48 protein-coding genes and 5 tRNA genes (2 of these 53 cut by a window edge) are annotated in these 56,961 nt (G+C 74.5%); 14 read left to right on the plus strand and 39 right to left on the minus strand.

The window, feature by feature from the left end; all coding sequences use genetic code 11:
• The 3 genes from murA to leuC all read right to left on the minus strand — a co-directional run.
• On the minus strand, positions 1-648 hold the 5' end (the start) of the coding sequence (gene murA / locus ACUXPL_RS04310) for a UDP-N-acetylglucosamine 1-carboxyvinyltransferase (RefSeq protein WP_180537317.1). Its footprint begins 681 nt before the window's first position; the window shows 648 of its 1,329 coding nt (coding positions 1-648); it begins with the start codon at positions 646-648; the stop codon falls past the left edge of the window.
• Positions 649-821: 173 nt separating this feature from the next.
• Positions 822-1,427 (minus strand): 3-isopropylmalate dehydratase small subunit, encoded by a 606-nt coding sequence (gene leuD / locus ACUXPL_RS04315; protein ID WP_036338085.1) that lies wholly within the window; start codon positions 1,425-1,427, stop codon positions 822-824.
• Positions 1,428-1,430: 3 nt separating this feature from the next.
• Entirely contained in the window at positions 1,431-2,885 is a 1,455-nt protein-coding gene (gene leuC, locus ACUXPL_RS04320; protein WP_060973445.1) for a 3-isopropylmalate dehydratase large subunit, read from the minus strand.
• A 229-nt stretch (positions 2,886-3,114) separates the two neighbouring features.
• On the opposite strand from leuC, the gene ACUXPL_RS04325 reads away from it, so the two are divergent.
• Together ACUXPL_RS04325 and ACUXPL_RS04330 are read left to right on the plus strand one after the other, a co-directional pair.
• A complete protein-coding gene (locus ACUXPL_RS04325) occupies positions 3,115-3,891 on the plus strand; it encodes an IclR family transcriptional regulator (protein ID WP_002856418.1) in 777 nt (258 codons plus the stop codon).
• Positions 3,892-4,013: 122 nt separating this feature from the next.
• The gene (locus ACUXPL_RS04330) at positions 4,014-5,480 is read left to right on the plus strand and encodes a UDP-glucose dehydrogenase family protein (protein ID WP_454182147.1); all 1,467 of its coding nucleotides are present in this window, start codon (positions 4,014-4,016) and stop codon (positions 5,478-5,480) included.
• Positions 5,481-5,507: 27 nt separating this feature from the next.
• Here the strand turns inward: ACUXPL_RS04330 and ACUXPL_RS04335 are convergent, their stop codons facing one another.
• From ACUXPL_RS04335 to ACUXPL_RS04375, 9 genes are all read right to left on the minus strand, one after another.
• Positions 5,508-6,656, minus strand: coding sequence for a thiamine-phosphate kinase (locus ACUXPL_RS04335; protein WP_454182149.1), 1,149 nt, complete (start codon positions 6,654-6,656; stop codon positions 5,508-5,510).
• Complete coding sequence (locus tag ACUXPL_RS04340) at positions 6,653-8,413, minus strand: GTPase (protein ID WP_454182151.1); 1,761 nt, start codon at positions 8,411-8,413, stop codon at positions 6,653-6,655. Before ACUXPL_RS04340 ends, ACUXPL_RS04335 begins: the two co-directional genes overlap by 4 nt.
• Positions 8,410-10,218, minus strand: coding sequence for a dynamin family protein (locus ACUXPL_RS04345; RefSeq protein ID WP_454182153.1), 1,809 nt, complete (start codon positions 10,216-10,218; stop codon positions 8,410-8,412). Before ACUXPL_RS04345 ends, ACUXPL_RS04340 begins: the two co-directional genes overlap by 4 nt.
• 114 nt (positions 10,219-10,332) lie before the next feature.
• Positions 10,333-10,405: transfer RNA gene (locus tag ACUXPL_RS04350), tRNA-Glu, on the minus strand.
• Positions 10,406-10,533: 128 nt separating this feature from the next.
• Positions 10,534-10,606: transfer RNA gene (locus tag ACUXPL_RS04355), tRNA-Glu, on the minus strand.
• A gap of 55 nt (positions 10,607-10,661) precedes the next feature.
• A tRNA-Gln gene (locus ACUXPL_RS04360) sits at positions 10,662-10,733 on the minus strand.
• Between the two features lie 119 nt (positions 10,734-10,852).
• Entirely contained in the window at positions 10,853-11,638 is a 786-nt protein-coding gene (locus tag ACUXPL_RS04365) for an HAD family hydrolase (RefSeq protein ID WP_454182155.1), read from the minus strand.
• Positions 11,639-11,646: 8 nt separating this feature from the next.
• Positions 11,647-13,224, minus strand: a complete 1,578-nt coding sequence (gene gltX, locus ACUXPL_RS04370; protein ID WP_454182157.1) for a glutamate--tRNA ligase — start codon at positions 13,222-13,224, stop codon at positions 11,647-11,649.
• Between the two features lie 49 nt (positions 13,225-13,273).
• Positions 13,274-14,068: a fumarylacetoacetate hydrolase family protein gene (locus ACUXPL_RS04375; protein ID WP_454182159.1), complete on the minus strand. Its 795-nt coding sequence runs from the start codon at positions 14,066-14,068 to the stop codon at positions 13,274-13,276.
• A 64-nt stretch (positions 14,069-14,132) separates the two neighbouring features.
• On the opposite strand from ACUXPL_RS04375, the gene ACUXPL_RS04380 reads away from it, so the two are divergent.
• A complete protein-coding gene (locus ACUXPL_RS04380) occupies positions 14,133-14,570 on the plus strand; it encodes an HIT family protein (protein WP_454182161.1) in 438 nt (145 codons plus the stop codon).
• A 151-nt stretch (positions 14,571-14,721) separates the two neighbouring features.
• Here ACUXPL_RS04380 and ACUXPL_RS04385 read toward each other — a convergent pair whose 3' ends face one another.
• The 13 genes from ACUXPL_RS04385 to ilvD form a co-directional block, all read right to left on the minus strand.
• Positions 14,722-14,967, minus strand: coding sequence for a YbdD/YjiX family protein (locus ACUXPL_RS04385; protein ID WP_454182163.1), 246 nt, complete (start codon positions 14,965-14,967; stop codon positions 14,722-14,724).
• Position 14,968: 1 nt separating this feature from the next.
• Positions 14,969-17,230, minus strand: coding sequence for a carbon starvation CstA family protein (locus ACUXPL_RS04390; protein ID WP_454182165.1), 2,262 nt, complete (start codon positions 17,228-17,230; stop codon positions 14,969-14,971).
• 25 nt (positions 17,231-17,255) lie between these two features.
• Positions 17,256-18,305, minus strand: a complete 1,050-nt coding sequence (locus ACUXPL_RS04395; RefSeq protein WP_420826605.1) for a branched-chain amino acid aminotransferase — start codon at positions 18,303-18,305, stop codon at positions 17,256-17,258.
• Positions 18,306-18,492: 187 nt separating this feature from the next.
• Positions 18,493-19,569, minus strand: coding sequence for a 3-isopropylmalate dehydrogenase (locus ACUXPL_RS04400; RefSeq protein ID WP_180537291.1), 1,077 nt, complete (start codon positions 19,567-19,569; stop codon positions 18,493-18,495).
• A 71-nt stretch (positions 19,570-19,640) separates the two neighbouring features.
• Positions 19,641-21,266 carry a methionine--tRNA ligase gene (gene metG / locus ACUXPL_RS04405; RefSeq protein ID WP_454182167.1) on the minus strand — a complete coding sequence of 542 codons (1,626 nt, stop codon included), beginning with the start codon at positions 21,264-21,266 and terminating at the stop codon, positions 19,641-19,643.
• Entirely contained in the window at positions 21,259-22,116 is an 858-nt protein-coding gene (locus ACUXPL_RS04410; RefSeq protein ID WP_454182169.1) for a hypothetical protein, read from the minus strand. The genes metG and ACUXPL_RS04410 overlap by 8 nt, the downstream gene beginning before the upstream one ends.
• Positions 22,117-22,180: 64 nt before the next feature.
• Complete coding sequence (gene serA, locus ACUXPL_RS04415; protein ID WP_454182171.1) at positions 22,181-23,776, minus strand: phosphoglycerate dehydrogenase; 1,596 nt, start codon at positions 23,774-23,776, stop codon at positions 22,181-22,183.
• Positions 23,777-23,925: 149 nt separating this feature from the next.
• Positions 23,926-24,957, minus strand: a complete 1,032-nt coding sequence (gene ilvC / locus ACUXPL_RS04420; RefSeq protein ID WP_098093119.1) for a ketol-acid reductoisomerase — start codon at positions 24,955-24,957, stop codon at positions 23,926-23,928.
• A 36-nt stretch (positions 24,958-24,993) separates the two neighbouring features.
• Positions 24,994-25,503 (minus strand): acetolactate synthase small subunit, encoded by a 510-nt coding sequence (gene ilvN, locus ACUXPL_RS04425; protein ID WP_255168375.1) that lies wholly within the window; start codon positions 25,501-25,503, stop codon positions 24,994-24,996.
• Positions 25,504-25,515: 12 nt separating this feature from the next.
• Positions 25,516-27,417, minus strand: coding sequence for an acetolactate synthase large subunit (locus ACUXPL_RS04430; RefSeq protein ID WP_454182174.1), 1,902 nt, complete (start codon positions 27,415-27,417; stop codon positions 25,516-25,518).
• Between the two features lie 289 nt (positions 27,418-27,706).
• Positions 27,707-28,927: an N-acetylglucosamine-6-phosphate deacetylase gene (locus ACUXPL_RS04435; RefSeq protein ID WP_454182176.1), complete on the minus strand. Its 1,221-nt coding sequence runs from the start codon at positions 28,925-28,927 to the stop codon at positions 27,707-27,709.
• A gap of 43 nt (positions 28,928-28,970) precedes the next feature.
• On the minus strand, positions 28,971-29,171 hold the full coding sequence (locus ACUXPL_RS04440; protein WP_454182178.1) for a hypothetical protein: 201 nt from the start codon (positions 29,169-29,171) through the stop codon (positions 28,971-28,973).
• 14 nt (positions 29,172-29,185) lie between these two features.
• Complete coding sequence (ilvD, locus tag ACUXPL_RS04445; RefSeq protein ID WP_049145205.1) at positions 29,186-30,913, minus strand: dihydroxy-acid dehydratase; 1,728 nt, start codon at positions 30,911-30,913, stop codon at positions 29,186-29,188.
• 104 nt (positions 30,914-31,017) lie between these two features.
• Between ilvD and ACUXPL_RS04450 the strand changes: the two genes are divergently transcribed.
• From ACUXPL_RS04450 to ACUXPL_RS04480, 7 genes are all read left to right on the plus strand, one after another.
• A complete protein-coding gene (locus ACUXPL_RS04450; RefSeq protein WP_454182180.1) occupies positions 31,018-31,566 on the plus strand; it encodes a hypothetical protein in 549 nt (182 codons plus the stop codon).
• Positions 31,567-31,633: 67 nt separating this feature from the next.
• A tRNA-Lys gene (locus ACUXPL_RS04455) sits at positions 31,634-31,709 on the plus strand.
• Positions 31,710-31,792: 83 nt separating this feature from the next.
• Positions 31,793-32,281 carry a thioredoxin-dependent thiol peroxidase gene (bcp, locus tag ACUXPL_RS04460; RefSeq protein ID WP_454182182.1) on the plus strand — a complete coding sequence of 163 codons (489 nt, stop codon included), beginning with the start codon at positions 31,793-31,795 and terminating at the stop codon, positions 32,279-32,281.
• 67 nt (positions 32,282-32,348) lie between these two features.
• Positions 32,349-32,429 (plus strand) — tRNA-Leu (locus tag ACUXPL_RS04465).
• Between the two features lie 48 nt (positions 32,430-32,477).
• Positions 32,478-34,142: an ABC transporter substrate-binding protein gene (locus ACUXPL_RS04470; protein WP_454182184.1), complete on the plus strand. Its 1,665-nt coding sequence runs from the start codon at positions 32,478-32,480 to the stop codon at positions 34,140-34,142.
• Between the two features lie 99 nt (positions 34,143-34,241).
• Positions 34,242-35,732 carry a malate:quinone oxidoreductase gene (locus tag ACUXPL_RS04475; RefSeq protein ID WP_454182186.1) on the plus strand — a complete coding sequence of 497 codons (1,491 nt, stop codon included), beginning with the start codon at positions 34,242-34,244 and terminating at the stop codon, positions 35,730-35,732.
• 7 nt (positions 35,733-35,739) lie between these two features.
• Positions 35,740-39,000, plus strand: a complete 3,261-nt coding sequence (locus tag ACUXPL_RS04480) for an efflux RND transporter permease subunit (protein ID WP_454182188.1) — start codon at positions 35,740-35,742, stop codon at positions 38,998-39,000.
• A 46-nt stretch (positions 39,001-39,046) separates the two neighbouring features.
• On the opposite strand, the gene ACUXPL_RS04485 is transcribed toward ACUXPL_RS04480, so the two are convergent.
• Together ACUXPL_RS04485 and ACUXPL_RS04490 are read right to left on the minus strand one after the other, a co-directional pair.
• The gene (locus ACUXPL_RS04485; protein ID WP_454182190.1) at positions 39,047-42,076 is read right to left on the minus strand and encodes an AAA family ATPase; all 3,030 of its coding nucleotides are present in this window, start codon (positions 42,074-42,076) and stop codon (positions 39,047-39,049) included.
• An 11-nt stretch (positions 42,077-42,087) separates the two neighbouring features.
• A complete protein-coding gene (locus ACUXPL_RS04490; RefSeq protein ID WP_454182192.1) occupies positions 42,088-43,311 on the minus strand; it encodes an exonuclease SbcCD subunit D in 1,224 nt (407 codons plus the stop codon).
• A gap of 66 nt (positions 43,312-43,377) precedes the next feature.
• Here ACUXPL_RS04490 and ACUXPL_RS04495 point away from each other — a divergent pair, with 66 nt between their 5' ends.
• Positions 43,378-44,532, plus strand: a complete 1,155-nt coding sequence (locus ACUXPL_RS04495) for an ADP-ribosylglycohydrolase family protein (RefSeq protein WP_454182194.1) — start codon at positions 43,378-43,380, stop codon at positions 44,530-44,532.
• A gap of 5 nt (positions 44,533-44,537) precedes the next feature.
• Here the strand turns inward: ACUXPL_RS04495 and ACUXPL_RS04500 are convergent, their stop codons facing one another.
• From ACUXPL_RS04500 to clpS, 7 genes are read right to left on the minus strand one after another with little or no spacing between them, the layout of a single operon-like run.
• Positions 44,538-45,683 (minus strand): exonuclease domain-containing protein, encoded by a 1,146-nt coding sequence (locus ACUXPL_RS04500; protein WP_454182196.1) that lies wholly within the window; start codon positions 45,681-45,683, stop codon positions 44,538-44,540.
• Positions 45,680-46,369, minus strand: a complete 690-nt coding sequence (locus ACUXPL_RS04505; RefSeq protein WP_454182198.1) for a non-canonical purine NTP pyrophosphatase — start codon at positions 46,367-46,369, stop codon at positions 45,680-45,682. The genes ACUXPL_RS04500 and ACUXPL_RS04505 overlap by 4 nt, the downstream gene beginning before the upstream one ends.
• Positions 46,366-47,130 carry a ribonuclease PH gene (rph, locus tag ACUXPL_RS04510; RefSeq protein WP_180537275.1) on the minus strand — a complete coding sequence of 255 codons (765 nt, stop codon included), beginning with the start codon at positions 47,128-47,130 and terminating at the stop codon, positions 46,366-46,368. The genes ACUXPL_RS04505 and rph overlap by 4 nt, the downstream gene beginning before the upstream one ends.
• Positions 47,131-47,152: 22 nt before the next feature.
• Positions 47,153-47,968 carry an MBL fold metallo-hydrolase gene (locus ACUXPL_RS04515; protein ID WP_454182200.1) on the minus strand — a complete coding sequence of 272 codons (816 nt, stop codon included), beginning with the start codon at positions 47,966-47,968 and terminating at the stop codon, positions 47,153-47,155.
• On the minus strand, positions 47,965-48,897 hold the full coding sequence (murI, locus tag ACUXPL_RS04520) for a glutamate racemase (protein WP_454182202.1): 933 nt from the start codon (positions 48,895-48,897) through the stop codon (positions 47,965-47,967). Before murI ends, ACUXPL_RS04515 begins: the two co-directional genes overlap by 4 nt.
• The gene (locus tag ACUXPL_RS04525) at positions 48,894-49,661 is read right to left on the minus strand and encodes a DUF2017 family protein (RefSeq protein ID WP_454182204.1); all 768 of its coding nucleotides are present in this window, start codon (positions 49,659-49,661) and stop codon (positions 48,894-48,896) included. Before ACUXPL_RS04525 ends, murI begins: the two co-directional genes overlap by 4 nt.
• An 8-nt stretch (positions 49,662-49,669) precedes the next feature.
• Positions 49,670-50,032: an ATP-dependent Clp protease adapter ClpS gene (gene clpS / locus ACUXPL_RS04530; protein ID WP_063190330.1), complete on the minus strand. Its 363-nt coding sequence runs from the start codon at positions 50,030-50,032 to the stop codon at positions 49,670-49,672.
• 64 nt (positions 50,033-50,096) lie between these two features.
• On the opposite strand from clpS, the gene ACUXPL_RS04535 reads away from it, so the two are divergent.
• The 3 genes from ACUXPL_RS04535 to ACUXPL_RS04545 all read left to right on the plus strand — a co-directional run bounded on the left by ACUXPL_RS04535 (position 50,097) and on the right by ACUXPL_RS04545 (position 52,747).
• Positions 50,097-51,449, plus strand: coding sequence for a nicotinate phosphoribosyltransferase (locus ACUXPL_RS04535; RefSeq protein ID WP_454182207.1), 1,353 nt, complete (start codon positions 50,097-50,099; stop codon positions 51,447-51,449).
• 3 nt (positions 51,450-51,452) lie between these two features.
• Positions 51,453-52,136: an isochorismatase family protein gene (locus tag ACUXPL_RS04540; RefSeq protein WP_454182209.1), complete on the plus strand. Its 684-nt coding sequence runs from the start codon at positions 51,453-51,455 to the stop codon at positions 52,134-52,136.
• A 149-nt stretch (positions 52,137-52,285) separates the two neighbouring features.
• A complete protein-coding gene (locus tag ACUXPL_RS04545) occupies positions 52,286-52,747 on the plus strand; it encodes a GNAT family N-acetyltransferase (RefSeq protein ID WP_454182211.1) in 462 nt (153 codons plus the stop codon).
• Here the strand turns inward: ACUXPL_RS04545 and ACUXPL_RS04550 are convergent.
• The 5 genes in view from ACUXPL_RS04550 to ACUXPL_RS04570 are tightly spaced (at most 23 nt apart) and all read right to left on the minus strand, a layout consistent with a single transcriptional unit that may run on beyond the window.
• Positions 52,709-52,963, minus strand: a complete 255-nt coding sequence (locus ACUXPL_RS04550; protein WP_454182213.1) for a hypothetical protein — start codon at positions 52,961-52,963, stop codon at positions 52,709-52,711. The two genes, ACUXPL_RS04545 and ACUXPL_RS04550, sit on opposite strands and share 39 nt — an antisense overlap.
• Positions 52,942-54,762: a DEAD/DEAH box helicase gene (locus ACUXPL_RS04555; protein WP_454182215.1), complete on the minus strand. Its 1,821-nt coding sequence runs from the start codon at positions 54,760-54,762 to the stop codon at positions 52,942-52,944. The genes ACUXPL_RS04550 and ACUXPL_RS04555 overlap by 22 nt, the downstream gene beginning before the upstream one ends.
• Positions 54,755-55,099 carry a DUF3039 domain-containing protein gene (locus ACUXPL_RS04560; protein ID WP_010079007.1) on the minus strand — a complete coding sequence of 115 codons (345 nt, stop codon included), beginning with the start codon at positions 55,097-55,099 and terminating at the stop codon, positions 54,755-54,757. The genes ACUXPL_RS04555 and ACUXPL_RS04560 overlap by 8 nt, the downstream gene beginning before the upstream one ends.
• A gap of 23 nt (positions 55,100-55,122) precedes the next feature.
• Positions 55,123-56,724 carry a Tat (twin-arginine translocation) pathway signal sequence gene (locus ACUXPL_RS04565; RefSeq protein ID WP_454182217.1) on the minus strand — a complete coding sequence of 534 codons (1,602 nt, stop codon included), beginning with the start codon at positions 56,722-56,724 and terminating at the stop codon, positions 55,123-55,125.
• On the minus strand, positions 56,715-56,961 hold the 3' end of the coding sequence (locus ACUXPL_RS04570; RefSeq protein ID WP_454182218.1) for an ABC transporter ATP-binding protein. 578 nt of this gene lie beyond the right edge of the window; the window shows 247 of its 825 coding nt (coding positions 579-825); the start codon falls outside the window, past its right edge; the stop codon is at positions 56,715-56,717. The genes ACUXPL_RS04565 and ACUXPL_RS04570 overlap by 10 nt, the downstream gene beginning before the upstream one ends.

Consider the following 56,961-nt stretch of genomic DNA (forward strand, 5'->3'; position numbering starts at 1 on the left):
GTCCGTCTGCACGGTGATGATCGCGCCCATCTTCTGCAGGACGGCGATGAGGTCGTGGATCTCCGGCTCGACGGCGGCGCCCTTGAGCTCGGTGATGCCCTCGGCCTTCACGGCGGTCAGCAGCACCTGCTCGGTGGCTCCGACGGAGGGGTAGGGCAGCTCGAGCTTGGCGCCGTGCAGGCCCTTGGGGGCGGAGATGGAGATGCCGCCCGGGCGCTTGTCCACGACGGCGCCGAAGTTGCGCAGCACGGCCAGGTGGTAGTCGATCGGGCGGTCGCCGATCTTGCAGCCGCCGAGGTCGGGGATGAAGGCCTCCCCGATCGCGTGCATGAGCGGGCCGCAGAAGAGGATCGGGATGCGCGAGTCGCCGGCGTGGGCGTCGATCTCGGCGGTCAGGGCCGACTTCACCCCGGCCGGGTCCATCGTGATCCGCCCGGTCTCCTTGTCCCACTCCACGGACACGCCGTGGATCTCGAGGAGGGAGCTGACGACGTCCACATCCTTGATCTCGGGGATGTTCCGGAGCACGGACGGCGAGTTGCCGAGCAGGGCGGCCACCATGGCCTTGGGCACCAGGTTCTTGGCGCCGCGCACGGTCACCTCACCGGTCAGCGGCTTGCCGCCATGGATGGTCAAGAGCTTCGCCATGCGCGTCCTTCCTCAGCGCGGCCGCAGGGCCACGGTCTCGGCCACTCCCGCCGGAGCGGGGAGGTCTCTGAACGGGACCGCCCGCCGCGTGCGGCGGGCGGTCCCGGAATCGCCTCCCAGCATAGGGCGTCGCCGGGCACGCGCGGCACTGGTGCGGTCCCGGCGCCGGCCGGTCAGCCGGCCGTGCGGGCCGGCAGGGTGGTGGGCTTGTACGCGGGGCGGTCCGCCTCGTAGGCGTCGATCTCGGCCTGGTGCCCCAGGGTGACGGCGATGTCGTCCAGGCCCTCGAGCAGGCGGTGACGGGTGTCGTCGTCGATCTGGAAGGGGGCGGTCACATCCCCGCACTCGACGGTGCGTGTGACGAGGTCCACGGTGACCGGGGTCCCGGGACGGTTCTCCAGCTCCTTCCAGATGCGCTCGACGTCCTCCTGCTCCACCTGGGCCGCGACGAGCCCCTGCTTGGCGGAGTTGCCGCGGAAGATGTCCGCGAAGCGCGGGGAGATCACGGCGCGGAAGCCGTAGTCCTTGAGCGCCCACACGGCGTGTTCGCGCGAGGAGCCGGTGCCGAAGTCCGAGCCCGCCACGAGCACGGTGCCCCCGCTGAACGGCTCGGTGTTCAGGATGAAGTCGGGGTCCTGGCGCCAGCCGGCGAACAGGGCGTCCTCGAAGCCCGTGCGGGAGATCCGCTTGAGGTACACGGCCGGGATGATCTGGTCCGTGTCCACGTTCGAGGCGCGCAGCGGCACGCCGACGCCGGTGTGGGTGGTGAACTTCTCCATGGCTCAGGCCTCCTGGGGGGTGAGGGCGGGCAGGTCGGACGGGCTGGCGAGGCGGCCCAGCACGGCGGTGGCCGCGGCGACCACCGGGGACACCAGGTGGGTGCGCCCGCCCTTGCCCTGCCGGCCCTCGAAGTTGCGGTTCGAGGTGGACGCGCAGCGCTCCCCCGGGGAGAGCTGGTCCGGGTTCATGCCCAGGCACATGGAGCAGCCGGCGAACCGCCACTCGGCCCCGAAGTCCTCGAACACCCTGTCCAGGCCCTCGTCCATGGCCTGCAGACGCACGCGCGCCGAGCCTGGCACGACCATGACGCGCAGCCCCTCGGCCTTGCGCCGGCCCCGGACGACCTCGGCGAATGCCCGCAGGTCCTCGATGCGGGAGTTGGTGCACGAGCCCATGAACACGGTGTCGACCTCGACCTGCTTCATCGGGGTGCCGGGGGCCAGGTCCATGTAGGACAGCGCCTTGCGGGCCGCCTCCTGGGCCACCGGGTCGGCGAAGTCCTCGGGCGCGGGGACGGTGTCGTTCAGGCTCACGCCCTGACCCGGATTGGTGCCCCACGTGACGAACGGCTCGAGCGTGTCCGCGTCGATGACCACCTCGGCGTCGAACTCCGCGCCCTCGTCCGTGGCGAGGGTGCGCCAGTGCTCGACGGCGGCGTCCCAGTCGGCGCCCTCGGGGGCGTGGGGCCGTCCCTTCAGGTAGGCGAAGGTGGTCTCGTCCGGGGCGACCATGCCGGCGCGGGCGCCGGCTTCGATGGACATGTTGCAGATGGTCATCCGGCCCTCCATGGAGAGGTTCCGGATGGCCTCACCGCGGTACTCGAGCACGAAGCCCTGGCCCCCGCCCGTGCCGATCTTCGCGATGACCGCGAGGATGATGTCCTTGGCCGTCACACCCGGGCGCAGCGTGCCGTCCACGGTGACCGCCATGGTCTTGAAGGGCTTCAGCGGCAGGGTCTGGGTGGCCAGGACGTGCTCGACCTCGGAGGTGCCGATGCCGAACGCCAGGGCGCCGAACGCGCCGTGGGTGGAGGTGTGGGAGTCGCCGCAGACCACGGTGAGGCCGGGCTGGGTCAGGCCCAGCTGGGGGCCGACGACGTGGACGATGCCCTGCTCGGCGTCGCCCAACGGGTGTAGGCGGACGCCGAACTCGGCGCAGTTGGCCCGCAGGGTCTCGATCTGCGTGCGCGAGGTGGGATCAGCGATCGGCTGGTCGATGTCCAGCGTCGGGGTGTTGTGGTCCTCCGTGGCGATGGTCAGGTCGGGCCGACGCACCGGACGCCCGGCCAGACGCAGCCCCTCGAAGGCCTGCGGGCTCGTCACCTCGTGCACGAGGTGCAGGTCGATGTAGAGCAGGTCGGGGGTGCGGGAGGCGCCCTCGCCCTCGCCGCGCACCACCACGTGCTCGTCCCAGACCTTCTCGGCCAGCGTCCTGGGCCGCGTCGTCGCCGTCGTCATGTGCCGCACCTTCCTGCTCACGCACCTGTCGGTCGTCGCCCGGCGCGGGGCGCCGGTGCTCACGGACCACTGTGGGGCGCGGCGGGGCCGTTCTCGACCACGCGGCGCGATATTCCATATCGTGAGATTTCATCTCACATGCCGGACGCAGTGCCGGCCGGCCCGGTCGCACGTGACGCACGCCGACACCCCCGCTCCGTCCGCGCAGTGAGACGACTACGATCACCCCATGACCACCGAGCCCGTGCGCCCGCCCACCGAGGACGACCTCATCGGCCCCTCGCTCCACCGGCATCCCAGCGGCGTCGGCGTGGTGGACAAGTCGGTGGCGATCCTCGACGCGCTCGAGTCCGGCCCGGCCACGCTCGCCCAGCTCGTCACCGCCACCGGGATCGCACGGCCCACGCTGCACCGGCTCGCGGCCGCCCTCACGCACCACCGCATGGTGGGCAAGGACCTGCAGGGCCGCTACGTGCTGGGCACCCGCCTGGCCGAGCTCGCCTCCGCCGCCGGCGAGGACCGGCTCACCACGGCCTCCGGTCCGGTGCTGCTGTGGCTGCGCGACGCCACGGGCGAGAGCGCCCAGGTGTTCCGTCGGCAGGCGGACTCCCGCGTGTGCGTGGCCAGCGCGGAGCGGCCCTGGGGCCTGCGCGACACCATCCCCGTGGGCGCCCGCATGTCCATGAAGGCCGGCTCCGCCGCGCAGGTGCTCCTGGCCTGGGAGGACCACGAGCGGCTCGTCGAGGGGCTGGCCGGCGCCGTGTTCACACCCACCGTCCTCGCGGCGGTGCGGCGGCGCGGCTGGGCCCAGTCCCTGGCCGAGCGCGAGCCCGGGGTCGCCTCGGTGTCGGCGCCGGTGCGCGGTCCCAGCGGCCGCGTCATCGCGGCGGTCTCGATCTCCGGCCCCCTCGAGCGGCTCTCCCGCCAGCCGGGCCGGCTGCACGCGGACGCCGTCGTCTCCGCCGCGACGCGGCTCACCGAGCTCATCCGCGCCGGCGAGGCCTGAGGCCCGCCCACGCCACCGACGGGACGCGCCGCCGAGACACCCCGTTCTTCCCGCGTTCACCCGCGGGGCCTAGCGTCAGCCAGGTCCCCGACCGCCGCCCCCGCACCACCGAGGAGTCCGCCGTGACCGAGACGACCGCGCCCGCCGCCCCCGCCGAGCAGGAGGCCGCGCCGCGGCTGTCCGTGATCGGCACGGGCTATCTGGGCGCCACGCACGCCGCCTGCATGGCCGAGCTGGGCTTCGAGGTCCTCGGCGTGGACGTGGACCCGGCCAAGATCGAGCGCCTGGCCCGCGGCGAGGTGCCCTTCCACGAACCCGGCCTGCCCGAGCTGCTGCGCACCCACGTCGCCTCCGGGCGGCTGCGCTTCACCACCGACGTCGCGGAGGCGGCCCGCTGGGCGGACGTCCACTTCATCGGCGTCGGCACCCCGCAGAAGGTGGGCGAGACCGCGGCGGACCTGAGCTACGTGGACGCCGCCGTCGCCTCCCTCGCCGCGGCGATCGACCGCGACGCGCTGATCGTCGGCAAGTCGACCGTGCCCGTGGGCACGGCGCGCCGCCTGGCCGAGCTCGTGCGCACCGTGCGCGCGGAGGCCGGACTGCCGGGCGAGGTCGAGCTCGCCTGGAACCCCGAGTTCCTGCGGGAGGGCTTCGCGGTCAAGGACACGCTCACCCCGGACCGCCTCGTCATCGGTACGCACGGGCCCCGCGCCGAGGGCATCCTGCGCCGCGTCTACGCGCGGCAGCTCGCGGCCGACACCCCGTGGATCAGCACGGACCTCGAGACGGCCGAGCTGGTGAAGGTGGCCGCGAACGCCTTCCTGGCCACGAAGATCTCGTTCATCAACGCGTTCTCGGAGATCACCGAGAACGTGGGCGGGGACATCGGCACCCTCGCGGACGCGATCGGCCACGACGCGCGGATCGGACGCCGGTTCCTCAATGCGGGCGTGGGCTTCGGGGGCGGCTGCCTGCCCAAGGACATCCGCGCGCTCCAGGCGCGCGTCTCCGAGCTGGGCCTGGACCGGACCATGCGGTTCCTGGCGGAGGTGGACGACATCAACCTGCGCCGCCGTGACCGCGTGGTGGACCTGGCGGTGCAGGTGCTCTCCGCGGCCCGCGACGGCCGCGTCCGCCGGGCCGAGGCCTCCGGGACCGCCCCCACCCCCGCGAGCGTGCAGGTGCTCAACGGCACGCGGATCGCCGTACTGGGCGTCACGTTCAAACCGGACTCCGACGACGTGCGGGACTCCCCCGCCCTCGACGTCGCCAACCGTCTCTACACGGCCGGCGCCGACGTCCGGGTGTACGACCCGGAGGGCAACGTCAACGCGGCCGCCCGCTTCCCGCGGCTCGACTACGTGGACTCGCTCGAGGCGGCCGTGGACGGCGCCGAGCTGACCCTGCTGCTGACCGAGTGGCGCCAGTTCCGCGAGATGGATCCGGACGCGGTGGGTTCACGCGTGACCTCCCGCCTGCTGATCGACGGGCGCAACGTCCTGGACGTCGCCGCATGGCGCGAGCACGGGTGGGACGTCATCGGCCTCGGCCACCGCTTCGACCCGGAGCGACTCCTCCGCGCGGCCTGACCCGCCCGCGGACCCCGGCCCGGGCGCTCAGCCGGCGAACGGGTCCCAGCCGGACTCGGGCAGGGGCCGGTGCCCGGTCGGCGGCCGGGCCCCGGCCGGCACGAGCCGGCCGATCCGCGTGAACCCCCGGGGCAGCTCGGTCTCGGGCCGCGCCAGCCCCAGGAGACCGTAGTCCTCGCCCCCGCCGGTCACGAGCGCCTCCGGGCTCGTCCCGGCCAGGGCGGCCACGCGGCGCAGGGGTGCGGCGGCCTCCGCCAGCCAGACCTCGTCCAGCCACGGTGCCGGCGCGGGACCGGCCCCGCCGGTGGCGGCCGCCATGCGGTGCGCGTCCTTGCCCAGCCCGTCGGAGACGTCCATGAGGGTGAGCAGGCCGGCCGTCACCGCGGCGGGCCCGAGGGCCAGCGGCGGGCGCGGTCGCAGCTGGGCCCGGACGGCGCGGGCGAGTTCCCGCGGTGACGGCCGGTCGGCGGCGGCGAGGGCGTCCGCCCGTCGCTCCAGCTCCGCGCGGTCGGTGAGCAGCAGGGCGAGCCCGGCGGCGGCCCACCCCGGCCCCGAAGGCGCGGCGGCCCGGGGACTCCCCGGCACCGCCTGGGCATGGACGAGGTCGGCGCCCTCGGCGAGCACGCGGTCCCGGTCCGCCGCGGCCGGCGCGCGGCGCAGCACGCCGCCGGGGTGCGGGTCCCCGAGCACCGTCACCGCGGCGTGGACCCGTCCGCCGGTGCCCAGGTCGCCCCCGGCCACCCGGCAGTCCGGCGCGCCGAGGTGACGCACCGCGCCCACGATGCCCGCGGTGAACGACCGCACCCAGGCGACCGGCGTCGTCGGCGGCAGGGTGAGGGCGGTGACGAGCGCGGAGGCGGTCCCGCCCATCGCGTTGACGTCCGAGAGGTTCTGGGCGACGGCCTTCCAGCCGGCGTCGTGGCCGCGGGTGCGGGGGCCGGCGGGCCAGCGGTGCAGGAAGTCCGTGCCCTCCCCCATCGCGTCCGTGGAGATGAGCGTCCCGCCGCGGGGCGCCGGCACGAGGGCGGCGTCGTCACCCGGGGCGACGGTGCCGGCGGGCCAGTGGCCGTCCCGGACCGCGGGAGCGAGCCCGGTCAGGACGACCTCGAGCAGCTCGGCCTCCGTGAGGTCGCCGACGGTCGCCCCCGCCGCAGCCGCGGGGTCGCGCACCGTCATCGGCGGCCGCGCCGGACCGGGACGCCGGAGGCCCGGGCGAGGGCGCCGCGGAAGGCGTGGAAGCGGTCCACCTCGGCACGCACCGGGTCGACGACGAGCCGCCGGCCGACGTCGGTGGTCGCCTCCTCGAGGCGGCGGCGCGCGCGGCGTCCCCGCGCCGCGGCGGTCCACCGGGTCAGGGGGATCGCCAGCAGAGCCAGCAGCACACCGAGCGCGAGGCCGCCGACGAGCAGCAGCGTCGGGAGGGGGAAGCCCTCGACCGTGGGCGCGGGCGGCAGGGGGAACTGCAGGTACCCGGCCAGGGCGAGGACGCCCAGCCAGCCGGCGCCGACGACGGCGGTGAGGAGGGCGAGCCACTGCAGCACGTCGAACACGGGGTGCCACCAGCTGCCCCGGCCGGCCCCGAGGTCGGTGGCGGCGATCGCCTGGTCCACGGCGCCGGGGAGCTCCTCGGCGTGCTCCCGGCCCGCGCGGCGGATGGCGGCGGCCCAGGGTTCGGAGGCCCCCGCGCCGGCCGCGGCGGCCAGCGTGCGGACCGCGCCGTCGACGACGGCCCGCTGGGTGCCCGAGCGCTCGGGCAGGGAGGTGCGGTGCAGCGCGGGGTCGCGGGCGACCTCGTCCCGGTCGCGGCGGGGGGCGGCGCACTCGGGCATCAGGTGCAGGCGCCGCAGGGGGTCCGCGCGGAAGGAGTGCATCCAGCGCAGCACGGGCCAGCTGGTGCGCTTGGCCGAGCGCAGCCGGTACGAGCCCTCGACCGCCCGGACGACGGCCGGCACGCCGCCGGCCACGGCCAGCTCGCGCCCGAGCCGCTGCTCGTCCCCGGCCCCGACGCCGGCCGGCTCGCCCTCGCCCGAGGCGGCGGCGAGGTCCGCGGCACGGGCCGCGACGTCCGCGCCCAGCCGCTCGGCGGCCGCGCCGCGCTGGGCGACGATCGCCGCGACCTGCCGGCCGACCTCCTCGAGGCCCTCCCCCGTGCGCGCTGACACGGGCAGCACCCGGACGTCGCCGAGGCCGTGCCCCGAGAGCATCCGGCGCAGCGAGGCCAGCACGACGTCCCGGTCACGCACCGAGAGCCGGTCCACCTGGTTGAGCAGCACGAGGGTCACGGCCGCGTGCGAGCCCATGGTCGCCAGGAACTCGCGGTGCAGCACGGCGTCCGCGTACTTCTCCGGGTCCACGACCCACACCAGCACGTCCACGTGGCCGGCCAGCCGGGAGGTGATCTCACGGTTGCCCCGCTCGACCGAGTCGATGTCCGGCAGGTCCAGCAGGATCAGGCCGGTGGCGTCGGCGCCGTCACGGCGGCCGAAGCCGAGGAAGCCGGGGCGACCGTCGTCGAGCACGGGCGCCTCGTCCAGCAGGTGGCGGCGGCGCACGCCGAGCCAGTCGAGCAGGGCGGCCGCGCCGCCGCCCTCGCCGGTGCCGTCGCCGTGCTCCTCGTCCGGGTCCAGACCCTGTCCCCGGCCCACGCCCCAGACCGCGGCGAGCGGCTCGGACGTGGTGGGCCGGGTGGCGGCCACGCGGGCCAGGTCGCGGCCGGTGAGCGCATTGAACAGGGAGGACTTGCCGGAGCCCGTCGCCCCGAAGAACCCGACCACGGTGTGCTCCGCGGAGAGTGCCTGGCGCTCCCCGGCCGCGCGCACGGCGGCGTCGGCCCCGGCCACGACGTCCTCGGGCAGACGACCCGCGGCCAGCTCGGCGGCCTCGCCGAGGGCGTCCAGGCGGGGGGCCAGGGCGGGGGTGTCGCGGCGGCTCATCGGGGCTCCTCCCCCGCCTCGGCGGCGGACGGGGCGTGCTCGGACCCGGTCGGGCCGTCGACGCCGGCGGCCACCCCGCGGCGCAGCACCGGCACGAGGGCGCGCAGCTCCTCGGTGGCCTGCGGCTCGCGCTCGAGGTGGAGCAGCGGCAGGAAGCGGTTTGCGAGCTCGGTCTCGAGGAAGGCCCGCACGCGGCGCTCGAGCAGCTCATCGGCACGCCGGGCCATGCGGCGCACGGCGTCCTCGCCGAAGATCGACTCGAGCAGCTTCTGACCGACGACGGCGGCGCCGCCGGCGATGCCGACCTCGATGCCCGCGAGTCCGCCGGTGGAGGCGAACGAGATGACCATGAGGGCCACGGCCGCGCCGTTCACGCCCGTGGCCGCCAGGCGGGCGCGCGTGCGCTTGCCCGCGCCCTCCTCCTGGATCAGCGCCAGCACGTCCGACTGCCAGTCCCGCACGACGTCGGCCGCCCGCGCCGACGCGTCCGGCGTCAGGGCGCCCAGGTCGCGCCCGGCCACCAGGGCCCGGCCCGCCGGCTCGGACGCCCAGCGTCGCTCGATCTGCTCGGCGGCCGCGGCGGCCGCCTCGACCATCACGGCGTGCAGGCCGGTCTCCAGGGCGGTCTCGACCTCTTCGGGCGGGGCCGGGCGTCCGCGCACGAGGGCGCCGAGGCGGTCCCGCAGCCGGCCGATCGTGGTCTCGACGCCGCGGAAGAACTCCCCCGTGCCGACAAAGTCCTGCCAGCGGGAGAGCACCTCGCCGCGCAGCAGCGTGCCGTCCGAGGTGGCCTCACGGACCCGGCCGACGGCCTGGTCCGTGGAGTCCCCCACGATCCGGGCGAGCAGGTCCGCGGCGTGCCGCTGCTCCTCCTCGGCGCGGGCCAGGTCGGCGACGCGGGCGGCCAGCTGGCCCAGCACGCCGTCCACGGTCCGGCGGGCGACGGCGCCGCGCGCCTGGGCGTCGGCGGCGAGGGTCTCGAGCCAGGCGCGCAGGCCCGCGACGTGCTCTTGCGGGAGCAGGCCGCGCTCGTCGAAGCGGGTCTCGGGGATCACGTGGATCCGGACGTCGGCGAGGCCGCGCTCGGTGAGCATGCGCCGCAGGTCCGGGGTGATGTCCTCCGCCGCGCCCTCGGGCACGCGGCCGAGCACGACGGCCACGGTGATGTCGCGGGCGGCGGCCTCGTCCAGCAGCTGCCAGGGCACGGCGTCGGCGTAGCGGTGCGCTGTCGTCGTGAAGATCCACAGGTCGGCGGCCTCGAGGAGCTGCCGGGCCAGCGCGCGGTTCTGGTCCGCCACGGAGTCGATGTCCGGGGCGTCCACGAGGGCGATGCCCGAGGGCAGCGCGGGCTCGGCCACGAGCGCGACCGTGTCCATCGCGGACTGGTCGGGTTCGACGGGGCCGGCGGCCGCATCGCGGTGCACGCTGACGCGGGCGAGGTCGGGCAGCACCCGCGGGCCCGTGAACCAGTAGGCGTCGGCGGGGTTGTGCAGCAGCAGCGGCTGGCGCGTGGTGGGCCGCAGGGCGGAGGAGCGGGAGACCTCGTGACCGACGAGCGCGTTCACCAGCGTGGACTTGCCCGCACCGGTGGAGCCGCCCACGACGGCCAGCAGCGGCGCGTCGAGCGAGTCGAGGCGGGGCAGCACGTAGTCGTCGATCTGGTGCAGGGTGCGCTCGCGCTCGGCGCGGTCCTGCCCCGCGGTGACGGTCTCGAAGGGCAGCTCGAGCGCGGCGAGGTGCTCGCGCACGCGGCGGACGGCCGTGTCGACACCGAGGTCTGGGGCGTTCTGATCCGTGTGTGGCACGTGGGCCATCGTCTCACGGGCGCGCGCCAGCCGCCCATCCCACCGGCCCGGCCGACGGGGCCCGGAGACGACGGAAGCCCGGTCCGCAGGGACCGGGCTTCCTGTCACTCGGGGTGACCCCAGCGGGATTTGAACCCGCGTTACCGCCGTGAGAGGGCGGCGTACTAGGCCGCTATACGATGGGGCCGAGCGCGCTGTCCGCGTGCGCGGAAGCGATGCCGTGGAGACCTTCTTCTGCGCCTGCGTCTCCTGTTCAGGCGGCGGATGCGTTCATCCGCCCGTGCCGTCCGGTCCGAGGACCGGGCGGCGACTGCGTGACCCCAGCGGGATTTGAACCCGCGTTACCGCCGTGAGAGGGCGGCGTACTAGGCCGCTATACGATGGGGCCGTGCGCCACGTCCGAGCGTCTCCACCCGTGCGCGTCCACTGAGTCCGAAGACTCGCTGGGGTACCAGGACTCGAACCTAGAATGACGGTACCAGAAACCGTTGTGTTGCCAATTACACCATACCCCACTGCCGGTCAAGCATGCCTGACCGATGTGCATCATATTCATGAGCGCGGTGTTCCCGGATCTCTCCGGCAACGAGTAAGAACTCTACACCCTCCGGACGGCGTGTGCAAAATCGGCGGATCAGGCCGCCAGCCAGGTCCGCAGCCCGCCGATCGCCCGCATCCGCCAGCACGCGTGCTCCTCGTCCCAGAGCGGCTCCTCCGCCCCGCCGTGGGCGGGGGCGTCGGGGCTCATCCACACCGGGACGAGCCCCGCCGACCGGGCCCCCTCGACGTCGTGAGGCAGGCTGTCCCCCACCATGAGGGTGCGTCCCGGGTCCGTGCCCAGGCGGGAGCAGCCCGCCAGGAAGGGGGCCGGGTCCGGCTTCGGGGCCCCGGCCGTGTCCGAGCCGATCAGCACCTCGACCCACTCCAGACCCAGGGCGTCGGCCTTGCCGCGCTGGTAGGTCTCCACGTTGTTCGTGACGATCCCGACGCCGCGGCCCGCGGCCCGCACCTCCGCGAGCACGTCGGCGGTCGCGGGGAACAGCGCCCAGTGCCCGCGCACGACCTCCTCGTAGTCGGTGGTCCACAGGCCGTCGAGCGGGGTCGCCGCGTCCTCGGGCACGCCGAGCGTGCGCAGGGCGTCGGCCACGCGGGCCAGCCGCTGCTCCTCGAACGTCAGCTCCCCGGCCACGTAGCGCCCGTAGTGGCCGCCGGCGTCGGACGCGAAGGCCTCGGTGGCCTCGGCCAGCACCGCCGGGTCGACGTCGGCGGCCCCGGCCCACTGCCGGCGCACCGTCGCGTCGAACGCGGCGTGCTGGGCGGAGCGCAGATCCAGCAGCGTGTCGTCCAGGTCGAAGAGGACGGCGTCCCAGGCCGGCGGCGCGGGCGCGCCCGCGGGCCCGCCGGCCGGCGTCGTGCTCACGCCCCGGCTCATGCGTCGGCGGGCTGGTCCTGGTCCAGGCCCTGCTCCGCGGCGAAGCGGTCCAGGCGGGCGAGCGCGGAGTCCCGGCCCAGGATCTCGAGCGACTCGAAGAGTGGCGGAGACACCTTGCGGCCGGTCACCGCGACGCGCACCGGGCCGAACGCCTGGCGCGGCTTGAGGCCGAGGCCGTCGATGAGGGCCGCCCGCAGCGCCGCCTCGATGCGCTCGGTGGTGAACTCGTCCTCGGGGAGGGCGGCCAGCGCCTCCCGGGCCGCGGCGACGGCGGCCCCCAGGTCCGCCGGCATGCCCTTGAGGGCGCCCTCGGCGGTCTGGACGTCCTGGTCCGCCGTGAAGAGGAAGGCGAGCATCTCGACGGCCTCGCCGAGCAGCTGCACGCGCTCCTGCACGAGCGGGGCCGCGGCGGTGAGGATCTCCATCTCCCGCTCCGTCAGGTGCTCGCCCACGAGGCCGGCCGCGTGCAGGTAGGGCACGAGACGGTCGCGGAAGTCGGCCACGTCGAGCATGCGCACGTGCGTGCCGTTGATCGCGATCGCCTTCTTCTCGTCGAAGCGGGCGGGGTTGGCCAGCACCTTGTGCACGTCGAAGTGCTCCACGAACTGCTGCGGGGTGAAGATGTCCTCGTCCGCGGAGAGGGACCAGCCCAGCAGGCCGAGGTAGTTCAGCAGGCCCTCCGGGATGAAGCCGTTGTCCCGGTGCAGGAACAGGTTGGCCTGCGGGTCACGCTTGGAGAGCTTCTTGTTGCCCTCGCCCATCACGTAGGGCAGGTGGCCGAACACCGGCATGTACCGGGCGACGCCGATCGCGTGCAGGGCGCGGTAGAGGGCGATCTGACGCGGAGTGGAGGAGAGCAGGTCCTCGCCGCGCAGCACGTGGGTGATGCCCATGAGCGCGTCGTCCACCGGGTTCACGAGGGTGTACAGCGGCGAGCCGTCCGCGCGGACCACCACGAAGTCCGGGACGGAACCGGCCTTGAAGGTGATCTCCCCGCGCACCAGGTCGGTGAAGGTGATGTCCTCGTCCGGCATGCGCAGCCGCCAGACCGGCGCGCGGCCCTCGGCCTCGAAGGCGGCGATCTGCTCGTCCGTGAGGTCACGGTCGTGGCCGTCGTAGCCGAGCTTGGGGTCGCGGCCGGCGGCCCGGTGACGGGCCTCGGTCTCCTCGGGGCTCGAGTAGGACGGGTAGATGTGTCCGCCGGCCTTGAGCTTCTCGATCACGTCCGCGTAGATCTCCCCGCGCTGGGACTGACGGTACGGCTCGTGCGGGCCGCCGACCTCGACGCCCTCGTCCCAGTCGATCCCGAGCCAGCGCATCGCCTCGAGCAGCTGCTGGTAGGACTCCTCCGAGTCGCGCTTGGCATCCGTGTCCTCGATGCGGAACACGAGGGTGCCGCCGGTGTGCCGCGCCCAGCCCCAGTTGAACAGGACGGTGCGGATCAGCCCCACGTGGGGGGTGCCGGTGGGCGAGGGGGCGAAGCGCACGCGCACGGGGGTCTCGGCGTCCACCTGGGGGACGTCGGCGAAGGGGGCGGGGGCGTTCTCGGACACGGGAGCGGTGGCGTCAGTCATGATGCCCCGAGTCTACGCGGGGCCCGGACGCCGTCGTCGGGCGCCTGCGTCAGCGGCGGAAGACGGTGCCGAGGACGCCGACGCCCTCGACCTCGGCCTCGACGCGCTGACCCTCCTGAACCGTCCCGACCCCGCCCGGGGTGCCGGTCAGGATCACGTCGCCGGGCAGGAGGGTGAACATCTCCGAGGCCGCGGCCACGAGCTCGCGGACGCCGAAGACCATGTCCGCGGTCGTGCCGTCCTGGCGGGTCTCGCCGTCGAGTCGAGACGTGATGCGCAGGCCGCCGGCCGGCTCCACGTCCAGCTCGGTCTCGATCCACGGGCCCAGCGGGCAGGCGCCGTCGAAGCCCTTGGCGCGGGCCCACTGCAGGTCGGTGCGCTGGGCGTCCCGCGCGGTGAGGTCGTTGCCCACGGTGTACCCGAACACGACGTCGTCCACGCGGCTCACCGGCACGTCCTTGCAGATGGTGCCGATCACCACGGCGAGCTCGGCCTCGTAGGAAACCTCGTCCGACCAGGACGGCAGGGTGACCGGCTCGTCCGGGCCGACGACGGCGGTGTTGGGCTTGAGGAAGAACTGCGGGGAGGCCGGGATCTCGTTGCCGAGCTCCTTGGCGTGGTCCGCCCAGTTGCGGCCCACGCCCACGATCTTCGAGCGCGGGATGATGGGCGCCACGAGGCGGACGTCCTCGAGCCGGTGGACGGTGGAGGTGGGCTGGATGCCGTGGAAGAACGGGTCGCCTTGGAGGGCGGTGATCGTCAGCTCGGAGAGGTCGGCGTCCGCCGGGCCCTCCACGACGCCGTAGGTCGGCTCGGCCTGGTCCACGAAACGTGCGATGCGCATGGGGTCCAGCCTAGTGGTGGACGCACGACCGCCACGGCCGAGCCCGACTGCCTAGACTCCGGGCATGGCCTCCCCCTGCCCGTTCTGCGCCGTCGTCCGCGGCGTCGGCCCCGCCCACCTCGTCGCCGAGAGCCCGCTCGCGCTCGCGTTCCTGGACCAGAGCCCGGCCGCCGACGGCCACACGCTCGTGGTGCCCCGGCGGCACGTGGAGTCCTTCTCAGAGGTGACGCCCGAGGAGGGGGCGGAGGTCTTCGCCCTCGCCGCCCGGGTGGCGGCGGTGCTGCGCCGCGTGGTCTCCCCCGGCGTGACCCTGCACCTCGCGGAGGGCTGGGAGGCCGGCCAGGACGTGCCGCACACCCACCTGCACGTGATCCCCAGGCGCATGGACGACGCCGTGACGATCGACCTCCCCGCCCTGCGGACCCCGCTGGACCTGGCCGGCTCGGCGGCCGCGCTGCGCGCCGTCCTCGAGGGGCCGGCGACTCCGGGCGGCTGCGCCTGAGTCGAGCCGACCGAGAGGGCCCGCCGGCATCGAGCTGTCGCGCAGATGGCCGGTATGAACGCGCGGATCGCGCTCATACCGGCCATCTGCAGGACAGCTCGGACCAGGGCGGGACCGCGTGCACGACGCGGCCCCGCGAGGGGACGACGGCTCAGCAGCAGCGGCTGCCGGGGTTCGCCTCCTGCTTGGCGTACTCGTCCCGCCAGAACTCCCGCTCGCTCATCGGCGCGCGCTCCGGGTGGTGGGCCCGGTGGTGGGCCACGTACGCGTCGTACTTCCCCTCTCCGGAGAGCTGGCGGACCCACCAGCGCGCCCGGGCCCACACCCCGGGCCGAGACGGGCCGGCCGGGCCCTCCGCGGTGGAGGGCCCGGCCGGCGTCGCGCGCGGATCGGCCACGTCAGTGACCCCGCACCGGCTGCCGGTCCGCCGGCAGCGCGTCCCACTGCCGCTGCAGCTCCTTCTCCTCGGCCGTGGCGATCAGCCCGGCCGGGGCGAAGCGCCGCGAGGGCACGTACGGATCCGCGTGGTCGACGACCTCGGTGGAGCGGAAGGCGCGGATCGTGGCGAGCACCGACGTCGTGATGACGATCAGCGCCAGCACCAGGAAGACGACGGAGAGCGTGCCCTGGATGGCCGTGTTCCGGACCACGGCCTCCATGGCCGGCACGGACTTCGCGGCGCCGAAGCTCGTGGCGCCCGAGGCCAGCGCGTCCTTGAACGCGTTGTGCTGCGCCCAGTAGCCCACCGCCGGGACCGACGAGAAGATCTTCTGGAAGCTCGCCACCGTGGTCACCACGGTGATGAAACCCAGCGGCAGCGCCACGATCCACAGGCCCCGGAAGTCCCGGCGGCGCGCGACGATCGTCAGGACGACGGCGAGCGCGATCGCCGCGAGCAGCTGGTTAGCGATGCCGAACAGCGGGAACAGCGTGTTGATGCCGCCCAGCGGGTCGGTCACGCCCATGATCAGCACGGCGCCCCACGCGGCCACCATGATGCCGGTGCACACCCAGGCGCCCACGCGCCAGCCGGTGTCCTTGAAGCGCGGGATCACGTTGCCCAGGGAGTCCTGGAGCATGAAGCGGGCCACGCGGGTGCCGGCGTCCACGGCGGTGAGGATGAACAGCGCCTCGAACATGATGGCGAAGTGGTACCAGAAGCCCATCAGGGCCTCGCCGCCGATCAGTTGGCCCATGATGATCGAGAGCCCGACGGCGAGCGTCGGGGCGCCGCCCGTGCGGGAGACGACCGTGTCCTCGCCCACGAGGTTCGCCAGCGCGGTGAGCTGCTCGGGGGTGACGTCCACGCCGGCCAGGCCCAGGCTCATCACCCAGGCGGCCGCCGTCTCGGGGGTGCCGCCGGTGAGCGCGGCGGGGGCGTTCATGGCGAAGTAGATGCCTCGGTCGATGGACACGGCCGCCACGAGCGCCATGATGGCCACGAAGGCCTCCATGAGCATGCCGCCGTAGCCGATGAAGCGGGTCTGGCGCTCCTTCTCCACCATCTTGGGCGTCGTGCCCGAGGCGATCAGCGCGTGGAAGCCGGACAGGGCGCCGCACGCGATGGTCACGAACAGGAACGGGAACAGGGAGCCCGGCCACACCGGACCGGTCTGGCCCGAGGCGAACTCGGAGATCGCCGGGGCGGTGATCTGCGGCTGCACGATCACGATCGCCACGGCGAGGCCGGCGATCACGCCGATCTTCATGAAGGTGGAGAGGTAGTCGCGGGGGGCGAGCAGCAGCCACACGGGCAGCACGGCGGCCACGAAGCCGTAGATGATGATGCCCCACGCGATGGTCACGCGGTCCAGGGTGAACAGGGCCACGCCCCAGTCGGTCTCGGCGACCCAGCCGCCGCCGATGATGGCGGCCATGAGCAGCACGAAGCCGATGATCGAGACCTCGGTGATCCGGCCCGGGCGCAGGTAGCGCAGGTACAGGCCCATGAAGATCGCGATCGGGATGGTCAGGGCCACGGAGAACACGCCCCACGGGGACTCCCCGAGGGCGTTGACCACCACGAGGGCGAGGATCGCGGTGATGATCACCATGATCAGCAGGGTGGCCACGATCGCGGCGGTGCCGCCGATGCGGCCGAGCTCGTCGCGGGCCATCTGGCCGAGCGAGCGGCCGCCGCGGCGCATGGAGAAGAACAGGACCAGATAGTCCTGGACGGCGCCGGCGAGGATCACGCCGACGATGATCCAGATGGTGCCGGGCAGGTAGCCCATCTGCGCGGCGAGCACGGGCCCCACGAGCGGGCCGGCGCCGGCGATGGCGGCGAAGTGGTGGCCGTAGAGGACGCGGCGGTCGGTGGCCACGTAGTCCCGGCCGTCGGCCCGGTACTCGGCGGGGGTGGCGCGGGTGTCGTCCGGGCGGACGATCATGCGCTCCACGTACTTCGAGTAGAAGCGGTAGCCGATCGCGAAGGTGGCGACGGCGGCGAACACGAACCAGATCGCGTTGATGGACTCGCCGCGGTGCAGGGCGAGCATGGTCCAGGCGACGCCGCCGACGAGGGCGACGACCACCCAGACGGCGATCTTCAGGGGCGTCCAGCGGGGGCGCTGCGCGGCCTCGACGGGCGGGAGGTCATCCGGCGCCGTGGCCGGGCGTGGGGCGCCCTCGGCGGGCGCGGAGGAGCGGTGCGAGCTCACGGGGGTCTCCGTTCGTGGGGTGGGGTCAGACGAGGCGGTGCAGCCAGCCGTGGCGGTCCTCGACGCGCCCGGTCTGGATGCCCTCGAGCTCGGCGCGGACCTTCAGGGTCACGTCGGTCCCGCCGGCGGACTCGATCACGTCGTCGCCGTCGAGCAGACGGCCGATCGGGGTCACGACGGCGGCGGTGCCGCACGCGAAGACCTCGGTGATCTCGCCCGAGCGGACGCCCTCGGCCCACTCGGCGAGGGTGACGCGACGCTCCTCGACGGTCAGGCCCATGTCCCGGCCGAGCTGGAGGATCGAGGAGCGGGTGACGCCCTCGAGGATCGTGCCGGTGAGCGCCGGGGTGACGAGTCGGCCGTCGGCGTGCACGAAGAACACGTTCATGCCGCCGAGCTCCTCGATCGCGTCGTCGTGGTACTGGTCGAGGAACACGACCTGGTCGGCGCCCTTCGCCGCGGCCTGCAGCTGGGGCAGCAGCGAGGCGGCGTAGTTGCCGCCGGTCTTGGCCGCGCCCGTGCCGCCCTTGCCGGCGCGGGCGTAGTCACGCGAGACCCAGATGGTCACCGGCTTGAGCTCGCCGCCGAAGTAGTTGCCGGCCGGGGAGGCGATCACCATGTACCGCACCTGCCGGGCCGGGCGGACGCCGAGGAACGCCTCGGAGGCGAACATGAAGGGGCGCAGGTAGAGGGACTGGCCCGGGCCGGTGGGCACCCAGGCCTGGTCCGCCTCGAGCTGGGCCCGCAGCGAGCCGAGGAACAGCTCCTCGGGCAGCTCCGGCAGGGCCAGGCGGCGGGCGGAGCGGTTCAGGCGGGCGGCATTGGCCTCGGGACGGAACGTCCACACCGACCCGTCCTCGTGCCGGTAGGCCTTCAGGCCCTCGAAGATCTCCTGGCCGTAGTGCAGCACGGCAGCCGAGGGGTCCAGGGACAGCGGGCCGTAGGGCTCCACGCGGGCGTCATGCCACGCGCCGCCGTCCTCGTCCCAGGTCCAGTCGATCGAGACCATGTGGTCCGTGAAGACGTTGCCGAAACCGGGGTCCTGGAGGATCTCGACGCGCTGCTGATCGGACATCGGGGACAGATGTGGTTGCCGCGTGAACACGGTCTCGGACACGGTGGGATCACTCCTCGTGACGGGTGGCGGATGGGGACGGCTCCGGTGCCGGGCACGACGCGCGGGGGCCACGGCGCCGCGCGTGGCACACGCCACAGGCCGTCGCCCCATCCTAGACCCGGCGTCGGCGCGCCGGGCCCGCGCTTCAGACCCGCGCGACGACGTCGGCGCCCACCTCGGCGGTGGTGCCCCGCGCGCCGTCCACCCGGTCCTTCAGGTGTGCCCACACGGCGGTGCGCACGCGCGCCGCCGCGCCGGCCTCGCCCACATGCTCCAGCAGCAGGGCGGCGGAGAGGATGGCGGCCACGGGGTCGGCGATCCCCTGGCCCGCGATGTCCGGGGCGGAGCCGTGGACCGGCTCGAACATCGACGGCGCCGTGCCCTCGACGTTGATGTTGCCGGAGGCCGCGAGCCCGATGCCGCCGGTCACGGCGGCGGCCAGGTCCGTGATGATGTCCCCGAACAGGTTGTCCGTCACGATGACGTCGAAGCGGGCCGGGTCCGTCGCCAGGAAGATCATGGCGGCGTCGACGTGCATGTAGTCCCAGGTGACCGCGGGGAAGTCGGCCGCCACGGACTCCACGGTGCGGCGCCACAGGTGGCCGGCGTGGACCAGGACGTTGTGCTTGTGCACGAGCGTGAGGCGCTTGCGCTCGCCCGCGTCGGCGCGACGGAAGGCGTCCTCGACGACGCGGCGCACGCCGAACGCCGTGTTCACGGAGACCTCCGTGGCGATCTCGTGCGGGGTGTCCACGCGGATCGCGCCGCCGTTGCCCACGTACGGCCCCTCGGTGCCCTCGCGCACCACGGTGAAGTCGATCTCGCCGGGCGCGGCCAGGGGGCTGACGGCGCCGGGCAGCAGGGTGGCCGGGCGCAGGTTCACGCCGTGGTCCAGCGCGAAGCGCAGCTTGAGCAGCATGCCGCGCTCGATCAGCCCGGACGGGATGCGCTCGTCCCCGGGCGCGGCGCCGACGGCCCCGAACAGGATCGCGTCGTGGCGGCGCAGGGACTCGAGGACCTCGTCCGTGAGCGCCTCGCCGGTCTCGAGCCAGTGCTCCGCACCCAGCGGATACGGGGTGAGCCGGGCGTCCGGACGCCCCTCGGCACGCAGCGCCGCCTGCAGGACGGCGGCGGCCTGGTCGGTGACCTCGGGGCCGATGCCGTCGCCGCCGATGACGGCGATGTCCAAGGGGTCTGCGGAGCTGCGTGTGGTCTCGGTCATGGCCCTCAGGCTACGCGGGCCACGCGTGAGGACCACATCGTGTGACACCCGGTCTCACCCTCCGGACGGACTCAGTCCTCGGCGGGCTCCTCGTGGCGCGGGAAGACCGGCTGCGGAGCGGGCAACGGGGTGCCCGGGACCAGGTCCTCGTGGAACGCGGCGAAGGACCGCGGGCCGGTGCCGGACGCGCCGGTGCGGCCGGCGTCGCCCTCGGCGGGGACGCCGAGCAGGTCCAGCAGCCGCGAGGCCGAGTCGGGCATCACCGGCTGCGCGAGCAGGGCCACCCGGCGCACGGCCTGCAGCGTCACGTACAGCACCGTGCGCATGCGCGGCTCGTCCGTCTTGCGCAGCACCCACGGGGCCTGGTCCGCGAAGTAGGCGTTGACCTCCCCCAGCACGCGCCAGGTCTCCTCGAGCGCGTCGTGGAAGTCCTGCACCGCGTACGCGGACCGGGAGCGCTCCAGCAGGGCGTCGACCTGGGCCAGGACGGCGCGGTCCGCCTCGGTGAACTCGCCCGGCTCGGGCACGGCGGCGCCGCAGTTCTTGGCCACCATGGACAGCGAGCGCTGGGCGAGGTTGCCGAGGTTGTTGGCCAGGTCCGCGTTCTTGCGGCTCACCACGGCCTCGTGGCTGTAGGAGCCGTCCGCGCCGAACGGGAACTCGCGCAGCAGGAAGAAGCGGATGGCGTCCAGGCCGTACCGGGCCACCCATTCCCGCGGGTGCACCACGTTGCCCAGGGACTTGGACATCTTGGCCCCGTTGTTGTTCAGGAAGCCGTGGATCATGACGCGGCGCGGCAGCTCGAGGCCGGCCGACATGAGGAACGCGGGCCAGAAGATGCAGTGGAACCGGGAGATGTCCTTGCCGATCACGTGCAGGTCCGCGGGCCAGTAGCGCGCGAACGCCTCCGGGTCCTCGGCGGGCCAGCCCGCGCCGGTGAGGTAGTTCGTCAACGCGTCGACCCAGACGTAGGTGACGTGGTCGGCGCGCCGGTCAGCGTCGGCGGCGTCGGGGTCCGCGGGCGCCGGCAGGTCGATGCCCCACTGGAAGGAGGTCCGGGAGATGGACAGGTCCTCGAGCCCGGCCTCCACGAAGCGGATGACCTCGTTGAAGCGGTACCGGGGGGCGGCGAAGTCCGGGTGGTCGCGGTAGTGGTCCAGCAGCGGCTGCTGGTACTTGGACAGGCGGAAGAAGTAGGACTCCTCCTCCGTCCACGTCACCTCGGTGCCGGTCTCGACGGCGCGGCGCACGCCGTCCTGACCCACCTCGGTCTCGTCCTCGCCGAAGTAGCGTTCGTCGCGCACGGAGTACCAGCCGGCGTAGGAGCCGAGGTAGATGTCCCCGTTGGCCTCCATGCGCCGCCAGATCTCGCGGACGGCCTCGGCGTGGTCCGTGTCCGTGGTGCGGATGAAGCGGTCGTAGGAGATGTCCAGGACGTCGTCGTCCATCTCCTTGAAGACGGCCGCGTTGCGCGTGGCCAGCTCGAGGGCGCTCACACCCTGCCGCTGCGCCGTCTGCTCCATCTTCTGGCCGTGCTCGTCCGTGCCGGTCAGGAAGCGCACGTCCCGCCCGTCGAGCCGCTGGAAGCGGGCCATCGCATCCGAGGCGATGTACTCGTAGGCGTGGCCGATGTGCGGCTCGCCGTTCGGGTAGGAGATGGCCGTGGTCAGGTAGTACGGGGCGCGGGCGTCAGTCACAGTCGTCGAGTCTACCGGCGGGCCCGGGGCCCGCGCCGAGGACGACGTCGTCCGCGCCGGCGTCCGGGACGCCGTCGGCGGTCACCTGCAGACGGCCCGGCGCCGGCCGCAGGTGGAGGTGGGCCCACGGGGCCACCACGAGCACGGATGCCCCGATCATCTCGGTCAGCTCCTCCGCGTGCGTCGCCACGTGGTAGGCCAGGGTGCTGCGCCCGATCCCGAAGACGAGCGGCACCGCCTCGAGGACGATCGCCCCGAAGAAGAACACCGCGCCGCCCGCCACCGTCAGCGCTCGGGTCCGGCGGGGCAGGGCGACGGTGCACAGCGCGAGCAGCCCGAGGACGACGATCGCGGCCGGCACGCCGAGGATGAGCCACTGGAACGCGGGCAGCGGGTTCTCCCCCGCGAACGGCAGGGCCGCCCACAGCCGGCCGGCGCGCTCGTGGATCTGCGTCGACTCGTCCAGGCTCATGGCCGCCAGCAGGGCCGCGGGGGTCAGCCACGCGAGCAGGCTCCGCCGCCGGTCCGCCCCCAGCGCGCGGCGCACGAGACCCACCGTGGTGAAGCCCGCGGCCCCCAGCAGGAGCAGGCCCGAGCTCCACCAGGCGGTGAGGTTGGCCTCGTGGTTCACGTCGAAGACCTCGCGCCACCACGGCACCTGCCGGGGGCCGAGCCCGAACACGAAGGGGAGGACGAACGACCAGGCGGCGAGCAGGACGCTGACGCCGATCAGCCCGCCCACCGCGCGCCGGGCCCAGCGGCCCTGCACGCCCGGAGGCGTGGCGGGGCGGTGCGCTGCGGCGTGCGCGGTCGGGGCGGGTGCGGGGCGGGGCTCGGGTGGACGCGACATGGACACCATCTCAACACAGGGCGACGCACGCCGGCCCCGCATTGCCCGCCCGGGCGTCGACGGGTCAGACCGAGAGGTCCACCTCGGCCGCACGGGCGGCGCCGATGGCCGCGGCCAGCGTGGCCGCGGTGTCCCCGGAGAGCGCCCCGTCCAGGGTCAGCACGGCCAGGGCGGCGCCCTCGTCGTCGCGCGAGACGTCCATGCCGGCGATGTTCACGCCCTGCACCCCGAGGGCCTGGCCCAGGACGCCGATCACGCCCGGGCGGTCCTGGTAGGCGAACACGAGCAGGTGGTCGGCCAGGGGCACCTCGAGCTCGTGCCGGTCCACGCCCACGAGCTTCTGCACCTGGCGCGGGCCGGTGAGCGTGCCGGTGACGGCGGTCTGGGCACCCTGCGCGGTCGCGGCGCGCACCGTGACGGTGTTGCGGTAGGACTCGGACACCGCGGTGGTGGTGAGGCGGCACTCGACGCCGCGCTGCTCGGCCAGCACGGGGGCGTTCACGTAGGAGACCTGGTCCGAGACGATGTCCGTGAACACGCCCTTCAGGGCGGCCAGGCGCATCGCGGAGACGTCGTGCTCGGCGATCTCACCGGCGATCTCGACCTCGACGGCTGTGATGGACTGCTCGCCCACCAGCGCGGTGAGCACACGGCCCAGCTTCTCGGCCAGCGGCAGGCCGGGGCGCACGTCCTCGTGGATCGCGCCGCCGGCCACGTTCACGGCGTCCGGCACGAGCTCGCCGGAGAGGGCCAGGCGCACGGAGCCGGCGACGGCGACGCCCGCCTTCTCCTGGGCCTCGGCGGTCGAGGCGCCCAGGTGGGGGGTGACGACGGCGGAGTCGTGCGCGAAGAACGCCAGGTCCGTGGCCGGCTCGGAGCTGAAGACGTCGATGCCGGCGCCCCCGATGGTCCCGGCCTCGAGCGCGCGGGCGAGGGCGTCCTCGTCCACGAGGCCGCCGCGGGCCACGTTCACGATGATCGCGGTGTCCTTCATGCGGGCGAACTGCTCATCACCGATCATGCCGACCGTCTCGGGGGTCTTGGGCATGTGGATCGTGACCACGTCGGCGCGCTCGAGCAGCTCGTCCAGCTCCACGAGGCTCGCGCCGAGCTGCTGCGCGCGGGCGGTGGTCACGTAGGGGTCGTAGGCGAGGATCTCCATGCCGAACGCCTTCATGCGCTCGGCCACGAGCGCGCCGATGCGGCCCAGGCCGATCACGCCCAGCCGCTTGCCGTACAGCTCGACGCCCGTGTACTTCGAACGCTTCCACTCCCCCGCCTTCAGCGAGCCGTTGGCGGCCGCGATGTTGCGGGCGGCGGCCAGGATGTGGCCGCAGGTGAGCTCGGCGGCGGAGATGATGTTCGACGTCGGCGCGTTGACGACCATGACGCCGGCTGCGGTGGCGGCGGGCACGTCCACGTTGTCCAGTCCGACGCCGGCGCGCGCGATGACCTTCAGCTGCGGCGCGGCGGCGATCGCCTCGGCGTCCATCTGGGTGGCCGAGCGGATCAGCACCGCGTCGACGTCGCGCAGGTCCTCGAGGAGGCGGGAGCGGTCGGCGCCGTCCGTGCGGCGGATCTCGAAGTCGGGGCCGAGGGCCTCGACGGTGGCGGGCGAGAGTTCCTCGGCGATCAGGACGACGGGCTGGGCTGCGCTCACGGGTGCTCCTGGAGGTGTGGTGCGGTGGGATGGGAGGCGGGCCGGCCCGCGCTCCGGTCCGAGCCTAGACGCGTGACCGGACCGTGGCCGGAATGCGACGCCGGCCCCGGGGCGCGGTGCCCGGGGCCGGCGTCGGGGGCTCAGGCGGTTCAGCGGGCCGCAGTGCCCTCGGTGTAGTCGTCGTCCGCGTCCTTGAGCCAGGAGAACATCTGGCGCAGCTCGCGGCCGGTCTTCTCGATCGGGTGGGCCTCGCCCCGGGCGCGCAGCTCCTTGAACTCGGGCGCGCCGGCCCTCTGGTCGTCCATGAAGCGCTTCGCGAAGGCGCCGGACTGGATGTCGGCGAGGACCGCCTTCATGTTCTCCTTCACGTCGGGGGTGATGACGCGGGGGCCGGAGACGTAGTCGCCGTACTCCGCGGTGTCGGAGATGGACCAGCGCTGCTTGGCGATGCCGCCCTCGACCATGAGGTCGACGATGAGCTTCAGCTCGTGCAGCACCTCGAAGTAGGCGATCTCGGGCTGGTAGCCGGCCTCGGTGAGGGTCTCGAAGCCGTACTGCACGAGCTGGGAGGCGCCGCCGCAGAGCACGGCCTGCTCGCCGAACAGGTCGGTCTCGGTCTCCTCGGTGAAGGTCGTCTCGATGACGCCGGCGCGGGTGCCGCCCACGGCCTTGGCGTAGGACAGGGCGAGGGCGTGGGCCTGGCCGGAGGCGTCCTTCTCGACGGCGATCAGCGCGGGCACGCCGCGGCCGGCCTCGAACTCGCGGCGCACCACGTGGCCCGGGCCCTTGGGGGCGACCAGGGCGACGTCGACGCCCTCGGGGGCCTGGATGTAGCCGAAGCGCACGTTGAAGCCGTGCGCGAAGAACAGGGCGTCGCCCTCCTGCAGGTTGCCGGCGATGTGCTGCTCGTACACGTCGGCCTGGACCTGGTCCGGGGTGAGGATCATGATCAGGTCGGCCTCGGCGGCGGCGGTGGCGACGTCGACGACGCGCAGGCCCTCGGCCTCGGCCTTGGCGCGGGACCTGGAGCCCTCGGCGAGGCCGATGCGCACGTCCACGCCGGAGTCGCGCAGCGACAGGGCGTGGGCGTGGCCCTGGGAGCCGTAGCCGATGACGGCCACGGTGCGGCCCTGGATGATCGACAGGTCGGCGTCGTCGTCGTAGAACTTCTTCACGGTCATGCTGTTCTCCTCACGGGATGGGTGGATCGGGACGGGTCAGCGGGACAGGGCGCGGTCGGTCATGGACCGCGGCCCCCGGGCGAGGGCGAGGGTGCCCGAGCGGACGAGCTCACGCACGCCGTAGGGCTCCATCATCTCGAGGAAGGCCTCGAGCTTGTCACGGGTGCCGGTGGCCTCGAGGGTCAGGGACTCCGGGGCCACGTCGACGACGTGGGCACGGAACAGGTCGGCAGCCTGGACGACCTGGCCGCGGGTGGCCGCGTCGGCGCGCACCTTCACGAGCAGGTGGTCGCGCTGAACGGAGGAGTCGGGCGTGAGCTCGACGACCTTGATCACGTTGATCAGCTTGTTCAGCTGCTTGGTGACCTGCTCGAGCAGGTCCGTGTCGGCGTCGACGACCACGGTGATCCGGGACAGGCCCGCGACCTCCGTGACGCCCACGGCCAGCGAGTGGATGTTGAACGCGCGCCGGGCGAAGAGGCCGGCCACGCGCGTCAGGGTGCCGGGCACGTCCTCGACGAGCACGGACAGGGTGTGGCGTTCCATCGGTTGCCCTCCTCAGTCTTCCTGGTCCCAGTCGGGCGTCATGCCCCGGGCCACCTGGATCGCGTCGTTGCTGACCCCCGCCGGGACCATCGGCCAGACCATGGCGTCGCGGGAGACCACGAAGTCCACGATCACGGGGCGGTCGTCGATGGCCAGGGCCTGGCGGATGGTGTCGTCCAGGTCCTCCCGGCGGTCGCAGCGCAGACCCGCGGCGCCGTAGGCGTCGGCGAGCTTGACGAAGTCCGGCACCCGGGCGGTGTCGTGGCCCGTGTTCAGGTCCGTGTTCGAGTAGCGCCCGTCGTAGAAGAGGGTCTGCCACTGGCGCACCATGCCCAGCGAGGAGTTGTTGATCACCGCGATCTTGATGGGGATGCGGTTGATCACGCACGTGGCGAGCTCCTGGTTGGTCATCTGGAAGCAGCCGTCGCCGTCGATGGCCCAGACCACGCGGTCGGGCTCGCCCACCTGCGCCCCCATCGCGGCGGGGACGGCGAAGCCCATCGTGCCGAGGCCGGCCGAGTTGAGCCACTGGCGCGGGCGCTCGTAGGCGACGAACTGGCTGGCCCACATCTGGTGCTGGCCGACGCCGGCCACGTAGGTGGCCTCGGGGCCGGACAGGGCCGACAGGCGCGAGATCACCTCCTGGGGCGCGAGGAGGCCGTCCTCGGTCTCGGTCCAACCCATCGGGTAGGTGTCCTGCAGGCGCCGCAGCACCGCCCACCAGTCGGCGAGGTCGGGCAGCGCCTCGGTGTCCGTCGCGAGCTCGGCCACCAGGTCCGGGATGATCTCCTTGACGTGGCCGACGATCGGCACGTCCGCGGTGCGGTTCTTGGAGATCTCGGCCGGGTCGATGTCCGCGTGGATCACGCGGGCGCCGGGGGCGAACGAGGGCAGGTGACCGGTCACGCGGTCGTCGAAGCGGGCGCCGAGCGTGATCAGCAGGTCGGCCTGCTGGAGCGCGGCCACCGCGGGGACGCCGCCATGCATGCCCGGCATGCCCAGGTGCTGGGGGTGCGAGTCGGGGAAGACGCCGCGGGCGGTGAGGGTGGTGACCACCGGGGCGCCCGTGAGCTCGGCGAGGGCGCGCAGCTCCTCGTGGGCCTCGCCGCGGGCCACGCCGCCGCCCACGTACAGCACGGGGCGCCGGGCCTCGCGGATCAGCCGGGCGGCCTCGCGGATCTGTCGGGGGTGGCCGCGCAGGACGGGGCGGTAACCGGGCAGGTCGACCCGGGGCGGCCACGCGAACTCGAACTCGCCCTGCTGGGCGTCCTTGGTGACGTCCACGAGCACGGGCCCGGGCCGGCCCGTGGCGGCGATGTGGAACGCCTCGGCGAGGGCCTGGGGGACGTCCTCGGGCCGGGTCACGAGCCGGGAGTGCTTGGTGATGGGCATCGTGATGCCCACGATGTCCGCCTCCTGGAAGGCGTCCGTGCCGATCGCGGCGGAGGAGACCTGGCCGGTGATGAACACGACCGCCTGGGAGTCCATGTGGGCGTCCGCGATGGCGGTCACCAGGTTGGTGGCGCCGGGACCGGAGGTGGCGATGGCCACGCCGACCTTGCCGGTGGCCAGGTGGTAGCCCTGCGCCGCGTGACCGGCGCCCTGCTCGTGGCGCACCAGGATGTGGCGGATCCGATCGGAGTCCATGAGCGGGTCGTAGGTCGGCAGGATGGCGCCGCCGGGCAGCCCGAACACGTCCGTGACCCCCAGCTCCTCCAGGGAGCGGATGATGCCCTCGGAGCCGGTCATCCGGGTCGGCTCGACGCGGGAGCCCTCGCCGGGCACCCGCGGCTCGACGATCTCGGGCCGGGGGGCCGGACGGCGCTCCTGGGCCCGGGCGGTCTCCGTCGGGCGGGAGGCCGGCGTCGGGACCTGCGGGACCGCCGCGCGGGCGTCGCGGGGGGTCGTGCTCATGGGGTCACCTCACTGCGTTCGTCGCTGCGTGTCCGGCGCGGGGCGTCGGACGGTCGTCGTTCGGATCCGTCGGGCGTCGGGGACCGTGGCCGCGTCGATGACGGATCGGGCCGGCGTGGCGGAGTCTGAGGTGGGGACACGGCCGCCGGGTCCTTCGGGGGTGGTCTCAGTATCGACAGCCGCGCGCCTCGTCCGCCATCGACCACCCGCCTGTCTCGCAATGTGAGATAAAGCGTCACATCGTGAGATGACGGGACGGTCGGGGTCGAATCCCGGGCCTGAACCCAGCCTAGTCACCCGCCGAGGGGGCGGCCGCGTCGACCCACGTTCCGTGACGGAGCACCCCGCGCACCCCGAGCTCCGGGCCGAAGACGACGGCGTCCGCCCGGCTCCCGGCTCGGAGCCGGCCGACGTCGGGGAGCCCCAGGGCGTCCGCGGGCGCGGCCGTGGCCGCCCGCAGCGCGGCGTCGAGGTGGACCCCGGCGGCGACGGCGGAGCGCACCGAGCCGGCGACCGTTGCCGTGGACCCGGCGATGGCCCCGGCGGCCCCGTCCGCACCGAGCACCCGCGCGACGCCGTCGTGGACCCGGACCCGCAGCGGCCCGAGGGAGAACTCGCCGTCGCCGCAGCCGGCGGCGGCCATCGCGTCCGAGACGAGGATCCACCGCTCCCCCGCCTCCCGGGCGACCCGCCGCACCGTGGCCGCGTGCAGGTGGACGCCGTCCACGATGGTCTCGATCCCCACGCGCGGGTCCTCCAACAGGGCGACGGCGGGTCCGGGCTCGCGGTGGTGGGCGGGCCGGCACGCGTTGTGCAGGTGGGTGGCCATCCGCGCGCCCGCGTCGATCGCCGCCCGCGTGGTCTCGTAGGAGGCGTCGGTGTGGCCGATCGCGACGACGACGCCCGCCTCCGCCAGCCGGCCCACCGCGTCGAGGGCCCCCGGCAGCTCGGGGGCCAGTGTCACCATCGCCACGTGGGCCGCGCCGGCCTCGACGAGGCGAGCGACGTCCTCGGGCTCCGGCGCCCGCAGCGACGCGGACCGGTGCGCGCCGCGGTGCCGGGGCGAAAGCCAGGGACCCTCGAGATGCACGCCGGCCAGCACCCCCTCCGCGCACAGGGGCGTCAGGGCCGTCAGCTGCGCCGCGAGCGCGTCGACCTCGTCCGTGACGAGGGAGGCCACCACCGTGGTCGTGCCCGCACGGGCGTGGGCCGCGGCCGCCGCGCGTGCCGCGGCCGCGCCGGACTCGACGGCGTGTCCGCCGCCGCCGTGGCAGTGCACGTCCACGCAGCCGGGAGCGAGGAGGGCGTTTCCGAGGTCGTGGACGGGGCCGTGGGTGCGCGGCGGGTCCCCGGTCCCGACGGCCACCACCCGGCCCTCGGCCAGGGCGATCCAGCCGGGGCCGCCGAGGCGCTCGCCGTCATGGACGCGGTCCGCGCGCAGCACCGACGGGGACGCGGCGGCCGGCGACGCCTGCTCGGCGCGCGGCCGGTGAGGGACCGAGGCGGGCACGGATGCACCTTCCGGGGTGGGCGGGTCGATGGACGAGGGGCGCTCAGAGGCCCTGCCAGGACGGCTTGGCCTCCCACATGTGGCGGTACTCCCCCGCGAGCTCGAGTCGTCCGGCGGCGGCCTCGTCCACGAGGACGGTCACATGGGGGTGCAGCTGCCGGGCGTCGAGGATCGTGCCCACGCCCTGGGGGCGGCAGTGGGTAGGCACCTCGTCGAGGTCGCCCAGGCCCCCGGGACGAGACACGGGTCCCCCGGGCCTCAGCCCAGGTAGGCGCCCTCGGCAGCCGAGTGCACCAGCTTGGCGTACTTGCCCAGCACGCCCGTGGTGAACTTCGGCTCCACCGGCTCCCAGGACTCGCGGCGGGCGGCGAGCTCGGCCTCGTCCACGAGCAGGTCCATGGTGCGACCGGCGATGTCCACGCGGATGCGGTCGCCGTCCTGCACCAGGCCGATCGGCCCTCCCTCGGCGGCCTCGGGGGCGATGTGGCCGATGCACAGGCCGGTGGTGCCGCCGGAGAAGCGCCCGTCGGTGATCAACAGGACGTCCTTGCCCAGGCCCGCACCCTTGATGGCGCCGGTGATCGCGAGCATCTCGCGCATGCCCGGGCCGCCCTTCGGGCCCTCATAGCGGATGACCACGACGTCGCCGGCGGCGATGGTCCCGTCCTCGAGGGCGTCCATGGCGGCGCGCTCACGGTCGAAGACGCGCGCGGTGCCCTCGAAGACGTCCGCATCGAAGCCGGCGGACTTCACGACGGCGCCCTCCGGGGCCAGCGAGCCGTGGAGGATCGCGATGCCGCCGTTGGGGTGCATCGCGTCGTCCATGGTGCGGATGACCTTGCCGTCCACCGGGTCCGGATCGAGCGCGGCCAGGTTCTCGGCGAGCGTCTTGCCGGTGACGGTGAGGGTGTCCCCGTGCAGCAGGCCCTCGTCCAGCAGGGCCTTCATGACCACCGGGACGCCGCCGATGCGGTCCACGTCCGTCATGACGTACTGGCCGAACGGCTTGAGGTCGGCGATGTGCGGGGTGCGGTCGGCGATGCGGTTGAAGTCGGACAGCTGCAGGTCCACGCCCGCCTCCCGGGCGATGGCGAGCAGGTGCAGCACGGCGTTGGTGGAGCCGCCGAACGCCATGGTCACGGCGATCGCGTTCTCGAACGCGGGTTTGGTCATGATGTCCCGGGCCGTGATGCCCTGGCGGAGCATGTTCACCACGGCCTCGCCGGAGCGGCGCGCGAAGGCGTCACGGCGGCGGTCCGCGGAGGGGGCGGCGGCGGAACCGGGCAGGGACATGCCGAGGGCCTCACCGATGGAGGCCATGGTGTTGGCGGTGTACATGCCGCCGCAGGCGCCCTCGCCCGGGGCGATGGACTTCTCGATGCGGAGCAGGTCCTCCTCGGACATGAGACCGCGGGCGCAGGCGCCGACCGCCTCGAAGGCGTCGATGATGGTCACCTGCCTCTCGGTGCCGTCGGTCAGGCGGGCCACGCCCGGCATGATCGAGCCGGCGTAGACGAACACGGAGGCCAGGTCCAGGCGGGCGGCGGCCATGAGCATGCCCGGCAGCGACTTGTCGCAGCCGGCGAGCAGGACGGAGCCGTCCAGGCGCTCGGCCATCATCACGGTCTCCACCGAGTCGGCGATCACCTCGCGGGAGACGAGGGAGAAGTGCATGCCCTCGTGGCCCATGGAGATGCCGTCCGAGACGGAGACCGTGCCGAACTCCAGCGGATATCCGCCGGCGGCGTGGACGCCGTCCTTCGAGGCCTGGGCGAGGCGGTCCAGGGAGAGGTTGCAGGGGGTGATCTCGTTCCAGGACGAGGCGATGCCGATCTGTGGCTTGCCGAAGTCCTCGTCTCCCATGCCGACCGCGCGGAGCATGCCGCGGGCGGCGGTGCGCTCCATCCCGTCGGTGACGTCGCGCGAGCGCGGCTTGATGTCGGGGGCGGCGGACGGGGTGCTGGGAGTCGACGCGGCGGAGTCCATGCCGCGGAGTCTAGTGAGCACGGCGCCACCGGGCCGGAGCGACGTCCCCGTGTGACGGGTGCCGCGGCATGACACGCGCGGACGGGTCCGCGTACGTTGGGGCCATGGACACGCCCACCCTGCACAGACGGCTGCGCCGCGTCTTCGATGCGCGCGTGTTCAACCACGGCGACTACAACGTCGTCTACGGCCAGCCCTCGGGCTCCTCCTCCCCCCTCGTCATCGGCTACCGCCACCAGCCGCTCGAGATGCTGCTGTGCCCGTTCGACCCCACCTCCACCCCGGACGACCACGACCGTCGCGCGCCGGGCGAGGCCGAGGACGACCCGCACGGCCCGGTGACCGAGGCCTCCGCGGACCGCGCCGACGTCGTCGAGGTGGGCCTGGCCAACGTGGCCACCGTGGCGGACACGGGCAGCGGCTATCAGGTGGAGACCGTCACGGGATTCCGCACGTGGTTCGACGTCCCGGAGCACACGCGGGTGCCGGTGGGCGACCTCACGGAGGACGGCACCGCGGAGCTCGACCAGGCCGAGGACGCCACCGACTTCCACGCCTTCATGACCGCCTTCATGGACGAGCTGGACCGCCTCTACGCGGCCCCGGAGACGGACGCGACGGACGTCACGCCCCCCGATTTGCACGGCGCCTGAAACCCCTGGTAGGGTTTCACCTCGTTGCACGGCGCACCGGAGAGATCCGAGAGGCGGTGCGGCACCTGCACCTCTAGCTCAACCGGTAGAGCATCTGACTCTTAATCAGCAGGTTCCGGGTTCGAGTCCCGGGGGGTGCACCATACGAAGCGAAGGCCCCGTCTCCACGGAGACGGGGCCTTCGTCGTCCCTGCTCCCCGCCCGGGCCCACCGTAGGCTGGGGCCCATGACCGACACGACCCAGCACCGCCTCCAGCCCGGCGACACGGCGCCCGCGTTCACCCTCCAGGACCAGGAGGGCCGGCCCGTCTCGCTGCGCGACAGCGCGGGCAAGCACACGATCGTCTACTTCTACCCGGCCGCGTCCACGCCCGGCTGCACCACGCAGGCCTGCGACTTCCGGGACAGCCTCGCCTCCCTGACCACGGCCGGCTACGTCGTCCTGGGGATCTCCCCCGACCCGATCGGCAAGATCATCCGGTTCGCCGAGCAGGAGGGCCTGACGTTCCCCCTGCTCTCGGATGAGGACCACGCGGTGGCCGAGGCCTACGGCGCCTGGGGTGAGAAGAAGAACTACGGGCGGACCTTCGAGGGTCTGATCCGCTCCACGATCGTCGTCGGCCCGGACGGGAAGGTCACCCACGCGCAGTACAACGTGAAGGCGACCGGCCACGTGGCGCGACTGCGCCGCACCCTCGGCCTCGACGAGGCCTGATCCGCGCCCGCCGCGCCCGGGCACCGCACGGTAGGATCGGGCCTCGCCCCGCCCGCGCGGGGTGTGCGCGGGCGTGGCGGAACTGGTAGACGCGCTGGATTTAGGTTCCAGTGTCCTGGACGTGGGGGTTCGAGTCCCCCCGCCCGCACTCCCCGGGCCCGCCCGATCCCGACGTCACCTGCCAGAGGAGGCCGCCATGCAGCCCACTCGCCGCGCCTTCCTCGGCGGGGGCCTGGGCCTGCTCGGCCTGGGCGTGGCCGGCTGCACGACGTCGCCCGCGGCGCAGTCCACCGCCGCCCCGAGCTCCTCGGGCCCGGGCCGACTGCTCGTGGTCGGCGCCCCGGCGCGGGCGCTGACGCGGGACCCGGCCCGCGCGCTGGACGTCGAGTCCTTCCGTCTGATCCGCCAGGTCTTCGAGACGCTGCTCGGCGTGGACCCGGACACCGGCGCCCCCACGCCCCGCCTCGCCGAGCGGCACGAGGAGTCCGACGGCGGCCGTCTCCACACGTTCCACCTGGTCTCCGGGGTGGTGTTCGACGACGGCGAGCCGTGCGACGCCGCCGCCGTGGTCGCGAACATCGAGCGGTGGGCCGCCGCCCCTGCGCCCGTGGACGGGACCGTCGCCCCGCCCTCCTCGTTCGTCTCGGCCTTCGGCGGATACGCCGGGGATGCGGACTCCGCCTTCGCCGGCGTCGAGGCCCACGGCGAGCTCGAGGTGCGGCTGCGCCTGCACTCCCCCCGCCGTCACCTCGCGGCCGCGCTGGCCTCGCCGGCCTTCGCGATCTCCTCGCCGGCCTCGTGGGACCGCACGGTCGACGTGGACGGCTCCGAGGTCACCACCCCCGCCGGCACCGGCCCCTACCGCTGGGCCGACTCCGCGGAGACCGCCGAGCTCACGCGCGTCCACCCGGGCGCCTTGGGCGCGACGATCCTGGTCCCCAGCGCCCGCCACCGCGGCTCCGATCCGGCGGCGTACCCGGTGGCCGTGCAGGCGTGGGGTCGGGCCTCCGTGCGTCTGCGGGAGCTGCGGCGCGGCACGGCGGACGTGATCGACGTCGTCGCCCCCGGCCAGCTGCGCCCCCTCGTCGAGGCCGGCACCCAGGTGCTGCCCCGGGATCCCCTGGGTGTGCTCTACGTGGGCATGAACCTGGACCATCCGCTCGTGCGCGCGCAGTACCTGCGCCAGGCGATCGCGTACGCGGTGGACCGCCCGCGCATCGCCGGCAGCGACGTCTTCCTCGAGGGCACCCGCCTGGCCCACGACCTCGTCCCCCCCTCCCTCGGCGTCGGCGACGAGGAGGCGCGGCGCTACGACGTCAACCCGAGCCGGGCCCGCGAGTTCCTCGGCCTGGCGGGATACGACGGGGAGCCGTTGGAGTTCCTCTACCCGGCCGGCACGGCCCGCCCCTCCCTGCCCGAGCCGGAGCGGGTCTACGCGATGGTCGCCCACGACCTCGGTGCGGTGGGGATGCACATCGTGCCCGTGCCCGTGCCGGAGGACCAGGACTACCTGCACGCCGTCGTCTCCCGGCCCACCCGAGCCCTGCACCTGATGGGCCGCACCGGCGACTACCGCGACCCGCACGCGTTCCTCGAGCCCTTCGCCCGCTCGGGCCGCGCCGAGACCGGCTACCACAACCCGCGCGTCGTCGAGGACGTGGACGCGGCGGCGGCCGAGACCGACGACGACGCACGCCGCGGCCTGTTCCGCCGCGTCGTCCGGGCCATGGCCCTCGACCTGCCGGCGCTGCCGCTGGTCTATCCGATCTCGGCCCTGGCCACCGGCCCGCGCGTGGCCTCCTACCCCACGTCGCCGCAGCTGGACGAGCCGTTCTCGCGCGTCAGGCTGACCGAAGGCTGAACCCACCGGTAGTACAGTGGGAGATCACGGCGCCCGGCCCGACCGCCACTGCTCGGCCTGGTCGCACTGCGCCCTCCCGCCGTCGTTCTGCTTCAGGAGTTGACCGTGCCCACCACCTCGTCCACCGCCACCCACGACGTCGTCCTGATCGGCGGCGGCATCATGAGCGCCACCCTGGGCGTGCTGCTGCAGAAGCTCGAGCCCACCTGGTCCATCGCCCTGTACGAGAGCCTCGACCAGGCCGGCCTGGAGTCCTCCGACCCGTGGAACAACGCGGGCACCGGCCACGCCGCCCTGTGCGAGCTGAACTACTCGCCCATGGACAAGAACGGCCGGGTGGACGTCACCAAGGCGCTGGGCATCAACGAGCAGTTCTGGACCACCCGCCAGTTCTGGTCCTCCCTGGTGGCGGACGGCACGCTCAAGGACCCCAAGTCCTTCATCAACCCGCTGCCGCACATGTCCTTCGTGTGGGGCGACGACCACGCCGACTACCTCCGCACCCGCTACGAGGCCATGTCCGCCCAGCCGCTGTTCGCCGGCATGGAGCACAGCGAGGACCCGGAGCAGATCCGCGCCTGGGCCCCGCTGCTGATCGAGGGCCGTGCGTCGGGCCAGCGCCTGGCGGCGTCCCGCAACCCCGGCGGCACCGACGTCGACTTCGGCTCCCTCACCCGCCAGCTCATCACGGCCATGGCCGGCGCCGGCGCCGAGGTGCGCTTCGGTCACAAGGTCACCGGCCTCACCCGCGGCACGGACGGCCGCTGGGAGGTCAAGGTCAAGAACAAGGCCGCCGGCTCCGAGCTCGTGGACCGCGCCCGCTTCGTCTTCGTCGGCGCCGGCGGCGGCGCCCTGCCCCTGCTGCAGAAGTCCGGCATCCCCGAGGCCAAGGGCTTCGGCGGCTTCCCGGTCTCCGGCCAGTTCCTGCGCTGCACGGACGAGTCCGTGGTCAACCAGCACATGGCCAAGGTGTACGGCCAGGCCGCCGTCGGCGCCCCGCCGATGTCCGTGCCCCACCTGGACACCCGCTTCGTCAACGGCAAGCGGTCCCTGCTGTTCGGCCCCTACGCCGGGTTCTCCACGAACTTCCTCAAGACCGGCTCCTACCTGGACCTGCCGCTGTCCGTGCGCCCGCACAACCTCAGCACGATGCTGGACGTGGCCAAGGACAACATGGACCTGACCAAGTACCTCGTGACCGAGGTGCTGAAGTCCCGGGACAAGAAGATCGACGCGCTGCACGAGTTCTACCCGGAGGCCGACGGCGGCGAGTGGGAGCTGATCACCGCGGGCCAGCGCGTGCAGGTGATGAAGCGCAAGGGTCGCTTCGGCGGCGTCCTGCAGTTCGGCACCGAGGTCGTCACCCACGCGGACGGCTCGCTCGGCGGCCTGCTCGGCGCCTCCCCGGGCGCCTCCACCGCGGCCCCCATCATGGTGAAGCTGCTCGAGCGCTGCTTCCCCGCGAAGATGGCCGGCTGGGACGGCACGCTCAAGGAGCTCATCCCGTCGCTGGGGCACACGCTCAACGACGACCCGGCGCTGCTGGACGAGGTCCGCACCGTCACGGACGCCGCACTGAAGCTGGCCTGACGCCGCGATGGGAGCGCTCGCACGGTTCTCACTCGGTCGGCGGGCGCTCGTGGCGCTCGTCACCGTGTTCGTCGCGGTGTTCGGCGTCCTCTCCGCCGGGCAGCTCAAGCGGGAGCTGATCCCCCCGCTCGAGCTGCCCGTCATCTCCGTGTCAACGCTCTACCCGGGGGCGTCCCCCGAGGTCGTGGACGCGCAGGTCGGCGAGCCCCTCGAGACGGCCCTGCAGGCCGTGGAGGGGCTCGAATCCTCGCGGTCCACGTCGCAGTCCGGCTTCAACGCGGTCCAGCTGGAGTTCGCCTACGGCACAGACCTGAACCGGGCCCGGTCCCAGGTGGACCGGGTGGTCGCCAACCTGGGGCCGCAGCTGCCGGAGGAGGCGGAGACCTCGTCCTTCGCGGGCTCCGTCTCCGACTTCCCGGTGGTCTTCCTCGCCCTGTCCGGGGACGAGGACCTCAACACCCTGCGCCGCCGCGCCGAGGACGTCCTGGCCCCGCGGCTGCAGAAGATCGACGGCGTCCGCGGCGCCGACGTCCTCGGCGGCACGGACGAGAACGTCTCCGTGGTCCCGGACCCGGCCGCGCTCGCCGCCGCCGGGCTGACCACCTCCGACATCACCGACGCGCTCGAGGAGAACGCCGGCCTCTTCCCCGTCGGCCAGGTCACCGAGGGCGCGACCACCTATCCCGTCCAGGCGGGCGCCGCCGTCGAGGACCTCGAGGGCCTGCGCGGGATCGTCGTCGCTCCCTCCGGCGACGGCGAACCGCGCACCCTGGACGAGGTCGCCGACGTCACCCTCGTGGCCGCAGCCCCCACCTCCCTGACCCGCACCGACGGGGTGCCGACGCTGTCCGTCTCCGTGACCGCGACCCCGGACGCCGACCTCGTGGCGGTCTCCGAGGCCGTGCGCGACGCCCTGCCGGAGCTGGCGTCCCTGGTGGGCGACGGCGCGGACCTGACCGTGGTGTTCGACCAGGCCCCGTTCATCCAGCAGTCCATCGACACGCTGTTCCAGGAGGGTCTGCTGGGCCTGGCGTTCGCCGTGCTGGTGATCGCCGTGTTCCTGCTCTCGGTGCGCTCCACCCTCGTCACCGCCGTGTCCATTCCGCTATCCCTGCTGGCCGCCCTCATCGGGGTGGCGGCCTTCGGCTACTCCCTCAACACGCTGACGCTCGGGGCGCTGACGATCTCGATCGGCCGGGTCGTGGACGACGCGATCGTGGTGGTGGAGAACATCCGCCGGCACCTCGGCCTGGGCGCCGACCGGCGCACCGCGATCCTGGACGGCACGCGCGAGGTCGCCACCGCGATCACCGCCTCCACCCTGGTCTCCGTGGCCGTGTTCCTGCCCATCGCCTTCGTGGGCGGCCTGGCCGGCGAGCTGTTCCGACCCTTCGCCGTGACCGCCACGGTCGCCCTGCTGGCCTCCCTCGTCGTCGCCCTGACGATCGTGCCGGTGCTGTGCTGGTGGTTCCTGCGCGCCCCACGGCGCGGGGCCGAGACCGCGGCCGCGCCCGCCGTCGCCGGCGACCGGCCCGTGGCGGCCGGCGGATGGCTCACCCGGGCCTACCGCCCGGTGCTGCGCTGGACGCAGCGGCACACCGTGGTCACCCTCGCCGCCGCCCTGGCGCTGCTGGCCGGCACGGCCGCGCTGGTCCCGCTGATCCCCACGAACCTCCTGGGCGACTCGGGACAGAACTCGTTCGTCGTCACGGCGGAGCAGGAGCCGGGGGCGTCTCTGGAGACGACGGCCGCCGCCGCCGAGCGCATCGAGCGCGTGCTGCTGGACACCGGCGGCGTCGAGACCGTCCAGTGGACGGCCGGCACCGCCGCCGGTCCGATGGGGGCCTTCGGCGGCTCCTCGGCGGACCGGGCGCGGTTCACGGTGGTGACCGACCCGGATGCGGACCAGGTGGCCCTTCAGGACGGGGTGCGCGCCGAGCTCACCGGTCTCGACGGCGTGGGCGACGTGTCCGTCTCCACCCAGCAGGGGCCGAGCGGCGGCCAGGACATCGAGGTGTCCGTCTCCGCCCCCGACCCGCAGGCCCTCACCGCGGCCGCCGATCAGGTCGCCGAGGCGCTGCGGCCCGTCGAGGGTGCCCGCGAGGTGACGACGCCGGCCTCGGACCTGCGCCCGACGTTCCAGGTGGACGTGGACACCGTTGCCGCCGCCCGGCTCGGCCTGACCGAGGAGGCGGTGGCCGGCCAGGCCGCCGGCGCCCTGCAGGCCGTGCCCGTGGGCGACGTCCGCTTCGGGTTCGAGAGCTTCGCGGTGCAGCTGGGCGACCCGGAGCCGGTCGAGTCCCTCGACGCCCTGCGCCAGGTGCCCGTGGAGACGGCCGAGGGGCCCGTGCCGCTGGGGGACCTCGCCGAGGTCTCGCGGGTGTCCGTGCCCGCCCGGGTGACGTCGTCGAACGGCGAGCGGACCGCCGTCGTCACGGTGACCCCGGACGACGAGGACCTCGGGGCCGTCTCGCGCCGGGTCACGCAGGCCGTGGCGGAGCTGGACCTGCCCGAGGGCGTCACCGCGGCCGTGGGCGGCGCGGCGGAGCAGCAGGCGCAGACGTTCCGGGACCTCGGGCTGGCGCTGCTGGCCGCCGTGGCGACCGTGTACGTCGTGATGGTGGCGACGTTCAACTCGCTGCGCCAGCCGCTCGTGCTGCTCGTGTCGATCCCCTTCGCTGCCACGGGCGTGTTCCTGGCGCTGCTGGCCACCGGCACGCCGCTGGGACTGTCCACGATGATCGGGCTGCTCATGCTGGTGGGCATCGTGGTGACGAACGCGATCGTGTTGATCGACCTGATCAACCAGTACCGCCGCGACCGCGGGATGACCCTGGACGAGGCGATCGAGGTGGGCGCGCTCAACCGCGTGCGCCCGGTGGTGATGACGGCCCTGGCCACCGTCCTGGCCATGACCCCGATGGCCCTGGGCGTCACGGGGCACGCGGGGTTCATCTCCCAGCCCCTCGCGGTGGCCGTGGTGGGCGGCCTGGTGTCCTCCACCCTGCTCACGCTCGTGCTCGTTCCCGTGCTGTACCGGCTCACCGAGGTCCGCGGCGAGCGCCGCCTGCAGGAGGAGCGCCGTGTCGCGGCCGAGCGGGAGGCGCAGCGCGTCGCGGCCGAGCGGGAGGCGCAGCGCATCGCGGCCGAGCGCGCGGCCGAGCAGGAGCGCCGGGCCGAGGAGCGTTGGGCGGCCCCGTCCGAGCTCGACGCCGGACGCCTCAGCCGACTCCGGCAGCGCCTCCGCCGGCGGCGGCGCCGGGCCTGACCGCCCGCCCGGCGCGGACCGGGGCGGCGGGGCGCACCCCCGCCGCTCAGGCGCCGTCGTGCACCGCGAGGCTCGAGCCGCGCCGGTCCTTGCGCACCTCGAGGCGCACGCCGATCTCCTGCCGCATCCGTTCGACGTGGGAGACGAGGCCCACGGTCCGGCCGCCGGTCCGCAGGGTGTCCACGACGTCCAGGACGTCGTCGAGGGTGTCCGCGTCGAGGGAGCCGAAGCCTTCGTCCACGAAGAGCGTGTCCAGTTCGATGCCGCCGGCTTCGGCCTGCACGGTGTCCGCGAGCCCCAGGGCGAGGGCGAGGGAGGCCATGAAGGTCTCGCCGCCCGAGAGCGTGGCCGGGTGGCGCGTCTCGTCCACGTAGTGGTCCCGGATGACGAGCTCGAGGCCCTTGTTCCCGCGCCCGCCCACGGCGTCGGAGTACTCGATCGAATACCGCTGGTCCGTCATGGCGAGCAGACGCTCGGTGGCCGCGGCGGCGACCTCCTCGAGCCGCCCGGCGAGGACGTAGCTCGTCAGGGGCATCTTGAGCAGGTTCTCCCCGCCGCCGCGGACGAGGTCGAGCAGCCCCCGCACCCGCGTGTGCTCGGCGATGAGCCCGGCGGACCGCTCCAGGACCTCGGTCAGGGCGGCCGACTGGCGGCGCACCGTGGCGACGAGCGAATCGAGTCGCCCGACCGCCGTCGCCCGGGACGAGCTCGTGGCCTCGGCCGCGGCGAGCGCCTCGGCGGCGGCGCGGTTCTGCTCCTCGGTCGGCGGCTCGACGCCCGCCTCGGCGAGGGCGCGGCCCCGGCGGACGGGCTCGCTCGCCTCGAGCTCGGCGAGGCGGGCCCGTTCGGCGTCCCACTCCTGCACGGCGGCCGCGCGGGCGGCGGCGTCCGTCTCCTCGAGGCGGGCCGCGCGCGCCGCGTCGACGTCGTCGAAGCGCTGTTCGACCAGTGCGGCGGTGAGCGCCTGGCCGGTCTCGTCGGCGACCGCCCGGGTGCGCGCGTCCTCGTCCTGCGCCGCAGCGAGGGCGGCCAGGACCCGGCGTGCGGCGGTGACCTGGTCGCGGCGGGCGTCGAGGGTCTCGGCGTCGCCGCGGGCGGCCTCGACGGCGTCCCGCAGCTCGGTCAGCCGGGCGGCACGGTGGGCGGCGGCCTCGGCGAGCCGGCCGTCCTCGGCCGCGAGCGCGGCGGCGGTCTCGTCGGCCCTGGCGAGCGTCTTCTCGGCGGCGGTCAGCCGACGGCGGTCCGCGGCGAGGTCCTTCGCCGCCTGGTCCAGCGCGGCCCGTTCGGCCTCGGCGCGCTCGAGCGCCTCCCGCGCAGCCTCGGGTGCGAGCCCGGCGGCGGCCTCGCGCGCCGTGCGGAGGGTCTGCTCGGCGGCGCGCAGGGCGGTCTCGGCGTCGGTCGCGGCGCGGTCGGCCGCGGTCCGGGCCTGCTCGGCGTCCCGCACGTCCACCTCGGTCACCGTGGTGTCCGCGGTGGCGGCCGGGGCCGGGTGCTCGGGCGAGCCGCACACGGCGCACGGCTCGCCGGGCACGAGCCGCTCCGCCAGGTCGGAGGCGGCCTGCTCGTACCGGACACGCAGCAGACCGACGTGCCGTTCGGCGGCCTCGCGTCGCCGCTCCTGTGCCTCCCGGTGGGCCCGGGCCGCGGTCTCTGCCTCGACGGCGCGGGCGGCCGCGGCCTCGGCGGCCGTGCGGCGCGCGGCAGCCTCGGACACGGCGCGGTCCACGGCCTCCCGGGCGCCGAGACGCTCGGTGCCGCGTTCGACGGCCGCGCGGTGTGCCGCGACGGCCGCCTCACGCTCGGGGCGGGACTCGACCAGGGCGGCGCGGTCGCGGCCGATCTCGGCCCGCCGCTCCGCCGCGGCGGCCGCCTCCTGCTCCAGCTCGCCCATCCGGGCACGGTCCTGGACGGCGCGCGCCACCGCCTCCGCGGCGCGCTCGGCCTCCCCCAGCGCCTGGCGGGAGGCGGGCGCGTCGGCGGCCCCGTCCGCCCGGGCGGCGGCGAGCCACGCCGCCGCGGTCGGCTCGTCCTCGACGTGCGCCAGGGCCTCCGTCACCGTCTCCGACGCGGTGCCGGCGGCGTCCGCCGCCGCGGTGGCCCGCTGGGCGGCCGCGAGCACCCGCCCGGCGCGCTCATGGGCGTCGACGGCGCGGCGCCGTGCGGCGGCGGTCTCGGCCTCGGCGTCGTGGTCGCGTCGACGGCTCGCCCACGCCTCGGCCGCGGCCAGGTCCCGCCCTCGGGTCTCCAGCTCACGCGCCGTCACCCGGGCCCGCTGCTCCGCGGCGCGGGCCGTGGCGAGGCCGGCCCGCGCGTCCTCGTGGGCGCGACCCGCGCGCTCGGCGGCGAGGGCGAGCACCCGGTCGTCCGTGTCCGGTGACGGCTCCGGCGCATGCCAGTCCGGGCCGAGCGCCTCGTGGAGCGCCTCGGCCAGCTGCGCCCGCGCGGTCCGGGCCACGTCCGCGTCCACGGCCACCGCGGTGTCCAGCCGGGCCGTCTCGACGCGCAGGTTCTCCTCGACGCCGTCGAAGCGCTGCGTGCCGAAGAGCCGCCGCAGCAGGACGCGGCGCTCATCCGACTTCGCGGTGAGGAACTGGGCGAACTGCCCCTGGGGCAGCAGGACCACCTGCATGAACTGCTCGGCGTCCAGGTGCAGGACGGCCGCGATCTGCTGGCCGACCTCGTCCGCCCGGGTGAGCGGCGCCGTCCATTCCCCGGCCACGCGTTCCCGCAGGGAGACCGTGGCCTGCGTGCTGACGGTGGCGCCCCCCGCCGCGCTGCGTCGTCGGCGGGGTCGCTCGTGCTTGGGCGAGCGGACCACCTCGAAGCGCCGGCCCTGCACGGTGAACTCGACCTGCACCTCGGGGATCACCGCGCCGGGTTCGCGAAGCGTGGTCACGAGCGACTCGGCCGACCGTCCGCCCGGCACGGTCCCGTAGAGGGCGAAGCACAGCGCGGCCAGCACCGTGGACTTGCCCGCGCCGGTGGGCCCGTCCAGCAGGAACAGGCCGGCCGCGTTGAGCCGGTCGAAGTCGACGTCCTGCGCCTGGGCGTAGGGCCCGAGCCCCTCCAGGCGCATCCGATGGATCCTCATGCGCGCACCTCCCCCGCGCGAGCGGCCTCGAGGGCGTCCCGCAGCAGGTCCTGCTCGGCCTCGCTGGCCGGCCGCTGCCGGACGTGGTCCACGAAACCGACCGCGAGCGCGTGGTCCGAGGGCGCCTGCCGCAGGACCTGGGCGTAGGTCCGCTCCCGGGCCCGCCTCCCGCCGGCCGGTTCGTGGCGGAAGACGAGCACGGAGGGGAACCGGGTCTTCAGGCGCTCCAGGGCCCGCTCGGGGCGTTCGTCGTCGGTGACGGTGACCTGCACCCAGCACTGCTCCGCCCACGCGAACTCCGGGGACTCCAGCAGGTCCTCGATCGGCCCGGACAGCACCGCCAGGCGCCGCCCGGCGTCCCAGTCCACGGCCTCGACGCCGGTGACGGCCCCGCCCGTGACGTGGACGAGCCAGCCGCCCTTGCGGTGGCCCGCCTCGGAGAAGGAGTACGGCAGCGGAGAACCGGAGTACCGCACGTGCTCGGCCAGCCGCTGGCGGCCGTGCAGGTGGCCCAGGGCCGCGTAGTCGAGCCCGTCGAACACGGAGACCGGCACCTGCCCCAGCGTGCCCACCAGCATCTCGGGCGGGGCGTCCGGCTCGACGTGCTCGCCCTCGCCGATGTCCCGTTCGGACTCGGAGCCGTGGCCCCCGGCCGCGAACAGGTGGGCGAGCACGACGGCGGCCACCGGCTCCGGCGCCGCGGCGCGGCGGGCGGCCAGATCGGCGTGGACGCGGCGGACCGCCTCCGTCAGCACGGCCGTGTGGTGGGGCTCCACGCCCCAGGCCGGTCCCTGGTGACGCGGTTCGAGGTAGGGGATGCCGTAGACGGCCACGGTCTGGCCCGCGCCGCCGTCGACCCCGGGCTCGGCGAGCAGCACCGGGCGGTCCAGCTCCGCCGCGTCCGCGCGCACGTGCACGCCCGCGGCCGCCAGGAGTCCGCCGCCGAAGCCGAGGCGCACGGCCGAGTCGTGGTTGCCGCTCGTGAGCACCACCTGGGCGCCGGCCGCGTGCAGCCGGGTGAGCGTCCGGTCCAGCAGCCGGACGGCCTCCGCCGGCGGCAGCGCGCGGTCGTACACGTCCCCGGCCAGCAGGACGACGTCCACGCCGCGCTCCGTCACGGTCGCGACCAGGGCGTCCAGGACCTCCTCCTGGGCCTCGAGCAGCCCGGTGCCGTGGAACGACCGGCCCAGATGCCAGTCCGAGGTGTGCAGCAGGATCATGCGGCCCACTCTAGGGAGGGTGCGGACGGGATAAGCACGACGCGGTGCAGCTCGTACGATGGCGGCATGTCCGCCACCGCGCCCGATCCCACCGCCTCCTCGTCCATGCCCCTGCCCGGCCCCGAGCACGCCGATCGGGTCCTGGCCCTCCTCGCGGCCGGTGCCGCCGGGGACGCGCTGGGCGGCGTCGTCGAGTTCACCCCCGCGTCGGGGATCGCTGCGGTGCACGGCCCCGCCGGCGTCACCGACGCCGCGGACCTGCTCGCCCAGGAGGGCGCCCACGCCCTGCCGATCACCGACGACACGCAGCTGACGCTGTACGTGCTCGACGGCCTGCTCGAGTGGATCGAGTGGCAGAACGACGGCGTCCCGGCCGATCCCGCCGCGTGCGTGTGGCTCGCGTGCCTGCGCTGGTTCGCCACGCAGGACGGCGCGCTGCCCGAGGGCGCTCCCCCGGCCCCGCCCCGCTGGATCGACGCGCACGCGGAGCTGAAGGTGCGCCGCGCGCCGGGCACCGCGTGCCTGAGCGGGCTCGCCGAACCGGGGATGGGCCTGCCGGGCGACCCGCACAACCCGGGCTCGAAGGGCTGCGGGACGGTGATGCGCTCGGCCCCGTACGGGATGGTCCCGGGGCTCGAGGACCCGCACGTCGTGTCCCTCGCCCGCCAGGGGGCCGTCCTCACGCACGGCCACCCCACCGCGTGGGTCGCGGCGGCGGCCTACGCCCTCGTCGTCGCGGCGCTGCTGCGTGGCCTGGACCTGGCCGCCGCGGTCGCGCATGCCCGCGCGTGGCTCGACGGCCTGGGCGAGGAGGCCGAGCAGACCCGCGCCGCCGTCGCCGCGGCGGTCGACCTGGCCGGCACCGTCGACGCCGACCCCGGCGCCCCCGGCGCCCTCCCCACCGCGCTCGGCGAGGGCTGGGTCGCGGAGGAGGCCCTGGCGATCGCGCTGTATGCCGCGCTCACCGCGCAGGCGGCGCACCCGGTCGATCCGGCGGCGGCGCTCGCCCTGGCGCTGCGGATCGGCGTGAACCACGACGGCGACTCCGACTCCACGGCCTCGCTGGCCGGGCAGGTGCTCGGCGCGGCGCACGGCACCGCCGTGTTCGGTGCGCACGACCCCGCGGACCGCGCCGCGGCCGAGGCCTCCGTCCCGGGGTGGATCGCCGAGCGCGAGGTCGTCCTGGAGGCCGCCCGGCGCTGGAACGCCGCGACCACCTGAGCGGCTCAGCGCGCGGCGTCCGGCCGGTTCCCGTCGAGCATCTGCAGGAACTCCCCCTCGGAGACCAGGGCGATGGCCTGCCCACGGTCCCGCCGGCGCAGGGCGTCCCGCGTCTTGCGGTGCGCCAGCGCCGTGGTCACGGCCTGCGGTGCCCCGTCCTCGGCGCGGGGGCGGTGCAGGTCCGCGGCCTCGAAGCCGTCCCCCACGACGAGCATCGTGGTGGCCGCGCCCACCCGGTTCGCGGTCTGCGCGCCGTGCGCGGCCGCGCGCGTCTTGGCACTCTGACGCGACATGCCGATGCCGCCCGTGAACACCACGGTCTGGCCGAACAGGGGGTGGCCCGGGTCGGCGGCCGGGTTCGGGAGCGGATTGACGCCCTCGTCCGGCCAGCGCATGAAGTCGGGCATGGCGCGTTCGTCCCGCAGCGGGACCCGCGCGTCGAAGACGCCCTCGGTGCGCCGGGCCTGGCGGGTGGCCTTCGACTCGGAGCCCGATCCCGCCGCCCGGGGGGCGAGGACGCTGACGCTCAGCCCCTGGGCCCGCATCAGGCGGTCGACGCCGCGGCCGGCCGGCGCGTCGGTCAGCCCCGGCAGGACGTCCGCGTCGGCCGGCGGCGCCCCCAGCACGCGCCGGCCGATGTCCACGAGGATGGCCGCGCAGGCCTCGGCGTCGGCCAGTGCGTCGTGGTGGCGCCCCGGGGTGAACCCGGCCTCGCGCGCCGCGGAGGGCAGGGCGTACGAGGGCAGGTCGTAGACGCGGCGCGCCAGCACCAGGGTGCACACGAACTCCAGGCCCGGCACGTCCCGGCCGGAGACCTCGAGGCCGGACTCGATGACGCCGACGTCGAAGCCCGCGTTGTGCGCCGCGAGCACGTCCGTCCCCACGAAGTCCGCGAGCTCGTCGTACACCTGCGCGAACCGGGGGGCGTCCAGGACGCGGTCCTCGGTGATGCCGTGGATGCGCACGTTGCGGGGATCGAACCGGTCGAAGCCGACGGGCGGACGGATCAGCCACTCGGCGCGCTCCACCATGACCCCGTCCCGCACCCGGACGGCGCCCACGGCGCACGGGGAGCCGCGGAAGCCGTTGGCGGTCTCGAAGTCGATCGCGGTGAAGTCCAGCCCCGGCACGGGGACGCGCCCGCCGCTCACGGGCGCGCGTCGAGCGCGTCCACCAGGTAGGGCAGCAGGGCGCGGAAGGCGTGCCCCCGGTGGCTGATCGCGTTCTTGTCCTCGGGGCTCAGCTGCGCGGTGGACACGTCCCGGCCCTCGGGGCGCAGGATCGGGTCGTAGCCGAAGCCGCCGTCCCCCACGGGCTCGCGCAGCAGCGTGCCGGGCAGGCGGCCGTGCTCCACGTGCTCGACGTGGATGGCCCGGGTGCCCGCGGCGTCCGGGCCGCTGGGGACGGCGAGCGCGGCGGCGCACACGAACTGGGCGCCCCGATGCTCGTCCGGCACGTCGGCCAGCTGGGCCAGCAGCAGCTCGAGGTTGGCACGGTCGTCCCCGTGGCGCCCGGCCCAGCGGGCCGAGAAGATCCCGGGGGCGCCGTGCAGCACGTCCACGGCCAGACCGGAGTCGTCCGCGACGGCGATCAGCCCGGTGTGCGCGGCCACGGCGCGGGCCTTCTTCAGCGCGTTCTGGGCGAACGTGACGCCGTCCTCGACGACGTCCGGGGCGCCCACGGCGCCCGCGTCCACCACCGCGGTCTCCGCGTCGAGGCCGGGCACGGCGCCGGCGAGCAGCTGCCGCAGCTCGCGCACCTTGCCCGCATTGTGCGTGGCGAGCACGACGCGGGCGCCCTCCGGCAGGCCCGACGGCGAGGAGGCGGGCGCGCTCACGCCCGGTCCTCCGTGGCGGCGGCCAGGGTCTGGGCCTGGATGCGGGCCAGCTCGCCCGTGCCGATCAGGGCCAGGTCCAGCAGGGTGTCCAGCTCGGCGCGGGTGAACGGCACGCCCTCGGCGGTGCCCTGCACCTCCACGAACTCCCCGGCGCCGGTGACGACCACGTTCATGTCCGTCTCCGCCTTCACGTCCTCCACGTACGGCAGGTCGAGGACGGGCACCCCGTCCACGATGCCCACGGACACCGCGGCGACGGAGTCCTTGAGGACGGCGGCGCCCTTCGCGAGGATCCCCTCCCGCCGCGCCCAGGCCACCGCCTCGGCGAGGGCGACGTAGGCGCCCGTGATGGCGGCGGTGCGGGTGCCTCCGTCGGCGTCGAGGACGTCGCAGTCCAGGACGATGGTGTTCTCCCCCAGGGCGGACAGGTCGATGACGGCACGCAGGGACCGGCCGATCAGGCGGGAGATCTCGTGGGTGCGCCCGCCGATCCGGCCCTTGACGGACTCGCGCTGGCTGCGCTCGTTGGTGGCCCGCGGGAGCATCGCGTACTCGGCGGTGACCCAGCCGGTCCCCTCGCCCTTGAGCCAGCGCGGCACGCCCTCGGTGAAGGAGGCGGTGCACAGCACGCGGGTGTTCCCGAACTCGATCAGGGCCGAGCCCTCCGCCTGCCGGGACCAGCCCCGGGTGATGGTGATGGGGCGCAGCTCGTCGACGGCGCGGCCGTCCGGGCGTGGGGCGGTGGTGGCGGGAGAGCTCATGGCCTCCAGTCTAGGCACGCCCTCAGACGCCGTAGCTCAGCCCCGAGACGGCGACCGCCAGCGGGCCGGCGTACACCTCGCGGGCCTCCTGGACGGCGCGCTGCGGATCGTTCCACACCGGCAGGTGGGTGAGCAGCAGCTTCCGGGCCCCGGCCTGCGCCGCCGTCTCACCGGCCCGTCGGCCGGTCAGGTGGACGCCGTCGATGCCGTCGTCCCGGCCCTCGTGGAAGGCGGCCTCGCACAGGAACACGTCCGCGTCCCGCGCGGCCTCGACGAGCCCCTCACACGCGTCGGTGTCCCCGGAGTAGGTGAGCACGCGGGTGGTGACGTCGCCGTCGTCGTCGACGCGGTCCACCTCGACCCGGATCGCGTAGGCCTCGTCGATGGGATGGCGCACGGGGACCGGGGTGAACCGGAACGGACCCAGCCGCTCGGTGCGGCCGGCGGTCCAGCACCGGAACTCGAAGTCCTGGTGCATCCCCGGCTCGGGGTCCATCCCGTACGCCTCGGCGATGCGGTCGGCGGTGCCGGCGGGTCCGTAGACGGGCAGCCGGCCGCGGCCCCAGCCGGCCGGGTTCCAGCGGATGGCCACGTGCATCCCGCACAGGTCCATGAAGTGGTCCGGGTGCAGATGGGAGAGCAGGATGCCGTCCAGGTCCTCGAGCTCGACGTAGCGCTGCAGCACGCCGAGGGCGCCGTTGCCGAGGTCCAGCAGGATCCGCCACGTGCGCGGGGTGACGCCGTCCTCGGCCACGCCCTCGGCGGTGAGGAGGTAGCACGAGGCGGGCGAGCCCGGGCCGGGGAAGGACCCGGAGGCCCCGATGATGGTCAGCTTCACGTCACACCCTCCTGCTCGGCGCCCGGCCGGACGGAGGCCGTCGAGCGCGTCGGGACCGGCGCGGCCGCGGGGCGGGGCGCGCCGATCGTCTCCAGGCGTCGCACGGACTCGACCTCGGGTCCGAGGAAGCGGCGCGCGAGGGCCTGGAAGTGGTCGGGGTCGCCGGTGGCGGCGAAGCGGTGGCGGGTGGCCTGGCCGGAGCCCGCGGCCGAGTGGGGGTGCTCGAGGCCGAGGCGGACCAGCTCCCGGTAGAGGTCCTTGGCGGTCTCCTCCGCGGAGGAGACGAGCGAGACGTCCTCCCCCATCACGAGGGAGAGCGCGCCGGTCAGCAACGGGTAGTGGGTGCATCCCAGCACGAGGGTGTCCACACCCGCCGCACGCAGCGGGGCCGTGTACTCCCGGGCGGTCTCCAGCAGTTCGGGGCCGGTGGTGATGCCGGCCTCCACGAACTCCACGAACCGCGGGCACGCGACCGAGGTGATCTCGAGGTGCGGGGCGGCCGAGAACGAGTCCTCGTAGGCGCGGGACCCGACGGTCGCCTCGGTGCCGATCACGCCGATCCGGCCCGTGCGGGTGGCGGCCACGGCGCGGCGCACGGCGGGCTGGATCACCTCGATCACGGGGATGCCGTGGCCTCCCGTGTAGCGCTCGCGGGCGTCGCGCAGCACGGCGGCCGACGCGGAGTTGCACGCGATCACGAGCGCCTTGACGCCCCGCGCGACGAGCTCGTCCATGATCGCCAGGGCGAGGGCCCGCACCTCGGCGATGGGCCGCGGGCCGTACGGCGAGTGCTCCGTGTCGCCCACGTAGAGGATGGACTCGTGGGGCAGCTGGTCCATGATCGCCCGGGCCACGGTCAGCCCGCCCACGCCCGAGTCGAACACGCCGATCGGCGCGGCGGCGTCCACGACGGTGCGCCGGCCGGTCACTGCTCGTCCTCCGCGTCCCCGGCGCCCGGAGCGGACTCGTCCGAACCCTCGGGCAGCTCGCTGAGCATCTCCGTCATGAGCGTCTCCAGCAGCCACGAGGTGAAGTTGTAGAGCAGGGCCATGGTGGACTCGACGTCCTCCGCGCTGCGCCAGTCGTCCACGGCGTGCACGCGGGCGGCGTCCTCCTCGGTCTCGACGCCCAGGCGGGCGGCGAGGACGAGGCGCACGTCGTTGAGCGCGCGGCCGAAGGCCGGCGCCTGGTCATGCGGCACCTCCACGCGCGTCGAGCGCAGCAGCTCGAGTGCCAGGCGCGCGTCCGCGAGCTTCCCCTCGGACAGGGCGTCCTCGGTCAGGGCCCGGTGGGCGCCCTGCTCGGCGGCGCCGGCCCGGGGCATCGCATCCGGCAGCAGGCGTGCGACGGCCGGGTCGGCCGGGGCCGAGCGCTGCGGCTCCGGGTCCTGGCTCAGGTGCAGACCGGAGACCAGCCCCCAGAACGCGGCGTCGGATTCGTCGAGTCCGGCCACGGGGCCCGCGTCCTCCGCGGCAGGGACGGACGGCGGCAACGCCGGGATGTCGTCGAGCGTGTCGACGCCGTCGTCGGCGGCCACGGCCCCGGCGGGGTCCGCCTCGGCGGGGCGCACGTCCGCGCGTCGGCCCTCGAGCAGGGCGACGACGTCCCTGACCAGCCCGCGCAGCAGGCGCACCTCCGGCAGCTCCAGCTGCGCCGTGTACCCCCGCCGCGTCCAGCGGAACCGTTCTGCCATGCCCCTCCTCAGTCCTCCGCCTGCTCCAGCGTGGCCCACAGCCCGTAGCCGTGCATCGCGCCCACGTGCAGCTCGGCCTTCTCCTTGGTGCCCGTCGCCACCACGGACCGGCCCCGCTCGTGGACCTCGAGCATGAGCCGCTGCGCCTTGGCGGCGGAGTAGCCGAAGTGGGTGCGGAACACGTAGGCGACGTAGCTCATCAGGTTCACCGGGTCGTTCCACACCACGACGTTCCACGGCCGGTCCCGTGCCGTGTCCTCGTGCGGCCGCTCCAGCAGGGCGGTGTCGGCGGCGCCGGCGGGGACGGACTCGCCCGGCGCTGGACGCACGGCGCGCGGCGCGGACGGATCGTGGCGGGTCAGCACGGACATGCGCCCCAGTGTACGAGGCGAGCGGGCCAGGACCGGCCCCGCGACGGTCCACTAGGGTGGGCGCGTGAGCCAGAACCCCGTGCCCAGCGCCCCGCGGACCGCCGACGACTGGCAGATCCCCACGGCGCTGATGACCGACCACTACGAGCTGACCATGCTCCAGGCCGCGCTGAAGGCCGGCACCGCGCACCGCCGCTCCCGCTTCGAGCTGTTCACGCGACGCCTGCCCAGCGGCCGCCGCTACGGCGTGGTGGCCGGCGTGGGCCGCGCGCTGGAGGGCCTGTCCCGCTTCCGGTTCGACACGCCCGAGCTCGACTTCCTCGCGGACACCACCGCCCTCGACGACGCCACGCTGGCCTGGCTCGCCGACTACGAGTTCACGGGCGACATCGTGGGCTACGCCGAGGGCGAGGCCTACTTCCCGCACTCCCCCCTCCTGCAGGTGGAGTCGACGTTCGCCGAGGCGTGCATCCTGGAGACCTACCTGCTCTCCATCTACAACTACGACTCCGCCGTGGCCTCCGCCGCCTCCCGCATGACGTCCGTCGCGGACGGCCGCCCGTGCGCCGAGATGGGTTCGCGCCGCACGCACGAGGAGTCCGCCGTGGCCGCCGCTCGCGCCGCGGCCATCGCGGGCTTCACCGCGACCTCGAACCTCGAGGCGGGCCGCCGGTACGGCATCCCGACCGTCGGCACCGCCGCCCACTCCTTCACCCTGCTGCACGATTCGGAGCGCGCCGCCTTCGAGGCCCAGGTCGCCGCGCTCGGGGCGGACACCACCCTCCTCGTGGACACCTATGACGTGGAGGAGGGCGTACGCACCGCGGTCGAGGTGGCCGGCCCGGCCCTGCGGAACGTCCGGGTCGACTCCGGCGACCTGGTGATCCAGGCCCACCGGGTGCGCGAGCTGCTCGACGAGCTGGGCAACACCGAGACCGGGATCATGGTCACCTCGGACCTGGACGAGTACGCGATCGCCGCCCTGCGCTCCGCCCCCGTCAGCTCGTACGGCGTGGGCACGCGCCTGGTCACCGGATCCGGCGCGCCCACCGCCTCCATGGTCTACAAGCTCGTGGCCCGCCAGGACGACGACGGCACGTGGGTGGACGTGGCCAAGGCCAGTTCCGGCAAGGCCAGCCGGGGCGGCCGCAAGGAGGCCGCGCGCCGCCGCGACCGGCGGGGCCGGGCCACCGCCGAGGTGATCGGCGTCAACCGCGGCGCCGCGCCCGACGCCGACGACCGTCCCCTGCTGCACCGTTTCGTGCACGCCGGCGAGCTGGCCGAGGGCTGGACCGGCCCCGAGGCCGTCACCCGCGCCGCCGAGCGGCACGCCGCCTCCCTGCGCGAGCTGCCCGCCTCGGTGGGCCGCCTGCAGCCGGGCGACCCCGCCATCCCGACCATCTTCCTGGAGGACTGACCCGTGGAGAACCTGAACCGCGCCCTGGTGATCGTGGACGTGCAGAACGACTTCTGCGAGGGCGGCGCCCTCGGCGTGACCGGCGGCGCCGCCGTCGCGGCCGGGGTCAGCGAGCACCTGGCAGAGCACGCGGACGCCTACGCGGCCGTAGCCGCCACGCGCGACTGGCACGTCGACCCGGGCACGCACTTCGCCGTGGCCACCGGCGCCGAGCCGGACTTCCGCACCACCTGGCCGGTGCACTGTGTGGCCGGCACCGCCGGCGCCGAGCTGCACCCCGACCTGGACGTCGAGCACCTCGACGCCGAGTTCCTCAAGGGCCTGCACACGGACGCCTACTCCGGCTTCGACGGCGCCCTCGGCGAGCCCGACGCCGTCCCGACCGGGGCCGCGGGCGAGCGCCCCTCCGGGACCGTCGGCCCGTACGGGGCCACCGCCGTGGCCGCGGCCGCCGTGGAGGCCGGCGCGCCCGGCCTGGACGAGTGGCTGCGGGAGCAGGGCGTGGACGCGATCACCGTGGTGGGCATCGCCACGGACCACTGCGTGCGCGCCACCGTGCTCGACGGCCTCGACGCCGGCTACGAGGTCACCGTGCTGACCGACCTGGTCGCCGGCGTCGACGAGGCGGCCGCCCAGGCCGCGCTCCACGAGATGGAGGCCGCCGGGGCCATCCTGGCGACCTCGTGAGCGGGTTCGAACCCGCGCAGCGCCCGCGTCGCCTCTGAGGCGCCGCACGTCGCGGCAGTGACGAATGTCACGACGTGCGGCATGATGGAGGCACGCGGCCCCGGCGGGCGTGCCGGAGCCGGCGCCCGACGCAGACGAGGAGAGCAGCCATGACCGACTCCCCCATCGCCGCAGACCGGGACGGCATCCGCTACCTCTCCGGGGCGATCCCGGCCGCCGACGACGTGCGCGCCCTCTACGACGCCGTGGGCTGGTCCGCCTACACGGCGGACACGGACACGCTCATGGGCGGGCTGCAGGGCTCGGCCACCGTGGTGACCGCCTTCGACGGCGGCCGTCTGGTCGGCCTGGCCCGCGTGGTCTCCGACGGACACACCATCGCCTACCTGCAGGACATCCTCGTGGATCCGGGGCACCAGCGCCGCGGCATCGCCTCCGAGCTGCTGCGCCGCGTCTTCGCCCGGTTCGGCCATGTGCGTCAGCACGTGCTGCTCACGGACACCGAGGAGCGCCAGCGCGCCTTCTACGAGGCCCATGGATTCCGCGAGTCCCGTGACGTGGAGGGCGACGAGCTACGCGCCTTCGTGCGCTTCCAGTCCCGGGACGGCTGAGCCCGGCGCCCAGGCCGGCACGGCCTGCCGCTGCCCCCGAGCGGGGGCGGCGGCGAGATCGCCGAGCCGCTCGGCCTCGTGCGGGCCGGGCTTCATGGCGCGCAGCGCGTTGACGATGGCCACGATGTCCACGAGCTCCTGACACAGCGCGCCGACCAGGGCCGGGATGGCGCCCGCCGCGACCCCGACGGACCTCAGGTCCGGCCGACGAACCACCCGCGCAGGGTGCTCAGCCGCTTCTCCAGCTGCTCGCGGGAGGCCTGGGCCACGGCGGGGCCGCCGGAGATCTCCCGCAGGCGGTTGTGGATCACCCCGTGCGGCTGGCCGGAACGGGCCGCCCAGGCGGACACCGTCTTGGACAGCTCGGAGCGCAGCTCCTTCATCCGCCGGTGGTCCACGACGTCGGCGGGCTCGGCCGCCTGCGCACGCGGCCGGCGCTGGATCTGCTCGGCCTGCCGCTGCCGCAGCAGGGCGGAGACCTGCTCGGCGTCCAGCAGGCCCGGGATGCCGAGGAAGTCCTGCTCCTCCTCCGAGCCGACGGCGCCGCCGAGGCCGAACTCGCCGCCGTCGAAGAGCACCTTGTCGAAGCTCGCCCGGGACTCGAGGGCCTCGAACTTCTCCCGTGTCAGCGCGTCCGAGCCGCTCTCGGCCCGGTTGGCCTCCGCGATGAGGTCCTCCTCGGGGGCGTCCTCGAGGTCCTCGACCTCGACGGCGCCCTCCTTGCGGTCCAGCGCGTGGTCCCGCTCGAGCTCCATCTCGTTGGCCAGCAGCATGAGCGCGGGCACGGACGGCAGGAACACCGAGGCGGTCTCCCCGCGCCGCCGGGAGCGCACGAAGCGGCCCACGGCCTGGGCGAAGAACAGGGGCGTCGACGTGGACGTGGCGTACACGCCCACGCACAGGCGGGGCACGTCCACGCCCTCGGACACCATGCGCACCGCCACCATCCATCGCTCGTCCGACGCGGCGAACTCCTCGATGCGGTCCGAGGCGCCCTTGTCGTCTGAGAGGATCACGGCCGGCCGCTGGCCGGTCAGCGCCTCGAGCTGCGCGGCGTACGCGCGCGCGTCCTGGTGGTCCGTGGCGATCACGAGACCGCCGGCGTCGGGCACGTTGCGGCGCACCTCGCTGAGCCGCCGGTCGGCCGCGCGCAGCACGGACGGGATCCACTCGCCCGCCGGGTCCAGCGCGGTGCGCCACGCGGAGGCGGTGATGTCCTTCGTGGCGGCCTCGCCGAGCTGAGCCTCCATGACCTCGCCGGTGGAGGTCTTCCAGCGCATCTGCCCGGAGTAGGCCATGAAGATCACCGGGCGCACCACGTGGTCCCGCAGCGCCGGGCCGTAGCCGTACGTGTAGTCCGCCTTCGACCGCTCGATGCCGTCCGCACCGAGTTCGTAGCGGACGAAGGGGATGTAGGCGGTGTCCGAGCGGAACGGGGTGCCGGTCAGGGACAGCCGCCGCGTGGCCGGCTCGAACGCCTCACGGATGCCCTCGCCCCAGCTCAGGGCGTCGCCGCCGTGGTGGATCTCGTCCAGGATCACCAGCGTCTTGGCGGCCTCGGTGCGGTTGCGGTGCAGGACGGGCTTGTTCGCCACCTGGGCGTACGTCAGTGCCACCCCGCGGTACTCGGCGCCGTGCCGCCCGTCGGCGTTCTTGAAGTTCGGGTCGATGGCGATGCCGACGCGCGCGGCGTTGTCCGCCCACTGACGCTTGAGGTGGTCCGTGGGCGCGACGACGGTCAGCCGCTGCACGACGCCGGAGTCCATCAGGATCTTGGCCACGCGCAGCGCGAACGTCGTCTTGCCCGCGCCGGGGGTCGCGACCGCCAGGAAGTCCTGCGGGGCGGTCTGGAGGTAGCGCTCCAGCGCCTCCTGCTGCCACTGGCGCAGCTTGGGGGCCGTCCCCCACGCCGCGCGCTCGGGCATGGCGGGGGGAAGGTCCTCGCCGATGTGGAACAGGTCGTGCTGGACGCTGCCGTCCGGGGTGCCGCTCGTCAGGGAGCGGCCGTCAGCCACGGCCGCGGCCTCCGAACCAGCCACCGCGCTTGCCGCCGCCGTCGCCGTCGCCGCCGTCCTGCGGCTCGCGCAGGCCCTCGTAGATCTCCTTGCACGTGGGGCACACGGGGAACTTGTTCGGGTCCCGGCCCGGCACCCACACCTTGCCGCACAGGGCGATCACGGGGGCGCCGGTGACGGCGGACTCCGTGATCTTCTCCTTGCGGACGTAGTGGGCGAAGCGCTCGTGGTCGCCCGGCTCGATCTCCTGCCGCAGCTCCTCACGCTCGAGGACGGACGTGCCGCCGCCGGCGGGCGCGAAGGGGTCGTTCAGGTCGGGTTCGCCGGTCACACTCATGCAGGCCAGTCTAGCCGCGCCCCTCAGAAGGCGGCCACGGCCTGGTAGGTCTCGGCCTGCGCGCGGTCGTACCAGCGCGCCCCCAGGCGCACGCCCAGCCACAGCGCGACGGCGCCCCACGCGAGCCCGAGGGCCACCGTCACCCAACCCCACACGGCGGCCCCGGTGACGAGCCAGACCACGAAGGGCGCCAGGAACGGCACCGCGAGCGCGAGGCTCACCAGCAGCGAGACGCCCTGGACGAGCATCGTGCGCATGGCCGCACCCTGCGGCGTCTTGAACGGGCTGTCTCCCGGCTTCGGCACGGGGTACACGAAACGGGCGGAGACGAACGCGGACAGCCCGGCGGTCGTCCCGAACAGGCCGAGGGCCAGGCCCAGCATCGGCGCCAGGAGGGACCACTCCCCCGCCGCCGCCACCGTCGCCGTCGTCACGAGGAGGATCATCGGCACGCCCCAGCCCGCCAGGCCCAGGACCCGGCCCCAGCGGTCGTCCACGCCCCGCACGCCCGAGACGACGTGAAGGTGGAACGCCGTGTGGTCGTAGGCGATGTCCGCGGAGATCGAGTAGGCCAGGGACCAGGCGGTGATCGGCCCGAGGACCAGCAGCAGGCCCAGTCCGGGACCCCCCTCCCCGGCCATGCCCCCGGTGAACCACAGCAGGACGGCCATGAGCGGGATGATGATGAGCCCGGCCGCGTACCGCGGGTCGGCCAGCCAGTAGCGCTGGGCGCGGGCCGCGATCGCGGTGCGCGGGCCCGTGGCCGGTCGGCCCAGCCAGCGAAGCGGCGTCGGGTCCGCTCCCGCGGCGACGCGGCGGGACCGACCGCCGCCCACGGCCACCGGCTCCACGGTGCGGCGCACGGCCAGGTGCCACAGGGCCAGGGCGGCCAGGCACCAGGCGGCCGCCACCGCGAGGTGGAGCGCGACGGCGGCGCCGCGGCCCTCGGCGGCCGCCCACGCCGCGGCGGGGCCCGCCCCGAACGGGGTCCACGCCGCGCCGCGGGCGATCTGGGGCGCGATCGCCAGGAAGTCCTCGAACGACGCGATGGCCCGCGAGAGGGCGAGGCCGCCGAGCATGAGCGGGATGAACAGCAGGACGGAGACGACGTCCCGCACCCGACGCCGGCTCGCGTAGGCGGCCAGGAGGCCGGCGAGGCCGGAGCCGATCGCCACGGCGGTCACCGCGGTGAGCGCGCCCCCGACCAGGCCCGCCGCCAGCGCGGCCGGCCGGTCCCACCAGCTGGCCCCCAGGCCCAGCAGCACGGCCAGCGTGGCGAGCCCGACCGGCGTCGTGAAGGCGCTCAGGACCAGCCCGGCGATGAGGGTGCGGGCCGGAACGGGGAAGAGCACGAAGCTGTGCGGGTCGAGCGTGGCGTCCACGCCCGTGACGAACGGCGGGATGACGAGCCAGGCGAGCACCACGACGGCGGCGGCCAGCACGGTCGTGGCGCCGCGGGCCTCGTCCGGCAGGGCGGGCAGGCCCGTGACGAGCAGCGTCACCGCCACGGCGGCCATGCCGAGCACGTACAGCGCGCCGAGCACGCTCATCACCAGGGTGAACGGGGACCGGCGCCACTGGTTCAGGGTCAGCGTCCAGCGCAGTCGGACGAGCGTCAGAGCCATGCCAGCCCCTCCGAGCCGTGGCGGCCGCCGACGAGGTCCACGAAGCGGTCCTCGAGGTCGCGCCCGTCCCGGACCTCCTCGAGCGTGCCGGCGGCCCGCAGCGTCCCGGCCGCGATCACGGCGACGTGGGTGCACATGCGCTGGACGAGGTCCATCACGTGGCTCGAGACGATCACGGTGCCGCCCCGCTCCACATACGAGTGCAGGATGTCCCGGATGTTCGCGGCGGAGACCGGG

The sequence above is a fragment of the Micrococcus sp. 140720015-1 genome, from assembly GCF_053627595.1.

What these genes read in the sequence shown, in the direction of transcription:
- leuD (WP_036338085.1), bottom strand. Translation starts at nt 1,427, where the DNA reads ATGGAGAAGTTCACCACCCACACCGGCGTCGGCGTGCCGCTGCGCGCC.
- leuC (WP_060973445.1), bottom strand. Translation starts at nt 2,885, where the DNA reads ATGACGACGGCGACGACGCGGCCCAGGACGCTGGCCGAGAAGGTCTGG.
- ACUXPL_RS04325 (WP_002856418.1), top strand. Translation starts at nt 3,115, where the DNA reads ATGACCACCGAGCCCGTGCGCCCGCCCACCGAGGACGACCTCATCGGC.
- ACUXPL_RS04335 (WP_454182149.1), bottom strand. Translation starts at nt 6,656, where the DNA reads ATGACGGTGCGCGACCCCGCGGCTGCGGCGGGGGCGACCGTCGGCGAC.
- ACUXPL_RS04340 (WP_454182151.1), bottom strand. Translation starts at nt 8,413, where the DNA reads ATGAGCCGCCGCGACACCCCCGCCCTGGCCCCCCGCCTGGACGCCCTC.
- gltX (WP_454182157.1), bottom strand. Translation starts at nt 13,224, where the DNA reads ATGACTGACGCCACCGCTCCCGTGTCCGAGAACGCCCCCGCCCCCTTC.
- ACUXPL_RS04375 (WP_454182159.1), bottom strand. Translation starts at nt 14,068, where the DNA reads ATGCGCATCGCACGTTTCGTGGACCAGGCCGAGCCGACCTACGGCGTC.
- ACUXPL_RS04380 (WP_454182161.1), top strand. Translation starts at nt 14,133, where the DNA reads ATGGCCTCCCCCTGCCCGTTCTGCGCCGTCGTCCGCGGCGTCGGCCCC.
- ACUXPL_RS04395 (WP_420826605.1), bottom strand. Translation starts at nt 18,305, where the DNA reads ATGTCCGATCAGCAGCGCGTCGAGATCCTCCAGGACCCCGGTTTCGGC.
- ACUXPL_RS04400 (WP_180537291.1), bottom strand. Translation starts at nt 19,569, where the DNA reads ATGACCGAGACCACACGCAGCTCCGCAGACCCCTTGGACATCGCCGTC.
- ACUXPL_RS04410 (WP_454182169.1), bottom strand. Translation starts at nt 22,116, where the DNA reads ATGTCGCGTCCACCCGAGCCCCGCCCCGCACCCGCCCCGACCGCGCAC.
- ilvC (WP_098093119.1), bottom strand. Translation starts at nt 24,957, where the DNA reads ATGACCGTGAAGAAGTTCTACGACGACGACGCCGACCTGTCGATCATC.
- ilvN (WP_255168375.1), bottom strand. Translation starts at nt 25,503, where the DNA reads ATGGAACGCCACACCCTGTCCGTGCTCGTCGAGGACGTGCCCGGCACC.
- ACUXPL_RS04430 (WP_454182174.1), bottom strand. Translation starts at nt 27,417, where the DNA reads ATGAGCACGACCCCCCGCGACGCCCGCGCGGCGGTCCCGCAGGTCCCG.
- ilvD (WP_049145205.1), bottom strand. Translation starts at nt 30,913, where the DNA reads ATGGACTCCGCCGCGTCGACTCCCAGCACCCCGTCCGCCGCCCCCGAC.
- ACUXPL_RS04450 (WP_454182180.1), top strand. Translation starts at nt 31,018, where the DNA reads ATGGACACGCCCACCCTGCACAGACGGCTGCGCCGCGTCTTCGATGCG.
- bcp (WP_454182182.1), top strand. Translation starts at nt 31,793, where the DNA reads ATGACCGACACGACCCAGCACCGCCTCCAGCCCGGCGACACGGCGCCC.
- ACUXPL_RS04470 (WP_454182184.1), top strand. Translation starts at nt 32,478, where the DNA reads ATGCAGCCCACTCGCCGCGCCTTCCTCGGCGGGGGCCTGGGCCTGCTC.
- ACUXPL_RS04480 (WP_454182188.1), top strand. Translation starts at nt 35,740, where the DNA reads ATGGGAGCGCTCGCACGGTTCTCACTCGGTCGGCGGGCGCTCGTGGCG.
- ACUXPL_RS04485 (WP_454182190.1), bottom strand. Translation starts at nt 42,076, where the DNA reads ATGCGCCTGGAGGGGCTCGGGCCCTACGCCCAGGCGCAGGACGTCGAC.
- ACUXPL_RS04490 (WP_454182192.1), bottom strand. Translation starts at nt 43,311, where the DNA reads ATGATCCTGCTGCACACCTCGGACTGGCATCTGGGCCGGTCGTTCCAC.
- ACUXPL_RS04495 (WP_454182194.1), top strand. Translation starts at nt 43,378, where the DNA reads ATGTCCGCCACCGCGCCCGATCCCACCGCCTCCTCGTCCATGCCCCTG.
- rph (WP_180537275.1), bottom strand. Translation starts at nt 47,130, where the DNA reads ATGAGCTCTCCCGCCACCACCGCCCCACGCCCGGACGGCCGCGCCGTC.
- ACUXPL_RS04525 (WP_454182204.1), bottom strand. Translation starts at nt 49,661, where the DNA reads ATGGCAGAACGGTTCCGCTGGACGCGGCGGGGGTACACGGCGCAGCTG.
- clpS (WP_063190330.1), bottom strand. Translation starts at nt 50,032, where the DNA reads ATGTCCGTGCTGACCCGCCACGATCCGTCCGCGCCGCGCGCCGTGCGT.
- ACUXPL_RS04545 (WP_454182211.1), top strand. Translation starts at nt 52,286, where the DNA reads ATGACCGACTCCCCCATCGCCGCAGACCGGGACGGCATCCGCTACCTC.
- ACUXPL_RS04560 (WP_010079007.1), bottom strand. Translation starts at nt 55,099, where the DNA reads ATGAGTGTGACCGGCGAACCCGACCTGAACGACCCCTTCGCGCCCGCC.
- ACUXPL_RS04565 (WP_454182217.1), bottom strand. Translation starts at nt 56,724, where the DNA reads ATGGCTCTGACGCTCGTCCGACTGCGCTGGACGCTGACCCTGAACCAG.